The sequence below is a fragment of the Embleya sp. NPDC020886 genome (assembly GCF_044333915.1).
Lineage (GTDB): Bacteria > Actinomycetota > Actinomycetes > Streptomycetales > Streptomycetaceae > Embleya.
Genome location: NZ_JBIRRX010000008.1, coordinates 1 through 56,196, shown reverse-complemented (window position 1 = coordinate 56,196; position 56,196 = coordinate 1). Strand labels below are relative to the sequence as shown.

At 69.5% G+C, this 56,196-nt stretch carries 57 protein-coding genes and 1 tRNA gene (1 of these 58 only partly in view); 34 read left to right on the top strand and 24 right to left on the bottom strand.

Features of this window, described 5'->3' with window-relative positions; translation table 11 throughout:
- From ACH4U8_RS26395 to ACH4U8_RS26375, 5 genes are all read left to right on the top strand, one after another.
- Positions 1–1,394 carry the 3' portion of an N-6 DNA methylase gene (locus ACH4U8_RS26395; RefSeq protein ID WP_395780649.1) on the top strand. It extends 1,255 nt beyond the left edge of the window, so the window shows 1,394 of its 2,649 coding nt (coding positions 1,256–2,649); its start codon lies beyond the left edge, outside the window; it ends in the stop codon at positions 1,392–1,394.
- Complete coding sequence (locus ACH4U8_RS26390) at positions 1,387–2,592, top strand: restriction endonuclease subunit S (RefSeq protein WP_395780647.1); 1,206 nt, start codon at positions 1,387–1,389, stop codon at positions 2,590–2,592. The genes ACH4U8_RS26395 and ACH4U8_RS26390 overlap by 8 nt, the downstream gene beginning before the upstream one ends.
- 243 nt (positions 2,593–2,835) lie before the next feature.
- Positions 2,836–6,423 (top strand): type I restriction endonuclease subunit R, encoded by a 3,588-nt coding sequence (locus tag ACH4U8_RS26385; protein ID WP_395781011.1) that lies wholly within the window; start codon positions 2,836–2,838, stop codon positions 6,421–6,423.
- A gap of 4 nt (positions 6,424–6,427) precedes the next feature.
- Positions 6,428–7,234: a M48 family metallopeptidase gene (locus tag ACH4U8_RS26380; protein WP_395780645.1), complete on the top strand. Its 807-nt coding sequence runs from the start codon at positions 6,428–6,430 to the stop codon at positions 7,232–7,234.
- A gap of 398 nt (positions 7,235–7,632) precedes the next feature.
- The gene (locus ACH4U8_RS26375; protein ID WP_143657983.1) at positions 7,633–7,836 is read left to right on the top strand and encodes an N-(5'-phosphoribosyl)anthranilate isomerase; all 204 of its coding nucleotides are present in this window, start codon (positions 7,633–7,635) and stop codon (positions 7,834–7,836) included.
- A 159-nt stretch (positions 7,837–7,995) separates the two neighbouring features.
- Here the strand turns inward: ACH4U8_RS26375 and ACH4U8_RS26370 are convergent, their stop codons facing one another.
- From ACH4U8_RS26370 to ACH4U8_RS26355, 4 genes are read right to left on the bottom strand one after another with little or no spacing between them, the layout of a single operon-like run.
- Positions 7,996–8,478, bottom strand: coding sequence for a transposase (locus tag ACH4U8_RS26370; RefSeq protein ID WP_395780643.1), 483 nt, complete (start codon positions 8,476–8,478; stop codon positions 7,996–7,998).
- Complete coding sequence (locus tag ACH4U8_RS26365) at positions 8,475–8,621, bottom strand: hypothetical protein (protein ID WP_395780641.1); 147 nt, start codon at positions 8,619–8,621, stop codon at positions 8,475–8,477. The genes ACH4U8_RS26370 and ACH4U8_RS26365 overlap by 4 nt, the downstream gene beginning before the upstream one ends.
- Positions 8,618–8,926, bottom strand: a complete 309-nt coding sequence (locus tag ACH4U8_RS26360; RefSeq protein WP_395780639.1) for a transposase — start codon at positions 8,924–8,926, stop codon at positions 8,618–8,620. Before ACH4U8_RS26360 ends, ACH4U8_RS26365 begins: the two co-directional genes overlap by 4 nt.
- A 56-nt stretch (positions 8,927–8,982) precedes the next feature.
- Positions 8,983–9,159, bottom strand: a complete 177-nt coding sequence (locus ACH4U8_RS26355; protein WP_395780637.1) for a hypothetical protein — start codon at positions 9,157–9,159, stop codon at positions 8,983–8,985.
- Between the two features lie 903 nt (positions 9,160–10,062).
- Here ACH4U8_RS26355 and ACH4U8_RS26350 point away from each other — a divergent pair.
- The 3 genes from ACH4U8_RS26350 to ACH4U8_RS26340 are packed head-to-tail and all read left to right on the top strand — an operon-like array spanning position 10,063 to position 10,870.
- Positions 10,063–10,218 carry a hypothetical protein gene (locus tag ACH4U8_RS26350; RefSeq protein WP_395780635.1) on the top strand — a complete coding sequence of 52 codons (156 nt, stop codon included), beginning with the start codon at positions 10,063–10,065 and terminating at the stop codon, positions 10,216–10,218.
- On the top strand, positions 10,215–10,505 hold the full coding sequence (locus ACH4U8_RS26345; protein WP_395780633.1) for a DUF4365 domain-containing protein: 291 nt from the start codon (positions 10,215–10,217) through the stop codon (positions 10,503–10,505). Before ACH4U8_RS26350 ends, ACH4U8_RS26345 begins: the two co-directional genes overlap by 4 nt.
- Before the next feature lie 8 nt (positions 10,506–10,513).
- On the top strand, positions 10,514–10,870 hold the full coding sequence (locus ACH4U8_RS26340) for a PIN domain-containing protein (RefSeq protein ID WP_395781009.1): 357 nt from the start codon (positions 10,514–10,516) through the stop codon (positions 10,868–10,870).
- Between the two features lie 530 nt (positions 10,871–11,400).
- Here the strand turns inward: ACH4U8_RS26340 and ACH4U8_RS26335 are convergent.
- Complete coding sequence (locus ACH4U8_RS26335; protein WP_395780631.1) at positions 11,401–13,716, bottom strand: NACHT domain-containing protein; 2,316 nt, start codon at positions 13,714–13,716, stop codon at positions 11,401–11,403.
- Positions 13,717–13,743: 27 nt separating this feature from the next.
- Positions 13,744–14,349, bottom strand: coding sequence for a hypothetical protein (locus ACH4U8_RS26330; RefSeq protein WP_395780629.1), 606 nt, complete (start codon positions 14,347–14,349; stop codon positions 13,744–13,746).
- Positions 14,350–14,630: 281 nt separating this feature from the next.
- Here ACH4U8_RS26330 and ACH4U8_RS26325 point away from each other — a divergent pair, with 281 nt between their 5' ends.
- Complete coding sequence (locus ACH4U8_RS26325; RefSeq protein WP_395780627.1) at positions 14,631–15,743, top strand: acyl-CoA dehydrogenase family protein; 1,113 nt, start codon at positions 14,631–14,633, stop codon at positions 15,741–15,743.
- Here ACH4U8_RS26325 and mtnK read toward each other — a convergent pair.
- Both mtnK and ACH4U8_RS26315 read right to left on the bottom strand, forming a co-directional pair.
- Positions 15,730–16,992 carry an S-methyl-5-thioribose kinase gene (gene mtnK, locus ACH4U8_RS26320; protein WP_395780626.1) on the bottom strand — a complete coding sequence of 421 codons (1,263 nt, stop codon included), beginning with the start codon at positions 16,990–16,992 and terminating at the stop codon, positions 15,730–15,732. The genes ACH4U8_RS26325 and mtnK overlap by 14 nt on opposite strands.
- A gap of 79 nt (positions 16,993–17,071) precedes the next feature.
- Positions 17,072–18,697, bottom strand: a complete 1,626-nt coding sequence (locus ACH4U8_RS26315; RefSeq protein WP_395780624.1) for a flavin monoamine oxidase family protein — start codon at positions 18,695–18,697, stop codon at positions 17,072–17,074.
- Between the two features lie 220 nt (positions 18,698–18,917).
- On the opposite strand from ACH4U8_RS26315, the gene ACH4U8_RS26310 reads away from it, so the two are divergent.
- The gene (locus ACH4U8_RS26310; protein ID WP_360315918.1) at positions 18,918–19,664 is read left to right on the top strand and encodes a hypothetical protein; all 747 of its coding nucleotides are present in this window, start codon (positions 18,918–18,920) and stop codon (positions 19,662–19,664) included.
- Here the strand turns inward: ACH4U8_RS26310 and ACH4U8_RS26305 are convergent.
- From ACH4U8_RS26305 to ACH4U8_RS26295, 3 genes are all read right to left on the bottom strand, one after another.
- Positions 19,652–20,302, bottom strand: a complete 651-nt coding sequence (locus ACH4U8_RS26305; protein ID WP_395780622.1) for a serine/threonine-protein kinase — start codon at positions 20,300–20,302, stop codon at positions 19,652–19,654. The genes ACH4U8_RS26310 and ACH4U8_RS26305 overlap by 13 nt on opposite strands.
- A 195-nt stretch (positions 20,303–20,497) precedes the next feature.
- Positions 20,498–21,877, bottom strand: coding sequence for an FAD-binding oxidoreductase (locus ACH4U8_RS26300; RefSeq protein ID WP_379987768.1), 1,380 nt, complete (start codon positions 21,875–21,877; stop codon positions 20,498–20,500).
- 199 nt (positions 21,878–22,076) lie between these two features.
- Complete coding sequence (locus ACH4U8_RS26295) at positions 22,077–23,411, bottom strand: BTAD domain-containing putative transcriptional regulator (RefSeq protein WP_395780620.1); 1,335 nt, start codon at positions 23,409–23,411, stop codon at positions 22,077–22,079.
- 108 nt (positions 23,412–23,519) lie between these two features.
- On the opposite strand from ACH4U8_RS26295, the gene ACH4U8_RS26290 reads away from it, so the two are divergent.
- Both ACH4U8_RS26290 and ACH4U8_RS26285 read left to right on the top strand, forming a co-directional pair.
- Positions 23,520–24,068, top strand: coding sequence for a hypothetical protein (locus tag ACH4U8_RS26290; protein WP_395780618.1), 549 nt, complete (start codon positions 23,520–23,522; stop codon positions 24,066–24,068).
- Positions 24,069–24,216: 148 nt separating this feature from the next.
- Positions 24,217–25,047, top strand: a complete 831-nt coding sequence (locus ACH4U8_RS26285) for an isocitrate lyase/phosphoenolpyruvate mutase family protein (protein WP_395780616.1) — start codon at positions 24,217–24,219, stop codon at positions 25,045–25,047.
- Positions 25,048–25,102: 55 nt separating this feature from the next.
- Here the strand turns inward: ACH4U8_RS26285 and ACH4U8_RS26280 are convergent, their stop codons facing one another.
- Positions 25,103–25,963 (bottom strand): helix-turn-helix transcriptional regulator, encoded by an 861-nt coding sequence (locus ACH4U8_RS26280; protein WP_360315908.1) that lies wholly within the window; start codon positions 25,961–25,963, stop codon positions 25,103–25,105.
- Positions 25,964–26,152: 189 nt separating this feature from the next.
- Here ACH4U8_RS26280 and ACH4U8_RS26275 point away from each other — a divergent pair, with 189 nt between their 5' ends.
- From ACH4U8_RS26275 to ACH4U8_RS26265, 3 genes are all read left to right on the top strand, one after another.
- Complete coding sequence (locus ACH4U8_RS26275; RefSeq protein WP_360315906.1) at positions 26,153–26,947, top strand: alpha/beta hydrolase; 795 nt, start codon at positions 26,153–26,155, stop codon at positions 26,945–26,947.
- A gap of 216 nt (positions 26,948–27,163) precedes the next feature.
- A complete protein-coding gene (locus ACH4U8_RS26270) occupies positions 27,164–28,612 on the top strand; it encodes a hypothetical protein (RefSeq protein WP_379987794.1) in 1,449 nt (482 codons plus the stop codon).
- A 75-nt stretch (positions 28,613–28,687) separates the two neighbouring features.
- Positions 28,688–30,559, top strand: coding sequence for an AAA family ATPase (locus ACH4U8_RS26265; RefSeq protein ID WP_395780614.1), 1,872 nt, complete (start codon positions 28,688–28,690; stop codon positions 30,557–30,559).
- A gap of 76 nt (positions 30,560–30,635) precedes the next feature.
- On the opposite strand, the gene ACH4U8_RS26260 is transcribed toward ACH4U8_RS26265, so the two are convergent.
- Positions 30,636–32,180 (bottom strand): helicase HerA-like domain-containing protein, encoded by a 1,545-nt coding sequence (locus tag ACH4U8_RS26260; protein ID WP_395780612.1) that lies wholly within the window; start codon positions 32,178–32,180, stop codon positions 30,636–30,638.
- Positions 32,181–32,348: 168 nt separating this feature from the next.
- On the opposite strand from ACH4U8_RS26260, the gene ACH4U8_RS26255 reads away from it, so the two are divergent.
- Complete coding sequence (locus tag ACH4U8_RS26255) at positions 32,349–32,645, top strand: type II toxin-antitoxin system VapB family antitoxin (protein ID WP_020556786.1); 297 nt, start codon at positions 32,349–32,351, stop codon at positions 32,643–32,645.
- 145 nt (positions 32,646–32,790) lie between these two features.
- Positions 32,791–33,393, top strand: a complete 603-nt coding sequence (locus tag ACH4U8_RS26250) for a LytR C-terminal domain-containing protein (protein ID WP_395780610.1) — start codon at positions 32,791–32,793, stop codon at positions 33,391–33,393.
- Positions 33,394–33,488: 95 nt separating this feature from the next.
- On the opposite strand, the gene ACH4U8_RS26245 is transcribed toward ACH4U8_RS26250, so the two are convergent.
- Complete coding sequence (locus tag ACH4U8_RS26245) at positions 33,489–34,373, bottom strand: NAD(P)-dependent oxidoreductase (RefSeq protein WP_395780608.1); 885 nt, start codon at positions 34,371–34,373, stop codon at positions 33,489–33,491.
- Positions 34,374–34,422: 49 nt separating this feature from the next.
- Between ACH4U8_RS26245 and ACH4U8_RS26240 the strand changes: the two genes are divergently transcribed.
- Positions 34,423–34,830: a MerR family transcriptional regulator gene (locus ACH4U8_RS26240; protein ID WP_360315860.1), complete on the top strand. Its 408-nt coding sequence runs from the start codon at positions 34,423–34,425 to the stop codon at positions 34,828–34,830.
- 279 nt (positions 34,831–35,109) lie between these two features.
- Here ACH4U8_RS26240 and ACH4U8_RS26235 read toward each other — a convergent pair whose 3' ends face one another.
- The 4 genes from ACH4U8_RS26235 to ACH4U8_RS26220 form a co-directional block, all read right to left on the bottom strand.
- Positions 35,110–35,373, bottom strand: a complete 264-nt coding sequence (locus ACH4U8_RS26235) for a hypothetical protein (protein ID WP_395780606.1) — start codon at positions 35,371–35,373, stop codon at positions 35,110–35,112.
- A gap of 357 nt (positions 35,374–35,730) precedes the next feature.
- Positions 35,731–36,135, bottom strand: a complete 405-nt coding sequence (locus tag ACH4U8_RS26230; protein WP_395780604.1) for an NUDIX domain-containing protein — start codon at positions 36,133–36,135, stop codon at positions 35,731–35,733.
- 27 nt (positions 36,136–36,162) lie between these two features.
- A complete protein-coding gene (locus ACH4U8_RS26225; RefSeq protein ID WP_395780602.1) occupies positions 36,163–36,915 on the bottom strand; it encodes a protein phosphatase 2C domain-containing protein in 753 nt (250 codons plus the stop codon).
- A 12-nt stretch (positions 36,916–36,927) separates the two neighbouring features.
- Positions 36,928–37,695 (bottom strand): GntR family transcriptional regulator, encoded by a 768-nt coding sequence (locus ACH4U8_RS26220; RefSeq protein ID WP_395780600.1) that lies wholly within the window; start codon positions 37,693–37,695, stop codon positions 36,928–36,930.
- A gap of 377 nt (positions 37,696–38,072) precedes the next feature.
- Between ACH4U8_RS26220 and ACH4U8_RS26215 the strand changes: the two genes are divergently transcribed.
- The 11 genes from ACH4U8_RS26215 (at position 38,073) to ACH4U8_RS26165 (ending at position 47,577) form a co-directional block, all read left to right on the top strand.
- Complete coding sequence (locus ACH4U8_RS26215; protein WP_395780598.1) at positions 38,073–38,393, top strand: hypothetical protein; 321 nt, start codon at positions 38,073–38,075, stop codon at positions 38,391–38,393.
- Positions 38,390–38,671, top strand: coding sequence for a DUF6303 family protein (locus ACH4U8_RS26210; RefSeq protein WP_395780596.1), 282 nt, complete (start codon positions 38,390–38,392; stop codon positions 38,669–38,671). The genes ACH4U8_RS26215 and ACH4U8_RS26210 overlap by 4 nt, the downstream gene beginning before the upstream one ends.
- Positions 38,668–39,579 (top strand): DUF2637 domain-containing protein, encoded by a 912-nt coding sequence (locus ACH4U8_RS26205; RefSeq protein WP_395780594.1) that lies wholly within the window; start codon positions 38,668–38,670, stop codon positions 39,577–39,579. Before ACH4U8_RS26210 ends, ACH4U8_RS26205 begins: the two co-directional genes overlap by 4 nt.
- 415 nt (positions 39,580–39,994) lie before the next feature.
- On the top strand, positions 39,995–40,384 hold the full coding sequence (gene traA / locus ACH4U8_RS26200; protein WP_395780593.1) for a plasmid transfer protein TraA: 390 nt from the start codon (positions 39,995–39,997) through the stop codon (positions 40,382–40,384).
- 151 nt (positions 40,385–40,535) lie between these two features.
- Positions 40,536–42,488 (top strand): hypothetical protein, encoded by a 1,953-nt coding sequence (locus ACH4U8_RS26195; RefSeq protein ID WP_395780591.1) that lies wholly within the window; start codon positions 40,536–40,538, stop codon positions 42,486–42,488.
- Between the two features lie 244 nt (positions 42,489–42,732).
- The gene (locus ACH4U8_RS26190; protein ID WP_395780590.1) at positions 42,733–43,356 is read left to right on the top strand and encodes a DNA cytosine methyltransferase; all 624 of its coding nucleotides are present in this window, start codon (positions 42,733–42,735) and stop codon (positions 43,354–43,356) included.
- Positions 43,353–44,222: a bifunctional DNA primase/polymerase gene (locus ACH4U8_RS26185; RefSeq protein ID WP_395780588.1), complete on the top strand. Its 870-nt coding sequence runs from the start codon at positions 43,353–43,355 to the stop codon at positions 44,220–44,222. The genes ACH4U8_RS26190 and ACH4U8_RS26185 overlap by 4 nt, the downstream gene beginning before the upstream one ends.
- Before the next feature lie 41 nt (positions 44,223–44,263).
- Entirely contained in the window at positions 44,264–44,476 is a 213-nt protein-coding gene (locus ACH4U8_RS26180; protein ID WP_395780586.1) for a hypothetical protein, read from the top strand.
- A 151-nt stretch (positions 44,477–44,627) separates the two neighbouring features.
- Entirely contained in the window at positions 44,628–45,872 is a 1,245-nt protein-coding gene (locus tag ACH4U8_RS26175) for a DUF3631 domain-containing protein (protein WP_395780584.1), read from the top strand.
- A 215-nt stretch (positions 45,873–46,087) separates the two neighbouring features.
- The gene (locus ACH4U8_RS26170; RefSeq protein WP_395780582.1) at positions 46,088–46,303 is read left to right on the top strand and encodes a helix-turn-helix domain-containing protein; all 216 of its coding nucleotides are present in this window, start codon (positions 46,088–46,090) and stop codon (positions 46,301–46,303) included.
- A gap of 11 nt (positions 46,304–46,314) precedes the next feature.
- The gene (locus tag ACH4U8_RS26165; RefSeq protein WP_395780580.1) at positions 46,315–47,577 is read left to right on the top strand and encodes a tyrosine-type recombinase/integrase; all 1,263 of its coding nucleotides are present in this window, start codon (positions 46,315–46,317) and stop codon (positions 47,575–47,577) included.
- A gap of 76 nt (positions 47,578–47,653) precedes the next feature.
- Here the strand turns inward: ACH4U8_RS26165 and ACH4U8_RS26160 are convergent.
- The 4 genes from ACH4U8_RS26160 to ACH4U8_RS26145 all read right to left on the bottom strand — a co-directional run bounded on the left by ACH4U8_RS26160 (position 47,654) and on the right by ACH4U8_RS26145 (position 49,068).
- Positions 47,654–47,740, bottom strand: a tRNA-Ser gene (locus ACH4U8_RS26160).
- Between the two features lie 10 nt (positions 47,741–47,750).
- On the bottom strand, positions 47,751–48,281 hold the full coding sequence (tadA, locus tag ACH4U8_RS26155; RefSeq protein ID WP_395780578.1) for a tRNA adenosine(34) deaminase TadA: 531 nt from the start codon (positions 48,279–48,281) through the stop codon (positions 47,751–47,753).
- Between the two features lie 5 nt (positions 48,282–48,286).
- Positions 48,287–48,754: a tRNA adenosine deaminase-associated protein gene (locus tag ACH4U8_RS26150; protein ID WP_360315856.1), complete on the bottom strand. Its 468-nt coding sequence runs from the start codon at positions 48,752–48,754 to the stop codon at positions 48,287–48,289.
- A gap of 125 nt (positions 48,755–48,879) precedes the next feature.
- Entirely contained in the window at positions 48,880–49,068 is a 189-nt protein-coding gene (locus ACH4U8_RS26145) for a hypothetical protein (protein ID WP_026219506.1), read from the bottom strand.
- 254 nt (positions 49,069–49,322) lie between these two features.
- Here ACH4U8_RS26145 and upp point away from each other — a divergent pair, with 254 nt between their 5' ends.
- The 4 genes from upp (at position 49,323) to ACH4U8_RS26125 (ending at position 52,139) form a co-directional block, all read left to right on the top strand.
- Complete coding sequence (gene upp / locus ACH4U8_RS26140; protein WP_360315854.1) at positions 49,323–49,964, top strand: uracil phosphoribosyltransferase; 642 nt, start codon at positions 49,323–49,325, stop codon at positions 49,962–49,964.
- Positions 49,965–50,299: 335 nt separating this feature from the next.
- The gene (locus ACH4U8_RS26135; RefSeq protein ID WP_020556777.1) at positions 50,300–50,467 is read left to right on the top strand and encodes a hypothetical protein; all 168 of its coding nucleotides are present in this window, start codon (positions 50,300–50,302) and stop codon (positions 50,465–50,467) included.
- Between the two features lie 17 nt (positions 50,468–50,484).
- Complete coding sequence (locus ACH4U8_RS26130) at positions 50,485–51,009, top strand: PH domain-containing protein (protein WP_395780576.1); 525 nt, start codon at positions 50,485–50,487, stop codon at positions 51,007–51,009.
- A 248-nt stretch (positions 51,010–51,257) separates the two neighbouring features.
- Positions 51,258–52,139: a SigB/SigF/SigG family RNA polymerase sigma factor gene (locus tag ACH4U8_RS26125; protein WP_360315849.1), complete on the top strand. Its 882-nt coding sequence runs from the start codon at positions 51,258–51,260 to the stop codon at positions 52,137–52,139.
- 110 nt (positions 52,140–52,249) lie between these two features.
- On the opposite strand, the gene ACH4U8_RS26120 is transcribed toward ACH4U8_RS26125, so the two are convergent.
- Positions 52,250–53,410, bottom strand: coding sequence for a tyrosine-protein phosphatase (locus ACH4U8_RS26120; RefSeq protein WP_395780574.1), 1,161 nt, complete (start codon positions 53,408–53,410; stop codon positions 52,250–52,252).
- 560 nt (positions 53,411–53,970) lie between these two features.
- Between ACH4U8_RS26120 and ACH4U8_RS26115 the strand changes: the two genes are divergently transcribed.
- A complete protein-coding gene (locus ACH4U8_RS26115; protein ID WP_395780572.1) occupies positions 53,971–55,743 on the top strand; it encodes a protein phosphatase 2C domain-containing protein in 1,773 nt (590 codons plus the stop codon).
- Positions 55,744–55,884: 141 nt separating this feature from the next.
- On the opposite strand, the gene ACH4U8_RS26110 is transcribed toward ACH4U8_RS26115, so the two are convergent.
- Positions 55,885–56,067 (bottom strand): hypothetical protein, encoded by a 183-nt coding sequence (locus ACH4U8_RS26110; protein ID WP_360315841.1) that lies wholly within the window; start codon positions 56,065–56,067, stop codon positions 55,885–55,887.
- Between the last annotated feature and the right edge of the window lie 129 nt (positions 56,068–56,196).

Genomic DNA, 56,196 nt, shown 5'->3' with positions numbered 1-56,196 from the left:
GCGCGGGGAAGGTCATGTTCATCAACGCGGACCGCGAGTACCACGCCGAGCGGGCGCAAAACGTGCTGCTGCCCGAGCACGCCGAGAAGATCACGACCACGTTTCGGACGTTCGCCGAGGTGCCCGGCTTCTCGCGCGTCGTGACTCGCGAGGAGCTCGCCGAGAACGGCGACAACCTCAACATCCGCCGCTACGTGGACAACACGCCGCCACCCGAGCCGCAAGACGTCAGGGCGCACCTGGTCGGAGGGGTGCCGCGCGCGGAGATCGAGGCGAAGGGCGAGCTGCTCCGCGGGTACGGGATCGGGGTGAACGATCTGTTCGCGGAGCGGTCGCCCGCCGACGCCGACTACCTGGACTTCCGGCTGGCCGACGCCCGCCCCGACCTGGGCGCGCTCGCCCGGCCGCGCGAAGAGGAGCTGCGGGCCGCGTTTGCCGAGTGGTGGGCGGCCGAGGCGAAGCACCTGGAAGCGGTGGCCGCGACACCGGAGGTGCTCGCCGCATCCACGGCCTCCGAGCGCAAGGCCGCGCTGATGCGGGCGCGCGGTTCTCTGATGGACTCCTTCGTCGACCGGCTCACCCAGGTCGGCCTCCTCGACCGGTACGCGCTCGCGGGCGCGGTCGCCGGGTGGTGGCACGAGGCCAAGTACGACCTGCTCGCCCTGTCGGAGAACGGGTTCACGGGCGTGATCGACGGCTGGGTGGAGAACGTCGAGGCCCTGCTCGCCCCCGAACAGGACCCCCGCACGAAGAAGGAGCACAAACGGACCGCCGCGGAGCGGCGTCAGGCGTACGACCACAAGCTCGTCGCCGCGATCGCCCCTGACTTCCTGACGGAGCTGAAGGAAGCGGACGCGCGCAAGGCGGACCTCGACGCGAAGTGGAAGGAACTCAACGGGCGGTTGCCGAAGGAGCCGGCGGCAGGGGGTGGCTCGGCGGGTTCGGCCGACGGCGACGGCGACGGCGGCGAGGAGTCCGACACCGACGTCGAGGAAATCACCCTCTCGGTGGAGGAGTTGGCGGAGCTGTTGGCGGAGATCGCCGTCGTGAAGAAGGACCGCGCGAAGGCGGGCGCGGTGGTCAAGCGCCTGGAAGCGGACTTCTGGTTCCCCTACCCGAGCGACCCGCCCACCCTGGGTGAGGAGCCGCCCCACCTGTTCCGTGCGCGCGCGGCGCTGGAGGCGGCCGAGGAGCGCCGGGTCGTCCTCGCCCTCCTCCGCGACGACCTCGCGGCGAAACTGAACGGCCATGTGGTCCGCTGTCAGCGGGAGTTGACGACGTCCTACGAGACGTGGGAGAGCAAATACGCGGTCTCGCTGGCCGAGATCCGCGAGGGCCGCGAGCGGGCGACGTCGAAGCTGGACGGGTTCCTGGAGGAGTTGGGATATGAGTGAGCTTCCCCCTGGGTGGATGATTTCCAGAGTCGGTGATGCATTTGACATGCAGCTTGGCAAGATGTTGAGCAAGGAAGCGTCAGCGGGGGTCGAGCAGCGTTGCTACCTGACCAATAAAAACGTCCAGTGGAATCGGCTCGACTTCGATGCGATCAACTTCATGAGCTTCGACTCGGCAGAGCGTGAAAAATTTCGACTGGTCCGAGGGGATCTGCTGGTAACCGAGGGGGGCGAGGTCGGGCGGACTGCGATGTGGGAGGAGGAGCGTGGTGAATGCTACTTTCAGAAGTCGCTGCATCGACTCCGGTCCCGCGGAGAGATTGATCCTCGGTTCATGCTGCATTACATGCATTACGCTGCCCGTCGGCGGATGTTCACAGATTCCGTGGGACAAACAAGCATCGCTCATTTGCCGCAGGACAAGTTCGCAAAGCACCTAATTATGCACCCGGTTGATCTTGCGGTCCAGCGCCGGATTGTGGCTGCGATTGACAGCGTAGCGGAGGTAGCGCGTGGCATCGAGGCGTCGATCGCCAAGCTGCGCGTAACGCGGTCCGCCGTGATTGACAGCCTCTTGGGCAGCTTCGACTGGTCGAATCGCCTATCTGATGTTCTGGAGGGGCCTATCCGAAACGGATTCTCTCCGGTTGAGAGCGCTTCGTGGACCGGGGTGCAGATGCTCGGTCTTGGATGCCTCACGCCGGAGGGTTTTCGTGCCGACCAACTCAAATATGCTCCCCCATCCATCTCGCCGAGACATTCGGCTGTACTCGTGGACGGGGATCTCCTGATGAGTCGAGCCAACACGCGCGAATTGGTCGGACTGGTGGGCGTGTATCGAGGCGTGGGAACTCCGTGCATCTATCCTGACCTTATGATGAGGCTGCGCCCCTCCAGAAAGAGCTCCGCTCCCTTCCTGGCTGCCACGCTCATGGCGACCAGGGCCCGTCGGGAGATTCGGTCCATGGCTCAGGGGACATCCGAGAGCATGGTCAAGATTTCGGCTGGTGCGGTTAAGAGAATTCGGATCCCCTTGCCTGGACTCGAAGAGCAGGAAAGAATTCTTACGGCATCGCGTATTGCAACCGAACGCATTGAGTCAGAAATTACCGAGATGGCCAAGTTGCGGGCGTTGAAGCAAGGGTTGGTGGACGACTTGTTGTCCGGGAGGGTCGCCGTTGCAGCGGCCGGGGGCTGAGGCGCCACAGCAGGGGCGTCCGCCTTCCGGCTCTGGAGCGGGAAGAGAGGCAGGCCGGGGGACCCTCGCGAAGGCGCCGCCGAGCGCTGACCGGAGCAAGCCTCCTCGCGGACGTACCATCGCATTCCGGTACGTCCGCACCCCGGTTCACCGCTCTTTCTCCCGTACTCCTCGCGCGCCCCCATCCCGCCGCGCAGAATGGATCTCCAGTGGACGTACGGGGAGAGGCGCGGGTTCGTGGTGATGCAGGTCGAGCGGGACGAGGTGGAGCGGCCGCTGGTCGCACAGCTCAAGGCGATGGGGTGGACGCACCGGCCGGGCCGCGAGATCGGCACCCTCGACGTCGACAGGCCCCTGCTCGCCGACCTCCTCGACCCGGCCCTGCGCCGGATCAACACCCGGGCCCTGGACGGCGTGCCCTGGATGGTCGCGAGCGACGTCAACCGTGCCATCACGGCACTCGCCCGCGTGCCGCTCGGCGAGGGGGTCGTCAAGGCCAACCTGGCAGCCACCGGGCTGCTGCTCAGCGGACTCGTGCTGAGCAAGCCCTCCGCCGGGCACGGCGGGGCGTCGGCCACGGTGCAGTACATCGAGTGGCACCCCGACCGGGTCGGTCTCAACGACTTCACCGTGGTCGACCAGCTCCGGGTCAGGAACCGCGCGGGCAAGGACTCCGTCCTGGACGTCGTCCTCTTCGTGAACGGCATCCCGCTCGTCGCCGTCGAATGCAAGAGTCCCGACCTCGCCGAGCCCGTCCGCGAGGCTGTTCTCGACCTTCGGCACTACGCGGGCAACCCGGTCGTAGAGGAGGGAGCGCGGGCCCGTCCGGCGGAGGGGCCCACCCGGCCCGCCAGCGTACCTGAGCTCTTCCGCACCGTGCAGTTGCTCGTCGCGGCGACCGGTGAGACCGCCCACCTGGGGACTGTCACCTCCGGCCCCGAGCATTTCCACCCTTGGCGCAGCGTCGAGCCCGAGGACGGCAGCACCCTGCGGCGTGAACTCCTCACGGCGGGGCTCGTGCCGGCTGCCGACGGGTCCGCGCCGGCCGCACTCGGCGAGCAGCAGAAGCTGGTGGGCGTGGTGCTGCGCCCCGCGGCGCTGCTCAACATCGTGCGGCACTACGTGATCGAGCTGCCCGTCGAGACCGACTCCGGCGCCACGCTGACCATCAAGGCCGTTGCCCGCCACCAGCAATACCGGGCCGCCGAGAAGGCTGTACGGCGGCTGCTCGACGGGCGGCCCCGGAGCGGGCCGACGACCGAGGACGAGCGCGGCGGCGTCATCTGGCACACCCAGGGCTCCGGCAAGAGCCTGACCATGACCTTCCTCGTCCGGCGGGTCCACGCGCACCCAAAGCTGAGCGAGTTCACCGTCGTGGTCGTCACCGACCGCACCCAGTTGCAGACGCAGCTCACCGAGGCGCTGGACACGAGCGGGTCCGAGGTCGTGACGGCTGACACCCGCACCGAACTGGAGGGCCTGCTGCGGGCGGGCGGCCGACGGGTCGTCTTCGGGATGATCCAGAAGTACGGGGTCGGGCTCACCTTCTCCGGCGACGCCGAGCAGGACGAGGACGGCCGCGACCTGGCGGAGGAGTACGCGGAGGCCGAGCGGACCCGCGCCGGGAAGCGCGCCGAGGTGGCGCCGCCCGTGCCGAACTTTCCCGAGTGCAACACGTCTTCCGCCATCCTTGTCCTGGTCGACGAGGCACACCGCTCGCACACCAGCGTGCTGCACGCCGCTCTGCGCAAGGCCGTCCCGAACGCGGCGAAGATCGGGTTCACCGGAACGCCCATCACTACCGGGCGGGAGGAGGATACCCGCCGGATCTTCGGGCGCGGTGACTCCCCGCGCGGCTTCCTGGACGAGTACCGGATGGAGGACGCCGAGCACGACGAGGTCGTCGTCCGCATCCGCTACGAGGGGCGCACCGGGGAGGGCGAGGTCAAGGACGGGGCGGGCCTCGACCGCCGGTTCGACGACCTGGTCCTCGACCGCACGCCGGAGGAGAAGGCCGCGCTGCTGAAGCGGTGGCCCACCGGAAGCGACGTCGCCGAGTCCGAGCCGATGATCGCGGCCAAGGCTGAGGACATGCTGGAGCACTGGGTGACCACCGTGCTGCCCGGCGGCTTCAAGGCGCAGGTCGCGGCCGTCAGCCGGAAGGCCGCCGTGGAGTACCACCACGCTCTGCGGGCGGCCCGCGACCGACTGCTGGAGGAACTGGAGGGCTACGACCCCGAGTCGGTCGCCGGCACTCCGCCGGAGAGGCTGGAGGGCCGACTGCGCTATCTGCACCAGGCCCACCAGTTCCGAGCCCTGCTGCGCCGGATCGACTTCGTTCCCGTCATCTCTCCGAGCACCGGCAGCAAGCACGGCCAGTGGGCGGAGTGGACCGACTCCAGGCGGCAGGAGGCGTACATCGCGCGCTTCCAGAAGGCGTTCCCGCTGCTGCCCCCCGATTCGGTGTGGGCCCAGGCGACGGCGGTGACTGCGCCAGCTACGACTCCCGAAGCGGAGGCCGCCGACCGGAACGCGGATCATCCCTGGTCCCACGCCGTCACAGAGCCCCACGCGTCCCGGCGCGGGGCCGTGCCCGACCCGGTGCACCCCGACAGCCCCATCGCGATGCTGATCGTGAAGTCGATGCTGCTCACCGGCTTCGACGCCCCCCGCGAGCAGGTTCTCTACCTGGACCGCCCGATCCGCGGCGCCGAACTGCTCCAGGCCGTCGCCCGCGTCAACCGCCCGCACCCAGGTAAGGAGATCGGCTACGTCGTCGACTACTACGGCGTCTTCGGCCATCTGAACAAGGCGCTGGCCGGATACCGGGAGGCCGACCAGCACGACACGATGCGCAGCATGTCGGTGGAGATCGAAAGTCTCGAACCCGCTGCCGCCGCCGTGCGCGGCCTCCTCCGCGACCTCGGTGTCACGGACGCCGACCTGACCGACCCGGTGCGGCTGCGTGCCGCCCTGGACCGGTTCGAGGACGAGGACACCCGGCTCGCGTTCGACACGGCACTGCACAATTTCCTGGACACGATGGAACGCGTACTGCCGCATGAGGCTGCCCTCGAGTACGTGAACGACGCCCGGCACTGGGGGCTGCTCCAGAAGCGCGTGCGCCGCCTGTTCCGGGACGCCGAGGGCGGCACGTTCACCCTCCGCAGGTACGGACGGAAGGTCCGGGCCATGATCGCCGACCATCTGGAGGGGCCGGAGATCGAGGAGGCGATCCCGCCGGTCTGGATCACCGCAGACGGCTTCGACGACGCAGTGCGCGGCCTGCCGCCCCGCGAGGCTGCGGCCGAGATGGGGCACGCCTTGCGGTTCCACCTGGAGGAGCGGGTCCGGCGGGAGGACCCGGAGAAGTACCAGCGCCTGTCGGAACGCCTTGAGGAGATCCTCCGGACGACTCCCGACCGGTTCGAAGAGCAGGCCGAGAAGTTCGCACGCCTGATCGAGGAGGCCAGGCAGGAGCACGAGGAGGACCCGGAGGTCGCCGGCCTCAGCCCGCTGGAGCAGAGGACCTACCGCCTGCTGGTCCAGCTCATGGCGGACAGCACCGAGGTCAGGAAAACCAGGGACGACCTCCGCCCGCTCGTCGGTCAGCTGTGCGACGTGGCGGCCGAGACCATGGTGAAGGTGTCCTACCAGGGGCAGAGCCAGGACTTGGCTACCTTGGCCGGGGTCATCCAGGGAAGGCTACTGGCTGGCGGGCTCCGGCCCGCGGACAAGGACTGGGCTCCGCTGAAGGCGATGGCCGAGCGACTCGCCTCCTTCGCGAACGACAACCGCCGCCAGTTCCTGGGCAGGGCGAGAGGAGAATAGGAGGGTGACCGCACCCGCCGAGAAGCATGCCGACAGCAGCCAGGACACCCTGGCAGGCGTCTGCCTCCCGGGGGGTGTGTCGATCGACATCGACGGGTTCTCACTGCGGGTCCGCGCCCACCCCCGGCGCAAGCGGTTCGCGCTGACCGTGGAGCCCGACGCCACCCTGACCCTGCACACCCCGCCGGACCGCACGGCGGTGGAGGCCGAGGACTTCGTCCGGGCCCACCGCCATTGGCTGGTCACCAAGCTTGGCGAGCGGGAGCGGACCAGGTCCCTGCACCCGGCCAAGCACCTGGCCGACGGCGAGGTGTTCCGCTACCTGGGCAGGACCTACCGACTGGCGATCTCCGACGGCTCCTCTGAGGACGGCCGGGTGCGGCTGATGGCCGGGCGGCTCGTGATGGCCGAGCATCTCGCCGAGCATCCGCCGGCAGGGCGGGCGGCCCTCGTCGACTGGTACGCCCGGGTCGGCCGCGCCTGGGCCGTCAACCGGTTCCAGCCATGGGCGGCTCGCATGGCGGTTGCCGAACCGGAGCTGGAGGTGCGCGACCTCCAAGACCGCTGGGGGTTGTACCGGCCGGATGCGCGCGGGGGCGGGCCGGGGCTGATGGCCTTGGGCTGGCCGCTCTTCCAGCTGCCCATGCACCTGGTCGACTACGTCATCGCGCATGAACTCGCACACGTCCGGGTTCCGGACCACGGGGACGCCTTCTGGCGGCTCCTGGGCCTCGCCCTGCCCGAGTACGCGGCCCGGCGGGCCGAGCTCGACGAGGTGGGGCGGCGGATGTGGATGGGAGACCTGCACTGAAGCAGGCTTTCGTCCTTGGCGTCACAGCTGGTCGGCGTGGAGGATGAAGCCCGTCGAACCGGCGGGGGCGCTCAGGCTCCGAAATGGAGGGGGCACCGCCGGCGTCTGCACGTTCTTGGGGGTGCGGGAGGTGGCTCCCATCCCACCTGCCATCGACCCGGGCAAGCCGAGCAGCCGCGGCCCAGGGCGTCAAGGTCGTACGTCCAGCAGGGCGCTCCACCTTGACGCCCTGAACCACGCCTGCTCCACAGAAGTGCGGGCCGACGGCAGACGGGATGGAAGCAAGGGCGGAGGCGGCTGAGGTTCAGATGGAAGGGTGATGTCGCGTTCCCCCCGATAGCTCCGCAGACTTCCATGACCGCCAGCGAGGTCCTTTGCGCAAACTCTAGCTTGCCACCATGAGTACATGGGTTGATCAGATATTCAGGGCAGCAGCGGCAGATCGGGGAGGAGTCGTGCGTCGGTCGATCTACGACGTAGAGCGTATGGCGTCGTTGGAAGAGATCATCGGCATCGCACGCGAGCGCCACTTCCACGTCCTTGAGACGGGTGATCAGGTTGTCATCCTCTGCAACGAGGGCGAACTGAGGATTCATTGCTGACACAACGCTGAGTGCCCGCCTGACCGGTGCTGTACAGCAGCTGAGTACAGCAACCGCCCTGACCACGAGCACCCGAGATCAACCGCTAGCTGTATTGACCCGCAGGGTTGTTGACGCGGGTGTGAGCTTGCTCCGCTATGACGGACACAGTCGTTGTGGTCAAGCCGCGAGTGCGGCTTCGTATTCGACGGGACTGCGGTAGCCGAGGCTGCTGTGCAACCTACGCAGGTTGTACCAACTCTCGACGTATTCGAACACGGCGGCACGGGCGGCGGTACGGCTGGGCCAGCGGCGGTCGGCCCCGAGGTCGTTCTTGAGGGTGGCGAAGAACGACTCGGCGAGCGCGTTGTCCCAGCACTGGCCCGTGCGCCCGACCGACAGCCGGATGCCGAACTCGCTTGCCGGCAGGGAGAATTCGCGACTGGTGTACTGACATCCGCGATCCGGCGGCCGCGTGCGGATCGGGCACCGTTGTGCGCCGGCCGCGTCTGCGGTGACGGCCCTCGAGCCCGGCTCGCGCATCAGCCGGGCGACGCGGCGGCGCCCGACACGGTGGCCACCGCGGGTCAGGACGGCGTGGACGCGCGGGGCGCCGTAGTTGCCGCGCGAGGCGCGGTGGGCCTCGGCGATCCGCGCGGTCAACTCTTCGTCGCGCGTCCTGCGCGGACCGGGGCCGCGCTGCCGCGGTGGTAGAAGGCGGAACGGGAGACCTGCAGCAGCTCACACGCGCGTTTGACGCTGTTGCCGCCCTGCTGCTCCGCCTCGATGAACGGGTGCACCGTCACCGGGTCTCCTTCGCGAAGAAAGCCGTGGCCCGCTTGAGGACTTCCACGTCCTGGCGCAACCGCCGGTTCTCGCGCCGCAACGCGGCCAGTTCCTCACGTTCACCGCTGGTCGGGCCGTCGCGCTCCCCGGCGTCGACCTCGGCCCGCACGACCCAGTCGCGCACCGCGGTCCCGGTCAGATCGAAGTCCTTCGCGACCTGACCGACCGAACGGTCACAGCGCCGACACAGTTCGACGATCTCGGCCTTGAACTCCGACGTGAACGAGCGGCGAGGGCGTGGCTTCTTCTTCCCCATGCTCTCCATGATGGACATCCTCTCGAGGACGCGTAGCCCTCATCCAAGGTGTCCGTCAAAGCGGATCAAGCCCAGACCTTCGTCCAGCCAGAGAGAAGGATCAGCACGTGTGCCGACGGCTCGTGTTGGCGCAGGAGCACCTGACGCACAGGAAAGATCAGGCGAGTTCCGCACGCGAAGAGCACCTGCCGATCCTCGGTGTCCAGTCGGACCACGAACGGAACCCGATCCTCGAACTCCATCGACTGCCTCTCGTCCCCGCGTTCGCCTCGACGCACCCCGCGTCCCCCGCAGCGGCGCCGCATCCAGTCGGCAGGCATCCTGCCAGGAACCGAACAACCCCGTCGTATGGAATTAGTCGAAGAACCCGTCAAGAAAAGACGTACAGGCCGGACGCGCCATTGCAATCAAGGTCGAGCAGTCGGAGAAGCGGGTCAAGGACCTGGAGCCCAACTCGACCAGGTGAAGCGCCACTACGAGAATGTGGGAAATCAGGTCGTCGAGGTCGACAGGTACGTGTACCGCTGGCAGCGGGACCGAAGCACTCGGCGACCGCATACTGGTTTCCGAGAACTACGTGAGTCGCCTCCGAAAGGGGCCGGGAGTCACAGGCGGCATCGTGACAACCCTCGGTGCCACCTACCGCGGCATCTTCGAACGAGCGCCACACCGCATCCTGATTCCGGCACCGCGTCGCCCGAGCGCAGAGGGATCGAGGACACGTTGCTCGCGCTCGGACGGGATGGCGACCTCGCCAAATGCAACCAATCCCCCAGCGACTCTGGTTGCAGTTCTGGTTGCATTCATACGTGTGCGGCAGCGTTCGCCGCGCCCGTCGGCGGTCGCTTGCCGCAGGTCAGGACGTCGCTGGTGCTGGCTGAATGGGCAGACGACCCCTTGGAAAGCGTGTTGGGTTCACACCCTCACGAGTTCGAATCTCGTATCCTCCGCCTTCACGAAGGCCCGGACCGCTCAGCGGTCCGGGCCTTCGTCGTTTCCAGTCTCAGGTCATTCGGTCGCGCCGGCGTGGAGGACCGCTCCAGCCGTGCGCTGGAGCCAGGTGTCAGGAGCGCACGGCAGAATTACGAGGACAACGCCGCCTACGGAACTCACGCGGGCGGATGAGAACCTCCGGAGAGACGGGCATGCCGAAGATCCCGAAGGGCCGGCGTATAGGCCAAGCGGCCGTGAACGCGGTACGCGCCCTCCTCGAGGAGCACGACCACATCGTCCAGGAGATATCCGGACAGAACGACTTCGGCGAGGACCTCTACGTCAGTTCGTCGAGAACGAACACGTGACGAGCGACGTCATCAGGGTCCAAGTCAAGGGCGGGGACAAATGGCGCCGGGCCAACGGTTACGCCATACCCGTCAGCCACCACGGCGACACCTGGGCAAACGGGAACATCCCTGTCTACTGCGTGGTGTACGACCCGGACAGCAAGAAGCTCTTTTGGGCGAACGCAACGCAACAGCTCCGCCGATCCGGCCCGCTCGACCGCCCGAACCATCGTATCTACGTCGGCGCTCCCTCACTCCCCCTGGACGAGCAGGTCCAAATCATCTGGCGCATCCCCGAGCCCTGAGGCGAGACATCCGTCGAAGGCTGTTGAATCCGGCTTCACGAACGCCTCCTGGGGGATCGGTAAGCCTTTTGGAGTTCTTCCACGGCGCCCGTTCCGTCGAAGACCGGTCACAGGGCATCGAGGACATGCGGGCGATCTTCGGCTGGGTTCCGATCGACGATCGCGCCTACACGCGTGCCTGGCAGGTACAGGAAGCGCTGACCAAGTGGGGGCAGCATCGCAGCGCGGGAGCCGTTGACCTCGTCGTAGCCGCCACGGCCGAACTCCAGGGATTGACCCTGCTGCATCGCGACCGAGACTTCGACTGCATCGCTGCCGTCACCGGGCAGGCGCTCCAGTGGTACGGGCCCAACCCGGGCAAATAGGCGGCACGTGGTTGCGGTTTTGGTTGCATTCACCGCCGTAGAGCGCCGTTCGGAACCCCCACCCACTCCAGCAGAACCGCAGTTCCGGGCTCTCTCGGACCCTTCCCGACGGCCGGACGATCAACCGGAAAGCGTGTTGGGTTCACACCCCACGAGTTCGAATCTCGTCTGCTCCGCCGGCCGTATCAGGCAAAACGTCGGCCTCGACCGTGCACATGGTCGGGGCCGACGTGGTTCCGGTTGTGGTTGCCGGGCCGAAGTCGCAGGGCCCTCGATGCCCGTAGCCGGCGATCCCGCCTACGGCGCATCCCGGCTTTGGGTCCCGCTTTCTCCGGATGTCCGCAGACATTGGCTCGTGCGCTTGCGCGCCCGACCCTGCGGCTACCCGCCCCGACGATCGAGGCATGCCGGACACTGGCGGCGCCGTCCGAACGGGCAAGCCGGGAGGGCGACGCGGATACGCGCTGCGTCGATGAGCATGATCCGGCCCGCCCGGCGCTCGGTCCACGGGTCGCCCGGTAGCCGCGCCCCTACTCCTGTGCGGCCGGGAAGGAGTGCTCCAGGAAATCCCATAGATCGCGGACGGCTCGGACGACGGTTGCCTGGCGGTCCTGACCGGGCATGAGGTCCGTCGGGGGCACGTGGACCTTCAGGAAATCCTTGTTGCCGCTGGCCTGCTTCTTGTTCCAGGAGAGGATTCCCGCGTTGATCATGGCACTTCTGACGCTCCGCCAGTCGGGATGTTGGACCACTCGACGCACATCGGCGGTGCTGTCGTTTTCGGTGAAGAGGTTGGTCTTGGCGAACAGCCAGCTCAGGTCGTCCAACAGGCTCACGATCTCGGCCTTCACCGGACGCAACGGAATTGATGTCCGGGCTTCGGGGAGCCGACATTCGGACAGGATCTCGGAGACCTTCCGGGGGTCGTAGACCGTGCTTTCGCCGGATTCGGCGTAGAGCCGCAGTGCCCGGAAGTCGTTCACCGGGACACCCGAGACGTCGAGCACGGTGGTGACACTGTCCACACCGACGCGTTCGAAGCTCAGTCGCTCGCCGGCACATCCGAACAAGTGGAAGTCCCGCAGGTCGCTCCCCGTGAAGGAGCAGTCTCGAAGTCGGGAATCCCTGAGCGTGATACTGCTCATGTCGCAGTCCACGAACCCCAAAAAGCGCAGCTCCATGTTTTCGAAGGGGCTGCCATGGGCGCGCATGATCCCGGCCGCGACGGCGCCGGCATTCTGGCGCACCTGTTCCGTGCTCGCATCCTGGCGTTCGCCGGCGGTCATGAGCAGGGCCAGGTATTCCGTGGCCCGATTCTGCAGGCGGGCACCGGCCATGGTGGCGGCCTCCGCCGGAAGTTGGCTGCGGCGGAGGGCCTGACGCAGTGGAAGCGGATCTCCCTTTCGGGTCAAATCGACGATGGGTCCGGCGAGGAAGTACGAGTAGTAGACGTCGTGTTCAAACCTCACCGCCCCCTTGTCGGCGGCTTGGAGGAGCGCGGAGTACGGGCCTCGGTCGACCACGGCCAGTTGGGCTTCCGCGGGAAGTCCAGCCACGTCGAGCCAGACTTCGAGCACTTCCCGCAGGGATGTCCGGGACAGTTCGCGGGTGTCCTGGCGCCACATCTCCTCGGCGATCTCGGAGAAGACCTCGCGCAACTGATCTGCGGTCAGATAGTTGTGCCCGGGGCTGTCCCGGAGCTTCTCCTCCGCCTCTCGCTTCACATAGCTGTTGACCAACTGCTCCAGTAAATCGGTACCCGACGAGAGCGGGGATCCCATGAGCGAAAGGTCCGTCACCCGGGAGACGAAGAACGGCAGGCCCCGCAGATGACTCACCGATTCGCCGGCGAACGCGGTGGACACCTTCTCCTCGAGCTCGGCGATGCGCGCCGGTGAGAGCCCGCGCTCGGCCGCCCGCTTCTCGACATACGCGTTGAGTTGACCCGGCGTCCATGGCTGCAGACGCACCCGGTTCACGATCCAGCCATCGGAACGAAAACCGATGGCCGAGTTGACCCGACCGACGAACTCCTGCTCGTAGTACGCGCTCCGTGCGGCCGCAACGACGCAGCCGGAGGACTGCAGTTCGTCCAGGAAACTTGCCAGGGAACTGAAGGACTCGTCGTAGCTGCCCTGAATCCCCAGCAGTTCGTCGAATCCATCGACGACCAACACCAGGCACCCGACTCGTACCAGCGACGCCACCGCATCGAACGAGAACTGGGCGCGCAGTTTCCCCAGTTCACCCGAAATGGCGTCGTCGAGTTTGGCCAGGCGACGACCCTGGGCGTCGACGTAGAGCCACAACGCGTCAGCTTGGCCGCTTCGATAGTCGTTGGCCACGGCCTGGACGACATGCCGCAGCAGACTCGTCTTGCCGACCCCTGCCTGTGCGGTCAGAAAGATGACGTTGGTCCGGCCGTCCGCGTCCTTGGCGATCCGCCGCACGAGGTCACTGGCGAGAACTTCGCCCTGGGCCACCTCGAGGCTGTTGTCGAGCACGGCATGCGGCGCGACGTAGGTTTCGTCGACCTTGATGAGGTTGCACATGTTGGCTGCCAACCTGCGCAGGTTGGCCATGTCGGTGGCGGCCAGGAACGACCGATAGCTGATGTCCCCACCAAGCTCGGTGCGGACGATCACGTCACGCAGATCCGTGGCATCCGCCAGACGGAATCGCGCGCTTCGCTCCTCCCCTCTGATCACCCACTCGGCCTTGATCCAGCCGGTTTCGGCGGCCTTTATATTGACCGGCATACCCGGATCGGCAAACCCGGCGAGATCCATTCTGAGCTGATCTTCGAGCGCCTTGCTTGTTTCGTTGCCGCGGGCAGGTGCGGTCATGGTGACTCCGCGATGGTCATGGGTGAGTCAGCTCCAGGAGGGGGCTGTCAGGAGATCGACATTCAATGCTGCGAAGTGTGCATCATGAGGGGTGGATGATCTCTTCCGCAGCCAGACGATCGGCTTCCCCCAGCGGGTTGCCGCCGCTATCATCGCCGGCACGTAGTCATCATCGTTCGCAATGACCAGAATGCGATCGTAGTCTTCTTGCTCGGAATAGTAGTGCGCATCCTGTGCAAGCATTTGATCGACCATCTTCTGCCCTTTGTTTTTATATGTCCCGGTCAGCATGGAACCGGGACTGCAGGCAAGGCTGGTGGCAAGCCGCGGCAGGATCCGGACCCCCTTCTCCAACGAAAGCACGGTGTCGAGCAGGGAGCTTGTGATTCGATACTTCTCCATATACCCCCCGGCCCGATCCAGCCATCCGTCATAGATCCTGCATTCCACCTCGACCGCATTGCGTGGGAGCGTTCCCATTCCCGGCGAGAAGGTTTCCCTGACCAATTCGGCAGCCAGTTCGAGACCGTCCTGAATAGTCGGTCGCGTGGTCGCCCGCGGATCGAGGTTGTGGAAGTCGATAAGGGCCACGTTCAAGCCGGTTCCCCGTTGACCCACGCCAGCCGTCTGCATGGCCGCATGATAGGGCAGCCCGGTCGTGCGCGGCAGGCATGAAATCCATTTCGGGGAAAATGCCCGACCGATCCGCAGCCGACTGCGGTGATGCGGCATACCGACATCCGATCGCAGCGGCCCAAGCCGGCGGGCCGTGCGGACGTTCGTCGCTCGTTGTCTTCTCGCCCGCCGGATTGGGGCCGGAGGGCGGGTGGTGGGGGCGTACTCGGTCGGGCGGTGGGGAGGTTGTTGGGCATGGGTGCAGGTCGTTGACCGTGGGGTGGGAGGGGCGTACTCGGATGCGAAGGATTCCTGGCTCGCGGACGGCTCTGGCGACCGCGGCGGGGGTGGCGGGCGAGCCGCTGGTGGCCGCCGTCGTTGCGGCTGCGGTGGATGTCATCGGGCCCGCGGCGGAGCACACGGCCGCGGTGGGTGTGCCGCGGTCGCATCTGGAGGAGTTGGCGCGGGCCGGGGCCTGGGGGATGCTCGACTACGAGCCGATCGGCGCCGGCGGTGTGACCGGGGCGCAGGTGGTTCGCGAGGTGCACGAGGTGTTGTCCGCCGTCGATCCTGCCACGTGGTTCGTCTTCGCCCAGCACTTCGCGCTGGTGAAGGGGCTCGTCGCGAGTGGGAACGTCGAGTTGCGCGAGCAATGGCTGCCGGCTCTCGTCAAGGGTGAACGGTTCGCTACGGCGGGCTTCGCCTATCTTCGGCATCCCACGCCGCCGGTGGTCGCGGAGGGCGTCGGGGACGGCTGGCGACTTCGTGGGCGCATTCCGTGGATGACCGGGTGGGGGCTCGCCGACGTGGCCTTCGTCGGGGCCGTGACCTCGGACGATCGGGCGTTGTTCGTCGTGCTCGACTGCGCTGCGGCCGACGGCCTGGTCGCGGACGAAGGGCAGGCGCTCTGGGCCATGCAGGCCACCCATACCGCCGCCGTGGAGCTGCGGGACGTGTTCGTCCCGGCGAGCGACGTGATCGCGCTGGGGCCCAGGTCGCGGTGGATCCGCGAGTACGACGACGAGAACGCGAACGCGCATCCGGCGGTGTTCGGGCATCTGCGCGCCGCGTGCGACCTGTTGGTGCGATCCGGGCCGAGGGCGGGCACCGAATACGAGGATCTCGGCCTTCGGATCGCCGAGGAGGCCGCCCGCCTACGGGCCGAGGCATACTCCCTGCGCGATCGACTCCCCGACGGGGAGGGGCTCGCCGCCCGGATCGCGGTCCGGGCGGCGACTCTCGATCTGTGCGCGCGTGCCGGTACGGCCTGTGTGGTCGCGACGGGCGGCCGGGCCATGAGTCACGGCGACCCGGCGGGGCGCCTGGCTCGGGAGGCCCAGTTTCACCTGATCCAGGCACAGACTCCGCAACTGCGGGCCGAAATGGGTCGGTTGATGCTCAGGAGGTTGTGAGGCGGGCCGTGCGCGCCGCGTCGGTCAGGTCTCGGATGGTTCGGTGGGCGTGTGGGTGCTTCAGGAGGTGCGTGGCCAGGCGTAGGCAGCGCTGCTCGCAGCGGGCCCGGGCATCGTCGGATTCGATGGCCCGGAGTTCGGCGACGTGCGCCATCCCGATGATGCGGCGGATGATCTCCGCCCCGCAGAAGCCGACGGAGTCCGTGAAGATCCCCGCCAGGTGGCGCTCGCGCTCGCCCGCCAGGACGTCTGCGTCGTCGAACAACACACGCGGGTAGGCGTCTCCTTGCCGAGGTTGCTCCCACGCCGCCGCCCAACCCCGGGCGAAGCCCGTCCAGACGTCCTCGACGACCTGTAACAGCCGGGTCTGCCGGTCGGTGCGCTCGGGATCGGCGACCGTCGGGCCGTCCTGGGCGAAGTAGCCGATCAGCAGATGCGCCAGCAGCGTGCCCACGTCGAAGCCGATGGGTCCGTAGCAGGCGAACTCCTGGTCGAAGACCCGGGTGTCGTCCTCGGTGACCAGGATCGACCCGGTGTGCAGGTCGCCGTGCAGAAGCGCCTCGGTACAGGTGAGATAGCGCACCTTCAGCCGGGCGACGGCGACCTTGAGGTCCACGTCGTCGCGCAACCGTGCGACGGTGTCGTCGAGTTGGGGGCTGGTCCACCTGTTGCGGCCGTGTTCGTGGTAGATCTCGGTGAAGATCATGTCCTCCATGATCTGCGTCATCTCGTGGTTGCCGCTGAACAGGGCGACGAGGGGGCGTTTGTCGATCGCGGCGTGTGCCAGGTCGCTCGTGTGGAAGAGCGAACCCACCAGGTATTGCGCGAGGTGGTCGGCCAGGTGCGGATAGCGGTTGCCGTGTCGCAGTCCTTCGCGCAACACGACGTGTGGGGACAGGTGTTCGGTGACCAGCAGGTTCATTCGGGAGTCGTGGTGCAGCACTTCCGGCAGTCTGGCCGGGACGTGTCGGCCGTGTTCGACCAGTGCGCGGTACTCGTAATAGGCCCGGCGTGGAGTCAGTGGCCAGGACTCGCCGCTCACCCGGACGTAGGGCATCGCCTGCTTGACGCACACGCGGCCGGCGGGGCCGTGTACCGCGAAGACGTAGTTGACGTTGCCGTCGCCGATCTCTCGGACCCGCCAGCCGGACGAGTGGCCGCCCAGTCGCTCGGCCACGTTCGGGATGGCGCTCAGGTAGGGCGGCAACGTCTTTTCGTCGAGCAACTCGGACGGCACGAAGTCGTTCACGATCCTCCTCGGGAAGGCGGGCGGAGACCGGTCGGTCGTACGCGGGCACGGTCGTGCGCGGCGGCGGGTCGGGGCCGGGTCACCCGATGTCCCAGTCGACCGGGTCCGGACGCAGCCAGCCGGGTCGGGGCAGCCCGAAGTGCTCCCGAAGGATGCGCTCGGCGGATTCCAGGACGCCCTGGACCGAACCGGGCCGAGGCGTCCACGAGTCGTTGACCCAGAACACCGGCTCGCCGGGCAGCGGGCGGCGCATCGTGGGGATCACCCGATCGGGGTCGTAGCCCGCGCGCCACACGGGCCAGGCACCGCCGTAGGGGTCGACGGACCAGTCCCGCCACCGTGCCGCGTCCGGCGGCGGGGCGTCGGGAACGCCGTGGATCTCGCGCACCATCGCATGCGCACGCTCCACCAACAGGCGGCCGGGCACGTCCGGGTGGTCGGCGGCACCGGGACCGGACCGGACCCGGTCGCGGTAGCGCGGTCCGCCATCCGACTCGGTCCAGTAGCGGCAGGCCGAGCCGTCGGCGTAGACCGCGAGCAACGCCCCCGGCGCCCCCGGGTCGCCGTGATCGGGCGAATCCCAGTACCAGAGCTGGCGGTTCGGCAGATCCGTGGTGCTTCGCCCCTGGCTCAGCCCCAGCCGGCACCACCACGCGGTCGGATAGCGCAGAAACACCTTCACGGCCGGTACCTGGTACGTACTGTCGAGCCCGCGCCGAAACGCTTCGGTGTCGGGCGGAAACACCCCCGGCTCCAGCTTGCGCACGGCGGGCGTGGGGAGCGCGAGAACCACGCTCCGGGCGCGTACTTCGACCACGCGGGCGTTCGCCGCATCGGAGCGCAGGAAGGTCAGCCGATAGCCGCCCTCTCCCGACGCCCGTTCCATCCGTACCAATCGGTGTCCCAGGAACGTCCGGCCCCCCGCCGCCGCGAACCGTCGATGCAGCGTGGCGGGCAGGGCCTGAAAGCCGCCCCGCAGCCGCAGACACGGCCCCGTCCGCACGGCCTGGAACAGGCCGTCCAATTGTCCGGCCGCGCTGCCCCCGCACTCCCGCCGGTCGTAACCCCCGGTGTCATGGGCCAACGCCGCAGCCTCGGGGGTCAGCACCGCGTCCACCAGGGTCGCCCACGGGACCTCGTGCAGTCCCAGACCACGCCAGGTGGCGGCCCGCCGAGCCCGTCGATAGCGCGCGTCGATCACCGCGACCCGCTCCGAACTCCCGGCCCCCATCGCCTGATCGCGACTCTCGTGCCACGCCGTGAATCCCGGCACGGCCGCCTCGGCGACGATGCCCGCCAGGCCGTCGCCACCCAGACCGCGCTCCGACTGCGCCAACAGATAGGGCAGTTGCGTGCTGTCCGAGCAGACCTCCCGCCGGCGCAGTCGGGTACCGCGGACATAGTCGAGGTTCTCCGGCCGCCCGAACCAGAACGGTTCGACATCACCCTGCAGGTCCAACCCGGCGATCAGATCGACGACGTGGTGCTCACTCCGGTCGAACCGCATCGCGCCGAACTCGGCCACCGGTCCGGTCAGATCGGGCAACGGGGACGACCACAGACGACCACCGACCCGATGCGAGGCCTCGAACAGGGCCACTCGCCCGCCGGCCGGACCGGGTTGGCCCCGATCGCAGCCCTCCTGCAACCGCCGGGCCAGATGGCAACCACCCACGCCCGCGCCCACCACCACCACGTCCCACACCCGGCACTCCCGCCGTCGGACAGCGTTGTGACGAACTCTTGTACTACCCGAAACTATCGCCCAAACTGAAGTCGACTGATCACCGAGCGTAGACATCGGGACGGGTCGAACCAGGCACGTTCCTTGGACCACACAGCTCCGGCGACGCGCCGACCCCGCACCGCGGGCGAACGACGGTCGGCCGGAGCCGTTTCTTGTCCACGACGAAAGGTGTCCGACGATGGCATTCCGGCGGGACGTACCCACTGCGGCGGTCGAGGGTTACGGTCACATGGAGCAGTATTTCCGCGATGTACGCGCCTTCTTCGAGGTGCTCGGCGTGCGGTTCTCCATCCCCGAGTACGGCGTCAGCCTCCGGCCCATCGGCGGTCAGGCGCTGTTCTCCAACGCCAACTCGTACCTGCTCTCCGACGACAGCTCGTACCCGTTCTACCTGTGGCAGCCCACCTGGCTCGGACGCTTCTACGTGGACCCCTCCACCGTTCCGAACGGCGTCGACGCCACCGACTGCCCGATGGGCGAGGCCCGGCTCCTGGCCTTCGTCTGGCCCTGGTTGGGCTTCAACGACGCCTACCTCGGCGACGCGGCGGAGCCCGAGTGTTGGTTCGGCGTCTGTGATCCCTGTCCGGCCGATCCGCAGGAACGGGCCTACGACACCGCGGAGAAGATCTTCCAGTACTTCCGTCTCGAACGGACTCGCGAAAACGAGTTCGACGGTTGGACCACGGGCGGCTTCCGCGGTGCCGCGATGGGCTGTGATCTGACGGGCCATTGGTACCTGCGCCGGGTGCCGCTCTCACAACTCACCAGCTACCACGAGATCGAGACGAACATCGTCGCCCCGCTGGGCACCAAGTTCCACGAGTTGAGCAAGACGGCCCCCAGGACCCGGCCGGCCGAGGCGACGCCGGTCGATCCCCGGCGGGCGCGCAACGGCGATGCCCCGGTGGGGGCCTACTCGACCTGAGCCGTCGCCCCCTTCGGGTGAGCGGTGTGGCGGGCGGCACGCCGACGGGCCGGGCCTACGGGATGCGCCATTGCTGGTACTTGCTCCCGGGAGTGCACGAAACCACCGAAAGGGCCTTGCCCGAAGCGTTGTTGGTCAGGCAGTTCTTGCCCATGTAGTCCTTGATGTAGACCGCGCCCGAGGTGGGGGCCTCGACCAGCCTCCAGTTGGTGGAACGGCTTGACGTCCCGGTGCACGATGCCGCGCAGATGAGCCGCGTGCAGCGCGTCCAACGCCTGCGCGGCGATGCCGAGCACCCGGTCGACGGGCATGGCCCCGCCCCTGCCCTCGCCCCCGCCCTCGGCCAGGACCACGTCCGGCGGGCGGCCTTCGACGAGTTCCATCACGATGTACGCGACCCGCGGCTCCGACCCGCTCTCGCCGTAGTCGTGCACATCGACGATGCCGGGATGATCGAGCGCGGCCGGCACCTTGGCCTCACGTCGGAAGCGCTCGGCGAACTTCGCGTCGGCCGGCAGCGCCGGCAGCGGGATCTTGACCGCGACCTGCCGTTCGAGTACGCCGTCCTCGGTGCGCCACACCTCGCCCATGGCGCCGCCGCCCAGCCGCTCGACCAGCGTGTAGCGGCCGCCCGGCACCGTGCCCGAACCCCACGTGCCTCGTTCCCCCGTAGGCTCCAGCGTTCCCACCCGTCGGCGACGCGCGGTCCGGCATCCGCCGGAGGCGCCCACCGGCCGCAAGGGTCGCGAAACACCCCGGCAGGCGATCATTTCATCGCACCGCACCGACCGCGCATCGCCCGGGAGTCGAATCACCCGGCGGCGGGCGGCGATTCAACCGCTCGGCTTGATGTTCTGGTTGGCGTGGAAGAGGTTTTCCGGGTCGTACCGGTGCTTGATCCCACCGAGTCGGTCGTAGTGCTCGCGGTAGGTGGCCTTCACCCGGTCCTGACTCTCGTCGGCGCCGATGAAGTTGACGTAGGCGCCGCCCATGGAGTGCGGGTGCAGATCCTGCCAGTAGTCCACGCACCACCGTCGGATCGTCTCGGCGTTGGCCGGGTCCGGGTCGACGCCGCCGATCACCCCGGACCACGTGGCGTCCCGGTAGCCCCACGCGCTGTCCGCCGCGTCGACCCGATGTGCGGCCCCGTCGACCGGGTAGAGGTGCATCGTGGACAGCGCGGTGGGCAGGTTCTCCCCGTACTTGGCGTGTACGTCGATCGCCTCGTCCGGGATCGCGTCGAAGAAGTCGCCGCGCCAGTACCACTGCAGACCGGCGGGGATCAGTTCGTCGAACATGGCCTGGAATACGGGGTACGGCATCGGCGCGGTGAAGTGGAACGCCGGCGGGGCAGGTTCGCGCACCGCCGCGACGGCGCCCTCGGCAGCATCCGGATCCCCGGTCCAGCACCACACGACACCGCACATCTTGTGGCCGTGGATCTCCTCGGGGAAAGGCGGACCCGGCGGGACCGCCAGCAGCGCGAAGAACCCGCTCAGATCCTCGGGCGCCTGCGGCAGGAATTCGCGGTACCAGCGCAACACGTCGCGGGTCTGCTCGACCGGCCACAGGGTGACCCCGACGACCACGTCCGCCACCGGATGCAGGCGGAAGCGGAACGAGGTGACGACACCGAAGTTGCCGCCACCGCCGCGCAGGGCCCAGAACAGGTCCGGGTGCTCGGACTCGCTGGTGGTGACGAAGCTGCCGTCGGCCAACACCACGTCCGCCGCGATCAGGCTGTCCACCGTCAGGCCGTACTTGCGGGTGAGGTGGCCGTGCCCGCCACCGAGGGTGAGGCCCCCGACGCCGGTGGTGGACATGATTCCGGCGGGTACGCCCAGGCCGAACGCGTGAGTGGCGTGGTCGAGGTCGGCGAGCAGGCTGCCGCCGCCGACCCGGGCCGTCCGGGCGACGGGGTCCACCCGTACCCAGCGCATCGGCGCCAGATCCAGGGTGACCGCGTCGTCGACCAGGCACAGGCCCGCGCCGCTGTGTCCGCCGCCGCGGACCGCGAGTTCGAGGTCGTGTTCGCGGACGAAGTCGACCGCGTCCATCACGTCCCCCGCGTCCGCACACCGCACGATCGCGGCGGGGCGTCGGTCGATCATCGCGTTGTAGATCCGACGAGCCGAGTCGTACGCGGGATCCTGCGGCACCGTGATCGGGCCGCGCAACGCGCCGCGCATGTCTTCGAGGATATTGCCGTCCATGACCATCTCCCTGACGGGACGCGGACCGCAAACCCGCCCGGCCTTCCCACCGGCCGATCCTCGGTAAGCAATCGTGCGCCAACACCCCGCCGCCGTGGCCCGCAGGGTCACCGCACGCCGCGAGGCTCACCATCCAGCCTCTCGCCGAGTACATCGGGGCGCAATTTCGCGCGGGCCGCGGTCCCGGACCGCGGTCGCCCTACGTCCGACACCGGTTGCCGCACGTCGCCAGACTGCACCAGCGGCGGCGACCGCTCGGGTCGGCGAAGAGCCAGCCGCAGTGCTCGTCGGGGCAGCTCCGGATGGTGAAGCGGCGTGGGTCCGCGAGGAGTTCGGCGGCGCTGCGGGCGGTGGCGTACAGCGGTGCGCGCAGGCCGGCCTCATCGGACAGCCGCCACCGGCCCAGGCCGTCCTCGCCCCGGGCGAACACCGCCGAGCCGGCCGCCTCGCGGGCGACGGCGGCCACCGCGTCGAAGGCGCGCGCGTCGTGCGGGTCGGTCAGGCAGGCGTACAGGTCGCGGCGGAACACCCGCGCCCGCGCGAGCGCCTCGGCGGCCCGGTCGGGATGCTCGCGGGCCCGTCGGCGCAGTCCGCGCACCAGCCGGTCGTCCAGCAGGTCCAGGTGGCCCGCCCAGACCGCGAGGGTTTCGTACCGGCGCAGCCAGTCCGCGCCCGCCTGCCCGACGCGGCCCCAGCCGGCGTACGTGTTGCAGAACTCCAGCGCCGGGTGTCCACCGGTGTTCCACGGCAACCACTCCTCGCCGACCCGCACCGCGTAGACGGGCGCCGACGGTCGGTCCAGCCGGGGGTCGGCGCGCAGGACCCGATCGTGCAGCGTGGCCAGTTCCGGTCCCGGGTCGATGCCCAGCTCGGCCACCAACAGCTTGCGGGTGTGCCGGTACACCTCCAGCGCCTCGGCCCGACGCCCGGCGCGGTACAGCGCGGTCATCCGCGCCCCGACCAGCCGCTCCCGAGTCGCGAACTCGTCCACCACCGGCGCCAGATCGGCCAGCACCCGGTCGTGCAGGCCCATCGCCAACCGGGCCTCGGCCCGCTGTTCCAACGCGGCCAGTCGAAGCTCGGCGTACCGGCCGCCGAGCCGACCCCGCAGCGGATCGTCGATCACGTCGGCCAGCAGCGGACCGCGCCACAACGACAACGCACGGTCGAGCAGGCGCACCCGCTCGTCGGGATCCCCGGCCGCCGACGCCTGCTCGATCAGGTCGACGAACTCCCACGCGTCCACCGCGTGCCCGTCGGGGTCGATCGTGTAGCCGTCGTGCCGGGTGTGCACGAACAGCCCGTACGGTCCGAGCCGCGCGCGCAGCCGGGCGATGTAGGTGTGCACGGTGCCCCGCGCCCCGGCGGGCGGCGCGCCGTGCCACAGCAGGTCGATCAGCCGCGCGGTGCCCACCACCCGGCCCGCACCCAGCAGCAGGACGGCCAACAGGCACCGCTCCTGGCGCCGGCTGCCGACCGCGACCTCGGCTCCCTCGTGGCGCGCCTGGAAGGGCCCCAGCAACCGAAACTCCATGGCTGCCACCTTCCCGCACCGCGTGGTGAGAATGCGGTCAGCCGCCGGCGCGAAGCTGGACCCGGGCCTTCGCCGGCTGTCCGTCCGCCACCTCTCCCGGGAGCAACCATGCACCGAACTCTCCTCGCCGTACCGGTACTTGCCGCCACCCTCGTGGCCGCGGCACCCGCCTCCGCGGCGCCGGAGTCCTCCCCCGTCCCCGTGGCAGGCCGCTGGGAGCCCGCGCCGCCGACGCCACCGTTCGACTACCCGGCCGGTGCGCGCTGTGATTTCCCCGTGCACGCCGAACCCGTGCTGGACGAGGTGGTGCAACAGGTGCTCGAAAGCAATCCCGACGGCAGCCACAAGTGGGTCGCGTACAAGGGGCCGCTGATCGTGCGGGTCACCAACACCGCGACCGGTGCGAGCCTGGACGTGGACGCGGGCGGCAGCGCGGTGGTCCGGACCCGCCCCGACGGTTCCCAATCGTGGTTCGTGCTGGGCCCCGTCCTGACCACGTTCCGGGAGAACGGCGGCACGCTGCCACGCGGTCTGTACCGAATCGACGGGGCCTACACCCTCGACATCGACGCGAACCGCGACAAGCAGCTGACCATGCTGCACGGCACCGCCGAGAACCTGTGCCCACGCCTCGACCGCGCCGCCGGGGCGTCGTGACGAACCGAGGCGCTCCGGGCCTGCACCCGGGCCCGTCCCCGGCCTGAGGGCTCCCGGGCCGGGGGAGATCGGATCGGGGGCTCCCGGCCCGGGCGATGCCGGCGCAAAACCGCCGGCCCGATCGGCGGGCGGATGATGAAGTGGGGCCATGACCAGCCTCCACGACACCGCCCTGACCTTCCGGGCGCTGCACACCGGTGCCGCGCCCCTCGCCCTCGCCAACGTCTGGGACGCGGCGGGCGCCCGACTCGTCGCCGACGCCGGAGCGAGCGCGGTGGCCACCACCAGCGCCGGGGTCGCCTGGGGCCTGGGCGCGGCCGACGGCGATCGGCTGGGCCGCGAGCGGGCCCTCGAACTCGTCGCCCGGGTGGTGGCCGCGGTCGACGTCCCGGTCACCGCGGACATCGAGAGCGGCTTCGGCGAGAACCCGGAGGGGGTCGCCGAGACCATTCGCGGCGTGCTGGCCGCCGGCGCCGTGGGCGTCAACCTGGAGGACGCCCTGCACGCCGGTCCGGTGCCGTTGCGGGCGGTCGCCGACCAGGTCGAGCGGATCGCCGCGGCGCGGGCCGCCGCGGACAGCGCGGGCGTCGCGCTGTTCGTCAACGCCCGGGTGGACACCTACCTGCGCGGCGCCGGCGGCCCCGCCGACCGGCTGCGCGAAACCCTCGACCGGGCGATCGCCTACCTCGCGGCCGGCGCCGACGGCATCTTCGTCCCCGGCGTCACCGACCCGACCACCGTGGCCACCCTCGTCGAGGCCCTGCCCGCCCCGCTGAACGTACTGGTCGGCCCCGGCGCCCCCACCGTCGCCGAACTCGGCAAGCTCGGCGTGGCCCGGGTCAGCCTCGGCTCGGCCATCGCCGAGGCGGCCTACGCCGTGGTCCGCCGCTCGGCCCGGGAACTGTTCGAGACCGGCACATACACCGCGCTCACCGACTCGATCCCCTACGGCGACCTGAACGCCCTCCTGGCCCGCTGACCCACCCGCACACCGCCGGCGCCCCCACCCACCCGGGCCGGGCGCCGGCGGGGAGCTACCCGAAAGCCAACGTGTCCGTGCCCGCCGGGCGGCGCAGCACGGTCAGCCGATCGGCCAGGTCGCTGCCCGGCGGCGGGGTGTACAACACCACGCGCCGGTTGTCCTCGGGGGTGATCAACACCTGGCAGTCCACCTCCACCAGGCCCAGCACCGCGTGCCGGACCCGCATCCGGCTGTGCCGACGAACCGCGACCTCGTGCCGGTCCCACAGCTCGGCGAACTCCTCGCTGGCCTCGCGCAACCGGGTCACCAGGCGCCGCACCACCGGATCGTCCGGGCGATGCGCCGCGGCGGCGCGCAGGTCGGCGACGTGCAGCCGGCTGTGGTAGTCGTGCTCCTCGACCGGATACGCGGCACGCGGGCCGGTGTCGCCGAACCAGCGCCACACCACGTTGCGACCATGCTCGGAGACCGTGCACACCCCGCCCAGCAGCGCCTGCGCCATCGCGTTCTGCGCGAGCACGTCACCGAGGTCGTCGAGCACCTGGGCCGGCGTCGCCGCCAACTGGTCGAGCAGGTGCAGCAGCGCGGGCGCCACCTCGTCCCCGGCGATCCGCACCGCGGGCGGTCGGTGGCCGGCCAGCAGGTGAAGGTGATCGCGTTCGTCGTCGCTCAGCCGCAACGCCCGGGCCAGCGCGCCGAGCATCTGGGTCGAGGGCTGCGGACCGCGGGCCTGTTCCAGGCGGATGTAGTAGTCGGCGGACATGCCCGCGAGGCGGGCCACCTCCTCGCGGCGCAGGCCCGGCGTACGGCGCCGGGAACCGGCGGGCAGGCCCGCGTCCTGCGGAGACACCCGGGCCCGGGAGCGGCGCAGGAAGTCGGCGAGTTCACCGCGAGCGATCGTCATATCGGTCATCGTGCCGCATCGCCCCGGTTGCCAACCTGGGACCGCCGATCCCAGGGTCGGCGAGGCTCTCCCGGCCCGATCCGCGCGACGGCAGAGTTCCGGATGTCGGGTCGTTCGGCTCGACACCACCCCACTCGAAGCGCCGGACCTGCGGATTCGCGGTCCGGGCCGCCCGAGCCGGTCCACCGGGAGCACCCCATGCCCATCGTCGAGGTCGCCGACGCCCAGGTCCACTACACCCTCTCCGGCACCGGGTCCGGCCCCGCGCTGCTGCTCGTGCACGGCACCGGATCCGTGGGCGCGCCGGTGAACTGGGGGGCCACCGTCCCGCTGTTCGATCACGAGCGGGTGGTGATCACCCCCGATCTGTCCGGGACCGACGCCACCCCCGACGCCGGCGGCGCGCTCACCGTCGAGATCCTGGCGGGCCAGGTGATCGCGGTGATCGAGGACGCCGGCACGGGAGCGGTCGACCTGCTCGGCTTCTCGATGGGTTCGACCGTGGTCGCGGCCGTCGCCGCGCTGCGCCCGGACCTGGTCCGCCGGCTGATCCTGGTCGCCGGGTGGGCGCACGTGGACAGCGACGAATACCTGCGCAACCTGTTCACCGTGTGGCGGCGGCTGGGGCGCACCGACGCCGAGTCGTTCTCCCGGAACGTGACGATGACCGGCTTCAGCCGGGGCTTCCTGAACTCGATCGGTCGCGACGCGGTGGAGGCGATGCTGGCGAACATGCCGCCCACGCCGGGCACCCTGCGGCACGTGGACTACAACCTCACCGCCGACCTGCGCCCGCTGCTGCCCGCGATCGAGGCCCGCACGCTGGTCGTCGGGTGCACTCGGGACGCCACCATCCCGGTCGAGCACAGCCGCGCGCTGCACGAGGCGATCGCCGACAGCACGTACGCGGAGATCGACTCCGGACACGTAGTGATGTTCGAGAAGCAGGAGGAGTTCGTCGAGACGGTACGCGAGTTCCTCGTCGCCGGCTGAACCACGTGCCCCGGAAGCCCCCGATGCACTCCCCCCTCGTCCCGCCGCCGACCGATCGCGGGAAATCCCGCTGACCCGGCACCCCGCCCCGGCCCACAATGTGGATTCGGCGAGCGGGGTGGGGGCCGGCGCGGTGGCCGGCGGTGTCCCGGGCCGGCCGAACCGCTGTCGGTCGGCACTGGGATCATCGAACGACACCGAGGGGAGGTGACGGACGTGGCGTACGGCGAACGTGCCCCGCAGGCGCCGATCGTGAGTCTGACCGACCGTCGGGCGCTGGAGGCATGGCGGCCGGCCGACGACGAGGTGATCGCGCGGGCCCGCAAACTCAAGGAAGAGGCGCTGCTCGACTTCGGCATGGAACTGTCGGTCATCGCCTCGTGGTTGTACACCAAGTGCCACCACCACATCCCGACCACCGCGATCGACACCGCGGCCGTGATGGCCTCCGGCGACGGCACCTGTCTGCTCCTGTACAACCCGCAGTTCTTCTGCGATCTGGGCCTGGACGGCGTGAAGTTCGTGCTCTTCCACGAGGCCCGGCACCTGATCCAACGGCACCTGTTCGCCGAGTCCGAGCTGCGCGCCGACCCGGTGTTCACGCTCGCGGCCGAGGTGACCATCAACCACGTCGCGATGGCCCGGCTGGGCCGCAGCAAACTGCCGATCCTGCGCCGACTCGACCCGGACACCGGCGCCCTGATCGAGGACCCCACCGGCATCGACCCGAGGAGGGTCCACCGCGACTACGTCCAGGACCTCACCGACCAGGGCCTGGCCGCACTGTCCTACGACGACTTCGTGGACACCGACTCGACCGTCTACGCCGAGCTCAAGCGCATGAAGAACCCGCCGGTGCCGCCCCCGCTGTGCGTGCACGTGCTGCTGGGCGAGGGCACCGGCCACAACGACGGCATGGACGGCGAGACCGTCGGCCGGGTGGCCTCCGAGGTGCTGCGCAGCGTGCTGCTCGCCGCCCGCCGCGGCGAACGGCTGGCCCGACAGGAGTTGCTCGACCTGCTCGCGCGCACCGACGGCGCCACCGACCGCACCTCCAAGTTGTGGGGCGACCTGGGCGCCGGCTTCCTGCGCGGCGAGACCCAGCGCACCCGCCGGGTCGAGTGGTGGCAGCAGTGGCTGGTGGACGTGCTCGCGTCCAAGCTGCGCGAGGGCGAACGCCTGGTCTATCCGAAGAAACGCGGGGCGCTGCTGGCCGCGCTGGGCCACGACCCGATGCTCGCCCGACGCGGACTCGAACGCACCAAGGTCGTGGTGATCGCCTACGACACCTCCGGCTCGATGCCCGACCAGGTGGTGAGCTGGCTGACCGAGTTGGTCGGCAAGGCCGACGGCGTCGAGACGCACTGGCTCAGCTTCGACGGCACCGTGATGCCGTTCAAGCCGGGCGAACGGGTGCTGGGCGGCGGCGGCACCAACTTCCAGAACGTGGCCGACTACGTCGAGGGCCGGCTGGAGATCGAGGGGTCGGGCCGCTTCGACGAATCGGTCGACGCGGTGGTGATGCTCACCGACGGCTACGCGCCGCCGATCACTCCGGCCGACCCGGACAAATGGATCTGGCTGATCACCGAGGGCGGAGACGACTGGCCGGAGCGGCACCACCCGTCGATGGACTGTCACCGCGTCCTCACCGGCGACCACTGATCGGGGCCGGTCATGCCGACGCGCCTCGCCGAAGAGCCCTCCGCAGCACGCCGTGCGCAGCACCCGGAAGGAACCATGACGATCACCGCTGACCCCACGCGCGCCGGCCGCCCCGCGTCCGAGCCCAAGTGGAAGGCCACCGCCACCTACCCCGAACGTCCCAAGGGCTGGAAGGGCGTGTCCAAGCTGGAGGAGTTCATCGACGCGATGATCGACCTCGGCCAGACCGGCCAGATCTTCGGCGAGCACGGCATCGGCAAGACGGCGACCTTCTTCAGCCACATCCCCGACCGGCACGACGACACGGTCCTGGTCTTCGTACCCGCCGCCAACCTCACTCCCGACGACCTGCTGATCAACGCACCCGTCCGGGACGAACGCACCGGCGAACTCGTGCTGCGCCAGCTCATCATGCGTCAACTGCGGCCCGGCAAACGGTTCGTGCTGCTGATCGACGACGCGCTGCAGGCGGGCGAGACGATCCAGTCGCAGCTCATGCAGGTCGCCTGCAACTGGACGCTGGGCGAACACGACCTGCGCGAACTGGGCTGTGTGGGCGTCTTCCTCACCGACAACGAGTCGCTGTCCGAGACCGCGACCCGGCGCACCGACCTGGCCATCCTGGACCGGATGGTCACCGTCAAGATCACCGCGACCGACACCGCGTGGCGGTACAAGCTCGCCGAGCGCTTCGCCGGCACCGACCTGACCCCGATCTTCCAGATCTGGACGAGCCTGTCCCCGGCGCTGCGCCAACTGGTGTCCCCGCGCACCCTGGAGCACGTGATCGACTGCGCGCTGGCCGGCTTCCCGCTGGTGTGGGGGCTGCCGTTGGTCAACGGCGAGCGGCTGGCGCTGACCGAGACCAAGAAGGACGGCTCCCCCGGCCCGGACCGCACCGACGAGGTGCTCGACCGGATCGCCGCGGGCCTGAACGTGCGCAACCCCGACCAGACGCCGGACTCGGTGCGCCGGATCGTCCGCGAGGCGATCCGGCGCCGCTGGTCGGTGCTGATCCAGGGCCCGCCCGGCTGCGGCAAGACCGAGGTGGTGCGGGACGTGGTGCGCGGCGAACTCGGTCGTGAGCCGCTCTACTTCTCGCTGCCGGTGACCAACGTCGAGGACCTGTGCGCACCGGTGCCCACGCCGGACGGTTCGCTGGAGAACCTGCTCGCCGCCAAGTTCACCGATCCCGGCGCCAAGGTGATCGTGTGGGACGAGTACAACCGGCCCAAGGACAAGTCGACCTTCGCCAAACTGATGGAGGTCACCCAGGAGTGGTCCATCGCGGGCCGCCCGATTCCCGGCCTGCGCGCGCAGATCGCCCTGCAGAACCCGCTGTACCACCTCGGCCGCAAGATGCTCGTCTCGCGCAACAACATCGCACAGGCGACCCGCTTCACCGCGTCGCTGACCATCCGCCCCGAGGACATCCCCGCCAACGAGTGGTTGATCAGCACCTACGGCCCGGTCGCCGAGACGGTGCTGGAGTGGTGGAAGAACGACATCGACGACGAGGGCCGGGACTGGATCACCAAGCGCACCCTGGAGCGGCTGATCAAGCTGCACAAGCGCGAACTGCCGCTGGAGATGGCCAAGGTCTACCTCGGCGACGGCGAGTACGCACCGGTGCCGCTGAACGCGCTCGAGGCCCGATTCGCGGAGAACCCGGCCACCGGACTGGGCGACATCTCGGCCAATCTGGCCGAGTGGGTGCGCCGACTGGAGGCCGCCAACGAGGAGTCCGGCGAGGGCACCGACGACACCGACATCGTGCACCAGGTGCTGGCCAACGCCGAGTTGTCGCAGTTGCGCGAACATCTGGACACCGTGGCGCAGTTGCTGGCCGGCCTGCCGCCGAAGCTGCGTTCGAGCTACCTGGTCGGCCAGTCCGTGGACAAACAGCGCTTCTGGATCGAGGCGTTCGCGAAGATGCCGAGGAAGTAGGCCGAGGATCCGGGTTGTCCGGCCGGCGCCGAGGAACCGGTCCCGGCCGGGTGGCCGAAGGCGTCGGCCCCGCCCGTCAGCGTTTGCGGCGGGCGGTGCCGAACAGACTGCGGGTGATCTCCCGGCCGATCTGGGTGCCCATCGAGCGCAGCACGGATTTGACCGCCGAGTTGCCCATCACCTGGCCGACCACGTCCGACTTCGGCTTGTCCGCGCGCCCGCGCCCGGCCGCCGGTTCGGGCGCGGGCGCCGCGTCCGGCTCGGCGGGCGGCGCCTGCGCGGCCGTCAGCTTCTCGAACGCCGACTCGCGATCGACGGCCGTGCCGTACTTGGCGAACAGCGGCGACCCGGCCACCGCCGCCGACATCGTCTCCGCCGGGATCGGTGCCATCAGCGACACCGGTGCCCGCAGCCGGGTCCAGGCCACCGGCGTCGGGGCGCCGCTCTCGCCGAGCACGGTGACCACCGCCTCGCCGGTGCCCGCCTGGGTGAGCACCTGGTCCAGGTCGTAGGCCGAACGCGGGAACGTGGACACGGTGGCCTTGAGCGCCTTGGCGTCCTCGGGGGTGAACGCACGCAGCGCGTGCTGCACCCGATTGCCCAACTGGGACAACACGTCGCCCGGCACGTCCCGCGGCGTTTGGGTGACGAAAAAGATTCCGACCCCCTTGGACCGGATCAACCGCACCGTCTGGGTGATCGCGGTCAGGAACGCCTTGGAGGCACCGGTGAACAGCAGGTGCGCCTCGTCGAAGAAGAACACCAGACGCGGCCGATCCGGATCGCCCACCTCCGGCAGGTCGTGGAAGAGATCGGCGAGCAGCCACATCAGGAAGGTGGAGAACAACTGCGGCTTGTCCTGCACCGCGGCGAGTTCGAGCACCGAGACCACACCGCGCCCGTCGGAGGTGGTGCGCAGCAGATCGGCGGTGTCGAAGTCCGGTTCGCCGAAGAACGCCCCGCCGCCGTTGTTCTCCAGCGTGATCAGCGCGCGCAGGATCACCCCGACGGTGGCCGTGGACAGGCCGCCGATGCGCTTGAGTTCGGCCTTGCCCTGATCGTCGGTCAGGAACTGGATCACCGCGCGCAGGTCCTTGAGGTCGACCAGTTCCAGCCCGCGCTCGTCGGCGAAGTGGAAGATCAGGCCGAGCGAGGACTCCTGCGTCTCGTTCAGATCCAGCACCTTGGCCAGCAGGGTCGGCCCGAAGTCGGTGATCGTGGCCCGGATCGGCACGCCCGGGCCGATCCCGCCGAGCGCGTGGAACTCGACCGGGCAGCCGACCGGTTGCCAGTCCTGGCCGACCTCGGCCGCCCGCCCGGTCACCCGGTCGCCGGGCGTCCCCGGGGCAAAGATGCCGGACAGGTCGCCCTTGACGTCGGCGAGGAAGACCGGCACACCCTGCGCGGACAACTGCTCCGCGATCAGTTGCAGCGTCTTGGTCTTGCCGGTGCCGGTCGCGCCCGCGACCAGGCCGTGCCGATTGAGTACCGCGAGCGGGACACGCACCCGCGCCTGGGGATGCGCGGTGCCCTCGACCACGGCCGCGCCCAGTTCCAGCGCGGGTCCGGTGAAGGCGTATCCGGCCGTGATGGCCGCGATCGTGTCGTCCTGCTCGCTCATGCGCTCCTCCGCTCGCCGAGATGCGGAAGACGAATACACCGATAGGAAGAGAAATATCCCGATTGCCCCGGCGGATCGGCCATCCGAGCCGGCCTGATCCGCACCCTCGCTCCCTCGCATCGGCGCCGGGTGGGGGTTAGGCGACCGTGATCCCGGTAGGCTGAGCCTGTGATCTTCAAGCGGATCGGTGACGGCAAACCGTACCCGGACCACGGGAGGTCGGGTGCCCGGCAATGGGCCGACATCGCCCCGCGGCCCGTGCGTCTGGACCAACTCATCACGACGAAGCGGCAACTCGACCTCGACACGCTGCTCGCCGAGGACTCGACCTTCTATGGCGACCTCTTCGCGCACGTCGTGAAATGGCAGGGTGACCTCTATTTGGAGGACGGCCTGCATCGCGCGGTCCGGGCCGCGCTGCAACAGCGCCAGGTGTTGCACGCGCGCGTGCTCGAACTCGGCTGAGCACGCAACCCCGGCGGCCCGATCAGGTGGTCGTCTCGCGTACGGCCGTGCCCGGATACGCAAGGTGCCACGTCGGCGCTAACCTCGACTTCATGGCGACCGGGATCACGGCCATGCCGTGCAGGAGGAGGACGGGGGCGCACCGATGAGCATGCTCACTCCCCGCGGCATGGGAGGCCAGTACAAGATCACTGGCAAGCTGTATCCGCGGATGACGCGGCGCAGGCGACGCATGCCCGTGGTCATCGCGATCGTGGTCGGCCTGGTGGTGCTGGCCACCGCCGGTTGGGGCGTGTACCACTTCACGTCCGACGACAGCGGCGACAAGGCCGCCGCGTGCGCCTCGCCGACGGCCTCGACCCCGCCGGACGCCCCGCCCGCGGCGTTGCCCGAGCCCAAGACGATCACGGTGAACGTCTACAACGCGACCAAGCGCGCCGGCCTGGCCAAGACCGTCTCCGAGGCGCTCAAGGCGCGCGGCTTCGTGATCGGCAAGGTGACCAACGATCCGCTGAACCAGCCGGTCGCGGCCACCGCCGAGATCCGGCACGGCTTCCCCGGCACCACTCCGGCGAAGGTGGTCGCGGCCCAGGTGGCGGCGAGCACCGTCAAGGAGGACCAGCGCACGGACGGCTCGGTCGACCTGGTGATCGGCGACGGCTGGACCGACCTGGCCGCGCCGGAGCAGGTCGCCGCGATCCTGTCCCCGCCGCCTCCGCCGGCCCCGAGCCGCCCGCCGGGCTGCTGACCCGCCGAACGCGACCCATCCGCTGCCGCCTCCGCATCCCGCGGAGGCGGCAGCGGCACGTCGGGCGGGCCACACCCCGTCCCACCCCCCGCCGGTCAGCCGTTGCCGGGTTTGCCGAACTCCTCGATCAGCACGGGGTACTGCTCCGCGCCGTGTCCGGCGGCGATCGAGCGGTCGGCCATCGCCTTGATCAACCTGGGCAGTTCGGCGTTGACCCCGAGCGCCTCGCTCTCCTCGATCAGGTGGGCCATCGCCCGCGCGTCGGTCTCCAGGGCCGACACCTCGGCCGGGAACGACCCGCGGTCGATCTGCTCGGCGTACCCGGGCAACCATTCGGCCACCCCGGCGGCGATCTGCCGGGCGAACGAGGCATAGGTCGCGGCGTCCACCCCGGCCGTGCGAACCATGGCCGTGCCCTGGAGCCAGGCGTTCAGCACACTCCACATCATGGCCAGGCCGGCCACGTCGTACAGGGCCGCCAGCCCGTGGTCCGCCCCGAGGTGACTGACCGTGCCCAGCGCCTCCAGCGTCGAGCGATACGCCGCGAAGTCCGCCTCCGGCCCGCTGTGCAAAATCACCGCGTCGGCGGTCCCGATCCCCGACGGGATGGCCATGATCGCGCCGTCCAGGTAACGCGCGCCACGCTGCTCGGCCCATCGGGCGGCCTCCCGGGCCTGGGCCGAGTCGCCCGACGTGAGGTTGATCAACATCTTGCCGTCCAGCTCGGCGGCGCTCCCGTCGAGCAGCTCGTACACGGCCCGGTAATCGGTGAGGCAGACGATCACCAGCGGCCCCGCCGCGAGTGCGGCGCCCACCGTCGGCGCCGACCGGGCGCCCTCGGCCACCAGGGTGTCGGCCTTGGCGGCCGTGCGATTCCACACGGTGGTGGGATGCCCGGCCCTCAGGAACGCCCCGGCCAGGGCCCGGCCCATCAGTCCGAGTCCGATGACGGTCACAGGGGTGCTGCTTTCGTTGTTCATGGCAGCATCGTCAACGTTGATACCGGTATGAAGGTCAAGTGAGGTTTCGATGCGGATCGGGGAACTGAGCCACCGAACGGGCGTCCACGCCCACCAGTTGCGCTACTACGAGGCCCAGGGCCTGCTGGAGGCGGACCGCCGCGCGAACGGCTACCGCGAGTACCACGAGACCGCGGTGCTGCGGGTGAAACAGATCCGCCACCTGCTCGGCGCCGGCCTGTCCTCCGAGGACATCGCGTACCTGCTGCCCTGCGCGGTCGGCGAGGCCCCCGAACTACCCGGGTGCCTCGAACTGCTGACCGCGATGCGCTCCCGGCTGCGGCGCCTGGACGACCAGATGCAGCGCCTCGCCCAATCCCGCGACGCCCTCACCGCCTACATCGCCGCCGCCGAACAATCCGGCGCCGACCACTACCCACCCTTCGACGAGGCCACCCCCCAGCCCATCCCCGCCTGACCCCGCACCCCACCCCGAAAACGACGAAGGACCCGACCACGTGTGGTCGGGTCCTTCGTATGTCCTGCTCAAGAGCGGTAGCGGTGGGATTTGAACCCACGGATAGCTTGCACCATCACACGCTTTCGAGGTCTGTGCCTCAGCGTCCCTTGCAGTTCGGTACCTTGCGGAACCAGCCAGGAGACTCGGTCAGAGGACGGCCTGAACACCGGCGAACGACGGCGAATGAGACCACAACTGAGACCGGCAAGGCCGCTGAGAGCACACCCTCCGCTCGCCTTAGCGCCCCTGAACGCGCATCGAGATGCGTGTCCCTTCACTGATCGCCTGCGCGTACTTCGTGAGCTCGGGGTCCGTGATGTCGCCTCCGAGCGCGCGCCACTCGCGCTGAAGAATCGGCTTGATCTCCGAAACGGGCCGACCGGCATAGCCCTGAGTCAGACGCTGGAGCATCTGCTCGTAGCGATTCCCTTGCCGCTGCGCAGCATCGTTGACGACCTTGCGCACGGCGGCTTCGTTGAACGTGAACTTCGCCCTAGTCATGGGCGGGCCTCCTGTCCTACTGAGCTGCCCGCCCGCGCAGGGGCACTTGCCGCCCCTGCGCACCTCCCATGTAGAGTCCACGTTCTGCGTTCCTAGGCGCTGTGGAGCCCCGGGTTGGCAGGCTTCAGCCTTCGGCTGGACCCTCCAGACCGGGGCTTCTTGCTGCTCGGCAATGAGACTACAGCCCAGGGCCGACACCTTGCGCACTACCGAGATACCCACAGGTAGTAGGCGCGCCATCCACAGACCACTAGATGTTGTGCACAGCGCCACCCGGTTATCCCACGGTTCTCCACAGGTGCTGTGGATCCAACCGCCGGAAGCCGCCCCTGGAGCATGCGCTACGGCGGGCGTGAGTCAGATCAAGCGCTCACCGTCATGAGCCCGGATTTCCGGCGCCGACCGATCAGCGAGGGCATCTGTCACTCGAACGGCGAATGCTTCGACTACGAGGTCAGGGAGCTCAGCAGGCACTGCCCATCGGAACTCGGAGACCTCGTCGTTCAAGCGGAGCGCGCCACCCACAGAGCGACAGCGAAAAACCAGGGCAACCACACCCAAGTTCATGTTCTTGTAAATGCCAGTCAGAGCGACTGGTTCGACCTTGAGACCTGTCTCTTCGTGCATCTCGCGAACCAGACCTTCGGGGATGGTCTCGTGCAGTTCGAGCACGCCGCCTGGGGCTTGCCACTGGCCATTGTCCCGGCGTTTGGTGAGCAGAAACCGACCAGCATCGTCAACGACGACGCCGGAAACGCTCACGGAGTGCAGTGCGGAACGTGGCATAACCTACGCCTCGAAATGAGTGCAGTACGCGATGGTGGCGTCGTCATGCGGCTTGCCCCGGAACTTGCCTGCGGGGGTTCGGCGCTCGGCCTCCCGGACGGCGGCGACCAGAGCAGCGGGCCCCGTGGACTCCAGTTCGTCAAGGACTCGTCCCCATCGCCATTCGTAGCGCTCAACAAGGCGAGACATCCCATCCGTCATGACCGCAACGCGATTGACATGCGCTGTTGGGATGGAGCCGATGACCGCGTGCTTTGCCGCTTCCGGCTTAGTGCTCGCGACCCAGAACCCGCCTGGCTGGTTGCGAACCTCTTGCAGAATCTCGCGGGTGTATCCGGGGAGGTGAGCAGTCGCGTCGTCGTTGATCAACTGGATGTCGCCGAACGTCGTCTCGATGACGATCGGCGAGTCGCAGAGCACCAGGTACTCGACCAGGCCGCCCCGGTTGCGTAGCAACGCAACGGTGGTCGACGGGCTGTTCGGGTTGGTCAGGTCGCACGTACCGGCGTGAAGCTCGCAGACGGCGGCGATGCCGTCGACCAAGATCTCGCTGAGCGGTGCTCCGTCGTCCGTGATGAGCCGGGCCGAGAGTTGGGCGGCTAGCCGGCTCACCACCCATGGGACGTCGTGGATGCAACCGGTATCCAGGCCATTCGCGGTCGCGCCGTCGAGCACGATGACGAATCGTTCGCTGGCCACGACGTAGTCATCGTTGATGCCGCCGGGGGACGGCTCACTGATGTGGCTGACCTGCAAGGTTCTTCCCGTCTACTCGGGTGCGGCGAATTCGTAGCAGAACACGTGGCTGTCTCCGGACACCACGGACTCAAGCACTTCGAGGGGTCCGCTCGCCCCGAAGGCGATGCGCCGCAGCTCGGCGACGGGCGTTCCGGGAGTGAGCCGCAGCCCCTGCACCTCGGCCGGGGTTGGCATCCGGATCCGGATCTCTTCCCTGAAGCGCTCAAGCGTGAGCCCCTTCTCTTCCAGCCGGGCGTAACTGCCGCCGGGGCCGGTGTCCGGGGTCCGAATCGCCGTGTCCTCAACGGTGTCGAGACGGTAGTAGCTGTCGGCAAGCTGGGTCGGTGTGTCGCCCACCCAGTTGCGACGTCGGCGCACGAAGACCGTGGCCCCCGCGTCCACGCCAAGCCACTCGGCAACCCACTCGGGCGCAGCGACGTCGGCAAGCTCAAGAACCTCCTGCCCCCACTTCAGGCCCTGCCGCTCTATCTCGGCTTCGAAGGCCGACTTGCCCTCGGCGCGGGTCTGGCGCGAGAACCGGTGGGACCCAAGCCGGATGGTGGGCGGCTGCCGCTTCACGTAGACGCCCTTCCCCCTCTCGGCGACTACAAGGCCCTCTTCCTTCAGGAGCCGCACGGCCTGACGAGCCGTGGCGGGCGCCGTCCCGAAGCGTCCTACCAGCATCTTTTCCGAAGGAAGCGCGTCACCGGGCGCCAAGCGCCCGCTCGTGATCTCTTCCCTGAGTTCGTCAGCGATCTGCCGCGACGGAGAGCGCGGGTCAGTCGGATCAATGGCCATGCACGCCATCCTAGGCGACTTCACTAGTGAGGTATTGCGGTCTCGCACTCCGTGGCGCTACTGTCACACCACTGCCTCACTAGTGAGGCAGTGAGCCACAGAACTATGCACGTCAGATCATGCGACCTGCCAGGGAAGACGGCTTCGGCCGTACGCCCGTAAGCGCCGGGACAGCTCGGTCCTTGAGAACTCAACAGAGTGACGAACGAGATCGAAACGAGTGCTTTTGGTCCTCGGCGCGCAGCATCACGCGTGCGTCGGGGGCCACGGCCACTCGTCTCTGAAGACGAGGCACACCGATGTGTGCCGGGGCACCCGACGACTTGGCGGAAGGCGGGCGCCCCGTGGGTCGCAACTCCGATGCAGGGAGTACGACCGTGAGAAGCATTGTTGCTGGTCGCTTTGCGGCCACTGTCGCCGAGTTCGCCGAGTTGGCGCTCGGCATCGACTGGGCTCTGTTCGACGGGGAGCCCGGGGAGAGCGAGCAGGAGCGCGCGGCGCGGTTGGACGCGGCGCGGGACATCCTCTCCGACCTGTGGGCGACGGATCGCGAACTCGCCCGGCACGTCGAGGACATGTTCGTCTCGTTGTGGGCGGTGGATTCGGGCACTGCGGTGTGTGCCGCGCTGTTGCTCGACTCGGCCGCCGGGCGGGCCCGGGAGACGTTCGACGGGTTCGAGGAGGTGCGGGCGGCATGACGTGCAAGGCGTTGATGTCGTTTCACGAGGGGCGTTGGCGTGTGTTCGTGGCGGTGCCGGGGCTGGTGTCGCTGTGGCCGGAGCACCGCTTTCCCCCGGGCGTGGTGGTGCCGACCGTCGCGGAGCGTTCACGGGTGGTGAACGCGCTCGGGTTCGTGTTCACGAACGGGGCCGAGTGGGAGTGGACCGAGGACGCCGAGACGCCCGGTGACGACACGTCCCGGGTGCTGCTGCTCGCCGCGACCCTGGTCCGTCCGGCGGACGGGGGCGACCGATGAACGCCGCTCAAGTGCGTTCGGCGGAGCAGGCGTTGAGCGTGGGGACATGGCTGATCGTGGCCGGGTCGATGCTGTACTCGGTGCTGACGGTCACCCCGTTGGCCGCCGCACACACCCCGCCCGAGTGGGCGTGGACCGCGCCGATCCTGCCGTTGGTGGTGGACGCGGCGGTGGTGATCGTGGTGCGTCTGGACGCCACCTTGGCCCGATTGGGCGAGGGTGGCGGCGCGTGGCCGATCGTGCTGCGGTGGATGACAGGGACGATGACCCTCGCCCTGAACGTGGGCGACTCCCTGTTGCGGGGTGACCTGGTGGGGGCGGCCGTGCACTCGGTCGCGCCGACTCTGCTGATCGTCACAGCCGAGACGGGACTCGCCTACCGGCGTGCGATCACGGCGGCGCAGGTCGCGCTGAGCGAGCGTGAACGGGTCGAACGCACGGCGCGGGAGCGGGCCGAGGTCGAGCGTCGTGAGGCGGCCGAGCGGATCCGCCGTGAGGAGCGTGAGTACGAGGCTCGGGTGGCTCGTGAACAGCGTGAGCACGAGGCGGCGGTGGAGCGTGAACGGGCCAAGATCGCCGAGCGCGCGCGTCGTGAGGAGCGCGACGCGGAGCGGGCCCGGGAGCGGGCCGAGACGGCCGAGCGTGAGCGGCGTGAACACCGTGAGCGGCAGGCCGTCGAGCGTGAACGGCGTGAGCGGTTGGAGCTGTTGTCGGCCGATCCGGCCGTGGGCAAGTTGCCCGAGGACCGCGCCCGGCTGATCGTGCGGGCCGGGTTCGAGGAGGGGCATCCGGTGCGGGCCGCTGCCGAGTTGTGCGGTTGGTCGGTCGGTTGGGTCTCCGCCCGCTATCAGGAGTTTCGTGAGGAGCCCCCCGCCGGGCGGTTGAGTCTGGTGGAGGGTGCGCGGTGACCCGGCCGCCGATCGTCGGCGGGCCGGTGTGGTCGGCGGTGACAGCCCGGGAGGGCGGCACCTGCGGGTGTGGCGGCGAGTGCGGACGGCGCCACAAGGATTCCGGCGGCCGATGCACTCGACATGACGGCTTGGTCGTTGGGCCGCGTGATCTGTCGGTGTCACTGGCGGTCGCGGTCGGACTGGACCCGGCCGGGTTGACGACCTGGTGCGAGCGCTGCCACGGCCCGGCTCGAAGCGCGGCGAAGGCAGCCGCGGGAAGTGCCCGCGCGGCCGAGTCCGCGACGGAAGCCCTGTTCTGAAACCTGACCGGTTCCCCTCGCGCCCGGCCCGCACGCTGCGGCCGGACGTGGGGGAAGCGGGGTCAGCCCTGCTCGAACCATCCACATCGCTCGCATTCACGAGGGAGGGCCCGATGGCCCAGCAGCAGCAGCGTCGGCGCAAGGCGACGGCGCAAGAGGTCCTGGGTGACCCGGAGTTCGTGACGAACAAGAGCATCCGCGACTACTGCAACGCGGGTCGCCTGTTCTGCCGGGACGGTTCGCTGGAGATCGCCATGGCGGCCGAGGAGTTGCAGGCGGTCCTGTCCCAGATCCACCCGGCCGACACCCGTATGGCCGGGTGGGCCGGAAGCAGGCGCGCGAAGGACGTGTCGCGGCACCTGATGATCGCCGCCGGGGCGTTGCGCTACGCGGCGGGGTCGATGGCCAAGGCGTACGCCTCGTTCCAGAAGAACTACGCGCCCGAGCTGGAAGCGGCGGGCGCCAAGCCCAAGGCCAAGCCCACGTTCAAGTTCGAAGCCTGATCCAGGACACGAGAGGGGAACGACCGTGGCAAGGAAGTCCAGGCCGAGCAAAGCGGCCCGTTCGACGGCGACGCCACCGGTTGACCAGGCCGTCAAGCACCTCACGTCCCGCGCGGCGCCGCTGCTGCCGCCGTGGGCGATAGCGGCGGGCGTGACCATCCCCGCCGCGCTGGCCCACGACACGATCGGCACCAACCCCGCCGCGACCGCCCTGCTCGGCGCGGCCGGAGTCGGGATCACAGTCGCGGCCTGGTCGGAGGCGTCCAAGCGCTCCCCGCGTCTGCGGACGATGGCCACGGTGTCCGCCGGGGCCGCGTCCACCTACCTGACGGCCGCGACCGTGGCCGGGCCGACGTCGCCGAACGTGGCCCTGTTGCAGGCCCTCGGGGGCGGCACCCTCGCCCTGTGGTGGAACCTGCGGCACGCCTTGCGCAACAGCGCGTCCGAGGGCGCCGGGGACGGCCTGCTCGACATGGTCGGACTCGCCCGTACGCAGGTCGTGAACGGGCAGGTGGTAGCCGGGGAGGTCAGTGCGGAACTCCAGCTTCCCCGGGGTGAGATGGTTCCGGACGACGTCCAGCAGCGGATCCCGCACATGGCGTCCGCACTGGGCACCACGCCCGGAGCGATCCGCGTCACGCCGAACCGGGACAACCATTCGCGCGTCACGCTGTCGGTGACTCCGGTGGATCACCTGCGCAAGTCGGTGTTGTACCCGGGTCCGTCGCTGCCGGGGCAGTCGATCGGGCGCCCGGTACGGCTCGGCGTCTACCAGGATGGTCGGCCGCTGGAGTTCTGGCTTCCGGGCACCGAGGACCGCGACCACCCGCGCCCGCTCTCCCACCTGTTGACCACGGGCATGAGCGGCTCGGGCAAGTCCGGCAGCCTCAAGGTGGTGCTGATCGAGGCGATGACGCGGTCCGACGTCGTGGTGTGGCTCGGGGACCCGTCCAAGGGCAGCCAGAGCGTGGGCGCCATCCGTGACGGCCTGGACTGGTGCGAGACCACACCACAGGGCGTGGAAGCGCTACTGGACGTCCTGCCGATCGTGGTCAAGGCCCGTGCGGACCTGCTCGGGCGCCTGGGCTACGCGCAGTGGGAGCCGGAGTGCTGGACCAAGCACCAAATCCCGCTGCTGTTGATCCACTTCGAGGAGTCCGCCGACGATGCCGTGGCGGACCACCCGAACGTGGTCAAGGTCGCGCAGCAGGCCCGATCCACCGGGACGGTCCTGTCGTTCTCCCTCCAACGCGCGTCGTACGCGGGGATCTCCACCGAGGTACGCGCACAGTTCGGGACGTCGCTGATCTTCGGCGTCAAGGACGACACCGACGCGTTCACCCTCGACGGCGCGGCCAAGGCCGCCGGGGCGTCGCCGGAGCAGTGGGCGGCCGACCGCGCGGGCATGCTCTACCTCCAAGCGCCCGGTGTGGATCGCGAGCGTTGGCCGATCCCCGCACGGGCCTACCGGCTGCCCGACGACGAGCAGGTACGGCGCCTGATCGCCGCGTACGACGCGGTACGCCCCCAGGGCGTGGACGCGGCCACGGCCAAGGCCGCCGGACCGCGCTACGCGGCCTGCAAGGCCCGCTCGGCCCGCCACTCCGGGCGCGAGGAGCGGCCCGAGCCCGGCCCGCTGCGGACCGCTCTCGCCGAACGTCCGCGCGTGCCCGCCCACTTGGACGAAGCCGAAATCATGGAAGGCGAAACCATGGACGACGCGGCGGAGTTCGAGGCGACCGAGCAGCCGTACGCGGTCGCGCACGAAAGCGACCTGGACGCGGACGCCGACCCGGACACCGAGCTTGAGGAGCCCGCCGGGGTGGTGCAGGTGTCCGAGCCCGAGTTCACGATCAAGCGCCCGGCCGAGGACGCCCGCGCCGAAATGCTCGCCATCCTCGAAGAGCTGCGCGCCGAAGGGCGAGCGGTGTGCGCGCCGAAGGACTTCCCGGAATCCCGGGTCGGGCGCTCCCGGACCTGGGTCTCGCGCCGCCTCGCCGAGTTCGCCGACAGTCGCCGAGAGGTCGCCGAGAACCCCGGCGGACAGCTCGGATCCTGGCTCATCGTCCCACGCGACGACGCCTTCGAGGACTACGCCGCGTAACACCGGGACGAGTGTGCGCACGCGTGCGAACCCCGTGCGCACACCTGTGGCTCTCGCGCGCCCGCGCGCGCGTTGACCTGCACTTTCACCCGTGCGCACACCTCGGGCGTGCGCACACCGACGCCCGCACGCCACTACACACCGTAATCGCCACCGAGCCCTTCCCGGGGCGACCGTCCTCCGCCAAGACGACCGGTCGCCCCGGGCCCAAACCATCCACCAGGACCCGGAAGGGACCACCAGCATGACCCATCGACCGACCTTGCTCGACCTGTGCTCCGGCGCGGGAGGCGCCGCCCGGGGCTATCAGCTCGCCGGATTCCGCGTCACCGGAGTCGACCACGTGCCCCAGCCGAACTACTGCGGCGATGACTTCGTCCAGGCCGACGCGCTGTCCTACCTGGCCGAGCACGGCCACCGATACACCGCGATCCACGCCTCGTGGCCGTGCGAGACGTTTGCCAACGTCACCGGCGCGACCGGGAGCCGGGCCACGCACGCCGACCTGGTCACGCCCGGGCGTCCGCTGCTGATCGCGTCGGGCCGACCGTGGGTGATGGAGAACGTGCCCGAAGCACCGGTCCGTGCCGACTATCTGCTGTGCGGGTCCATGGTCGGGCTCCGCGTCCGCAGGCACCGCGCGTTCGAGACGTCCTGGTCGGGCCTGCGACTCACTCCGCCGTGCCACGGACACCGCAACCTGGCGGCCTTCGACCACTCCCAGGAACGTGCCTACGCCGACGCCATGGGCTGCACCTGGATGACCACCAAGGAAGCCCGCAAGGCCATCCCGCCCGCCTACACCCACCTGGTCGGCACCGACCTCATCGAGATCCTCGCACCCACCCGATCGGCGATGGCGGCATGAGCGGCGCGCACCAGGTGACCGCGCTCGAACTCGCCCGAGCCGGGGTGCCGGTGCTTCCGTTGCGGGCCGGGAAGGTCCCGTTCGGGAACTGCCCCGACTGCGCGGGCTCGGCGTGCGGCGGCCGACCGAACATGCTCGCGGCTGGGCCCTGTCGGTGCGAGCGGGTGTGCCACGCCTGGGCCGCCGCGACCACCGACACGGCCGTCATCGGCTCCTCGCCGTGGGCGTGGGCATGGCGACAGGCCGTCGCCGTCGCCTACCACCCGGGCGGGGCCGGGTTCACCGTGGTGGACCTGGACGACAGGGCAGCGATCGCCTGGGCCCGTGCGACCCTGCCCGCCACCAGGGTGGTGGAGACCACGCGCGGGGAGCACTGGATCTACCGGGGCGCCACGCGGTCCGCGAATCACGTCCGGCCCGGCGTGGACATCAAGTCCCGCATGTCCTACGCCCGTTGGCTCGGACCCGGTATCGGCCACGTGGCCTCTCTGCCCTCGGTCGTCGGTGCGCTGCTGGACAGGGAAGGGCAAGAGACCACCCGGCCCGGGGGCGGGGTGGACTCTTCTGTCTTACCGGCGCAGAGCGGATGGGTGCGCGCGGTGGCCACCGGATGCCGCCACACCGAGAGCTACGTCCGCACGGGCCTCGAACGCGGACTGTCCATCGTCCGCAGTCACGCCGAATCCGGCGCCGGGTCCAGCGCGTACGGAGTGGCCCGGTTCCTCGCCAAGCAGCACGCCCGCTGCCCCGGCCCGTGCGGACTCGCAGCACTGGCCGAGGACATCGTCACGGCCGCCGTCGCGGTCGGCGTTCCCGAGCCCTACGCGCGCCGCGCCGTCCGCAACGGACTGGCAACCGCCCCGTGATCCACCCCACCGCCACACCACCCGAGGAGGGTCGCTCCGCCATGGCCGAGTTCCACATCGAGTTCAAGGACGCCGCAGGCAACAAGCGCGGCAGCAAGAACTACAGCGAGCCGACCGACACGGACGCGCTGACCAGGGGACGAACCCTGCTGACGTCCGCACACCGCACTGACAAGCGCATCGTCATCGCCACCATCTCCCGCCGCATCCTCTTCCCCAGCCGCGCCAAGGAGATCGCCGACCTGAAGGTCTGACACCACCTGGGGCGGCCGACGAGTCACCGAACCCGCCGACCGCCCCGGCCCCCTCCGACCCGGCAGCCGCCCCGGGAGGACCGATCCCCCCGCGTTGCCACGCGGGCCCGGTCGCGTGGCAACGCCCCACGAGCGACAGGAGAACCACCGCATGACAGACACCCCGCCCACGATCGACGGGGCGGAACTGCTCGATGAGGTCGAGCGGTTCCACCGCAGGTTCAACGTCTTCCCCACCGAGGCCGCCTACGTCGCGGTGACCCTGTGGGATGGGCACGCCCACCTGATCGACGCGCTCGACGGCACCGCCCGACTGGCGTTCCTGTCGCCGGAACCGGGCTCGGGCAAGTCCCGCGCGCTGGAGATCGTGGAGACGCTGACCCCGAACGCGGCTATGACCGTCAACGCGTCCGCCAACGCGCTCTTTCGCCTCGTGGAGGCCACCGAAGGAGCACCGACCCTGCTCTTCGACGAGATCGACACCGTCTTCGGCCCTGCGGCCGGGGACAACGAACCCATCAGGGGATTCCTCAATTCCGGCTACCGGCGCGGCGCCAAGTCCCTGCGCTGCGTCGGGGACGGATCGAACCAGAACGCCGGATGGTTCTCATCCTTCTGCGCCGTCGCCATGGCGGGCCTGGGCTCGTTGCCCGACACGATCCTGACCCGCTCGGTCATCATCCGCATGCGCAAGCGCGCGCCGAACGAGAAGGTCTCGCCCTACCGGCGCCGCCTCCACGAGAAGGAGGGACACGCCCTGCGGGACCGACTCGCCGAGTGGGCCGACACCGTGCGCGACGCGGTGGCCGACGCGTGGCCGGAGATGCCCGAGGGCGTCACCGACCGCCCCGCCGACGTGTGGGAGCCCCTGCTGGCTGTGGCCGACGCGGCCGGTGGCCACTGGCCCGAGCGGGCACGCGCGGCCTGCGCCGAACTGGTCAACGCCGCACGCGAGGACGACCAAGCGTCCTTGGGGGTCCGGCTGCTGACCGATCTGCGCGACCGGGTCTTCTGCGGCGCCGACCGTATGCCCAGCACCGTCGTCATCGAAAGGCTGCTCGCCCTGGACGACGCCCAATGGAGCGACGTGGACGACAAGCCCCTCACCCCGCGCATGCTCGCCCGCCTGCTCGGCCAGTACGTCACCCCGGGCAACAAGCCCATCAAGCCGCGCGGGATCCGCACCGCATCCGGCAGCACCCCGAAGGGCTACTACGCGGAAGACCTCACCGACGCCTGGATGCGGTACTGCCCTCCGCACCTCCAGGAATCCGCAACATCCGCCACATCCGCCACACCGCAGGTCACAGGGGGTGAATCTGTGGCGGATACCCCCTCGGCCATCCGCCACAGCCCCGAACGATCCGCCACGGCCCCGACCCACGCAACGGGCTGACCGACGCGTCGATCGGTGCCGACACCCCCTCGATGTGTCGGCACCGATCCGCCACACAACCGCTATCCGCCACAAACACAAGCCGCTGACCTGCGATGTGGCGGCGTGGCGGATGTTGCGGATCTGGGAGAGAGGGGGACGGCGGCTACCGCCCAGCCGATCCCCCGCTCCGGTCAGCACTAATCGCTCCCCGCCCGCCCGCTCTTGGAGTCGCCATGTCCACCCACGCTGCCCCGCCTCAAAACTTCGTTTTCACGGTCGAAGAAGCCGCTCTCTTCCTGAAGCTCGGCCGGACGACGGTGTACCGACTCATCGGAACCGGAGAGCTGAAGTCCGTCACCATCGGCCGCTCGCGCCGCGTACCGCTCGAAGCGTTGACGGCCTACGTCCGTGACCTCATGACCCAGGCCGACCACGCGGCCGCATCCTGATCGGGGAACGCATGCCTGCCAAGAAGCGGCGCCCGAACGGCGCTTCGACCATCTACCAGGACAAGGAAGGTACGTGGCACGGCCGTGTGACCGTCGGCACTAAGGACGACGGGTCGCCCGACCGCAGGCACGTGCGTGGGCAGACGCAGGCTGTCGTCATCGACAAGGTGCGGAAGCTGGAGAACCTGCGGGATGCGGGCAACGTGCCCAAGCCGGGGAAGCCCTGGACCGTGAAGCTCTGGCTGACGCACTGGGTCGAGCACATCTCGGCTCCGTCAGTTGGGGTGAACACGATCGCCGGGTACCGGGTGGCGGTCTACCACCACCTGATTCCGGGGCTCGGCGCTCACCGGCTCGACAAGCTCACCCCAGAACACCTTGAGCGCTTCTACGCCAAGATGGAAAAGAACGGCAGCGCGCCCGCGACCGCGCACCAGGCACACCGGACCATCCGGACCGCGCTCAACGTCGCCGTGCGGCGCGGGCATCTCGCGCGCAACCCTGCCTCCCTGGCCAATGCGCCACGGCTCAACGACGACGAAGACACCGAGGTCGAGCCGTACTCCGTCGAAGAGATCGGCCGCATCCTCCACATCGCTAAGCAGCAGCGCAACGGCGCGCGGTGGGCCATCGCGCTCGCTCTGGGCCTGCGCCAAGGGGAAGCGCTCGGCCTGCAATGGGCACACGTCGACCTCGATAACGGCCTGATGCGGGTGCGCCGGAACAGGCTCCGCCCGAAGTACCGGCACGGCTGCGGAGACGGGGAGCCCTGCGGGCGGAAGCATGCCGGCTACTGCCCGAACCGGGTACCGATCCGACCCGAGACGAAGGGCACGAAGTCGCGGGCGGGTAGGCGCGTGATCGCGATCCCGGATGCCCTGCTCGCCATCCTCAAGCAGCACAAGGAGGAGCAGGACCGGGAGCGGGACAAGGCCACCCAGCTCTGGCACGACGGCGGTTGGGTGTTCGCGACCGAGGTCGGGCAACCCACCAACCCGCGCACCGACTACTCCCACTGGAAGCGGCTGCTGACGACAGCCGGTGTGAGGGACGGTCGCCTGCACGACGCTCGACACACAGCGGCAACTGTTCTGTTGCTGCTGCGGGTGCCCGGTCGCGTGGTGATGGCCATCATGGGTTGGTCGAGTGAGGCAATGCTCCGCAGGTATCAGCACGCGATTGAGCCGATCCTCAAGGACGCGGCCCGGCAGGTGGACGGCCTGCTCTGGGCACCGCCGAACGGCAACGTGGACGGCGCCGAAAAGGCCAACTGAGACCGAAACTGAGACCAAAAACTGTCAGCCACCTACTCGATCGAGTAGGTGGCTGACAGTTTTCGCTGCTCAAGAGCGGTAGCGGTGGGATTTGAACCCACGGATAGCTTGCACCATCACACGCTTTCGAGGCGTGCTCCTTAGGCCACTCGGACACGCTACCGAGAGAGAGCTTACCGGATGCCGGGGTGTGCTTCGTAACCGGATTCCGGGGAGCGGGTGTGGGTGAAGAAGTCGTGCAGGACGGCGGTGCACTCCGTTGCCGCGACGCCGCCGACCACCTCGGGGCGGTGGTTGAGGCCGCGGTCGCGCAGGATGTCCCACAGCGAGCCGGCGGCGCCGGCCTTGGGGTCCCAGGCGCCGAAGACCACCCGGTCGACCCGGGCCAGCACGATGGCGCCCGCGCACATCGTGCAGGGCTCCAGGGTGACCACCAGGGTGCAGCCGGACAGGCGCCACTCCCCGACGGCCTTGGCGGCCTCGCGCAGGGCGAGGATCTCCGCGTGGGCCGTCGGGTCGCCGTGCGCCTCGCGTTCGTTGCGGCCGCGGCCGAGCACCGCGCCGTCCGGGCCGAGCACCACGCACCCCACCGGCACATCCCCGGTGTCGACCGCCAGGGCCGCCTCGGCCAAGGCCAGCCGCATGGCCGGCTCGTACCGGCGCAACGCCGGGTCGAACCGGGGCTCGGGCACCGGCGGGGGCATCGGGCTCAGCGGACCGTCTCCAACTCGTCCGCGCAGCCCAGGCGTTCGGCTATCACCGCGATGGCGTCCGCCGGCAGACCCGCCTCGCCCGCGAGGTCGGCCAGCAATTGGGCCGACACCCCCAGGTCCACCAGCACCGTCTCGTCGCCGGCCGGGCCGGTCGGCAGCACGGCCTCGTCGTCCTCCTCCAGGCCGTCCAGCACGTCGGCCGTCAGCAACGCGTCCGCGTAGGCGCTGCGGGAGACCGCGGCCACGTCGGAGACGTAGATGCGCGGGTCCTCCTCACCGTCCACCCGGACGACCGCGAACCAGGTGTCCTCCTGTTCGACGAACAAGAGCACCGGCTCGTCGTCCACCGCCGCCGACCGTGCCAGCGCGGTCATCCCCGCCGAGTCCTCGACATCGTCGAGGTCGGCTTCACGGGCCTCCCACTGCTCGTCTGTACGTACGAGCACTGCGGCGAAGTACGCCACGGGACTCTCCAAGATCGTTCGCTTCGGCGTTGTCCCTCGCATCGTGGCAGATACCGGACCACGACGACGGGAATTGGCGCACGTTGACGAACAAGGTCACCGAGACGATCAAGGATCGGTCGAATTCAGTAACGGAACGTACGCATCCGCATCATCTGCCGTAGCCGCTCATTGCGTACGCGGCGGGGTTGGATGCGGGCCCGCAACTCGCGGGCCTCGGCCAGTTCGCGCAGGAAAAGGGTGCGCCGGCGTCGGCGCGCCGCCTCCTCCTCGCGGCGCTCGGCCGCCGTCGTCCGAGGTTCCCGACTCTCCATCACCATGCCCCTGGGCTCGAAAGGCCGCCGAAACCGACGTGGCAGTAGTTCCCGGGACACGCCGGCTCAGTCATCACACCGGTCGGATGACACCGGATGTGTGTTCGCAAATCGGTGTAACAATCTCAATTCGCCCGACATTCCCGCAAACGCGCGAGTCGCGCCGGTCGAACGACCGGCGAATGCCGCCGAACACGCCTCGAACCCGACAACCCGGCAGGGTCGCCGCCAGGTCAAACGGCTAATGTCGCAACATGCGGATTCATGTCGTCGACCATCCTCTGGTGGCCCACAAGCTCTCCACCCTGCGCGACCGGCGCACCGACTCGCCGACCTTCCGGAGGCTCGCCGACGAACTGGTCACGCTGCTCGCCTACGAGGCGACCCGAGGCGTACGCGTCGACCCGGTGGCGATCAGCACCCCGGTCAGCGAGACCACCGGCGTCAAGCTCTCCTACCCGCGTCCCCTCGTGGTGCCGATCCTGCGGGCCGGGCTGGGCATGCTCGACGGCATGGTGCGGCTGCTGCCCACGGCCGAGGTCGGCTTCCTGGGCATGATCCGCAACGAGGACACCCTGGAACCGTCGACCTACGCGACCCGGATGCCGGACGACCTCAGCGGCCGGCAGGCGTACGTCCTGGACCCGATGCTCGCCACCGGCGGCACCCTGATCGCGGCCACCAAGCTGCTGCTGGACCGCGGCGCGCACGACGTGACCGCGATCTGCCTGCTCGCCGCCCCCGAGGGGGTCAAGGTGATGCAGGAGGCGTTCCAGGACACCGAGGCCACCGTCACCGTGGTGACCGCCTCGATCGACGAGCGGCTCAACGAGCACGGCTACATCGTCCCGGGCCTGGGCGACGCCGGCGACCGGCTGTACGGCACCGCCGGCTAGGCGCGGCCCGGGCGGTCCACCCGACGCGGCGCCCACCTGCGGATACGCCGTCCGGAGGCGGATCGCGGCCGCGGGTCCCGGACGGGACCAAGGCCCTGCCACGTCAGGCCGAACGCCGGATGCGCGGCGACACACCTCGGCGCATGCTGGAAGTGTGCCGGGGGCTGGGCAGGAGCCCCGCAGGCACCCCGGGACTGTTTGCCGATGCTGCGAAGGTACGACCCACCTTTGCTCCGGCGGGGGTCCCACAGGGGAGAGTGAGTGGCCGGTCCCCCCGCGGCCGCTCCCTCTCCCCTATTGTTTCTCCCCGATACCTCATTCGGGGAGGCGGGGAGATGCAGGCGCAGACCAAAAGGATCCTGACGCTGCTCCTGATCGTTTTCGTCATCTACACGATCATCGCCACGCCGGAAAAGGCCTCCGACCTGGTCGCGCAGTGGTTCCAGGCGATGTCGTCCGCCGCCAAGTGGTGCGGCGATCAGATCAGCGGCTGGACGAGCTGAGGCGGGCACGTCGAGAGGTGGGGGCGGGACCGGTCACCGGCTCCACCGTCGACCCACACGCGATACGCAAGTACCTGCTGCCCACCGAGACCTGCGCGATAGCGGTGCGCCGGCACTGGGCCATCATCATGCGCCCGTTGGCCACCACCGCACTCGGACTGGCCTTCCTGCTCGTGCTGTTGTGGTACTTCCCGGCCGAGAACCTGGCGGTGCGCTACGGCGTGTGGCCGATCGGGGCGGGGCTCCTGCTGTGGTGCACGGGACACGTACTCACCTGGCGCAACGACTACTTCATCGTGACGGACAAGCGGATCATCCTGGCCACCGGGCTGATCGCCAAGCGGGTCAACATGATGCCGCTGACCCAGGTGACCGACATGAGCTATCGGCGCACCCCGGGCGGCCGAATACTCGGGCACGGGACGTTCGTGATGGAGTCCGCGGGGCAGGATCAACCGCTCAAGGAGGTCGGCTTCGTCCCCCGACCCGACGCCGTCTACCTCAAAGTGTGCGATCAGCTGTTCGGTCCCGACATCGACTAATCGGCACGACTGGCGAGTAACACGAAACGGATGGCAAAACCTCAAATTTTCTTTGCGGTGATTTACGGCTTTCGTACTGTCGACATGCCGCTAGATACACCCGCATCACCTGACAAATCGGGGATGTCGCAAGGGGTTTGGGGCGGTGACCCGCGCCGGTAAGGGGGTACCGAACGACGGCTGCCGTTCCACCATGGCCGGCAGCGGCCAGGTTCCGCTCCAGGACCGACGAGGAGGTGGGCTCTCCAGTGCTGCTGCGAGATGCTTCCCACGAGGGCACGGCCGGCTCGATCGCCGACCGGGCCGCGCCCGCGCGCCTTCCCCGTACCGGCATCCCCCGCGTCCGCGCGGTCAGGGGTTCCGGCACCGACACCCCCCAGGACACGCGCACGCTGTCCCGAACCCTCCTGCTCCGCCTCACCGATGTCGTCGAGGGATCGCCCGAGCACGCCTACGTGCGCAGCACCCTGGTCGAGCTGAACCTGCCCCTGGTGCGCTTCGCGGCCAACCGCTTCCGCAGTCGCACGGACCAGTACGAGGACGTGCTCCAGGTGGGCACGATCGGACTGATCAAGGCGATAGACCGCTTCGACCCGCATCGCGGCGTCGAGTTCCCCACCTACGCGGTGCCGACCATCATCGGCGAGATCAAGCGCTTCTTCCGGGACACCTCGTGGAGCGTGCGGGTGCCCCGCCGACTCCAGGAACTGCGCCTGGCGCTGGCCGAGGCCACCGAGCAGTTCAACCACAAGTACGACCGCGCCCCGACGGTGGTCGAACTCGCCAAGCACCTGAACCTCACGGTCGAGGAGATCCTCGAGGGTATGGAGGCGGCCAACGCCTACTCGCCCGCGTCGCTGGACGCACACGACCTCGACGACGATCGCGACAACGCGCTGATCGCCCGGCTGGGACAGGAGGACGAGGCACTCGACGGCGTCGAGTACCGCGAGGCGCTGCGTCCGCTGCTGGCCCGGATGAGTCCGCGCGACCGGCAGATCATCATGCTGCGCTTCTTCGGCAACATGACGCAGTCGCAGATCGGCGAGCGGCTGGGGATCTCGCAGATGCACGTGTCCCGCCTGCTCGCCCGCGCGCTGGCACGCCTGCGCGCCGATCTGTCCGCCTGAGCGGCCGGACCTCGACCGCGGCCCGGCAAGGCCCCTGACTGATCGTCAGAGCCCTTGCCGGGGCGGCCGGTCGAACCCGTCCCGGCGGACGACCACCGGCGACTGCCGGCTCAGAACGTGAGTAGCTGTGCCCGGACCTTGAGTTCGGTGATCGGGTCGATGTTCAAACCCGTGCGCAGGTACGCGTCGAACGAGCCGTACTTCTTCTGCACCTGCGCGAACGCCGTGTCCAGGTACGACTTCTGCACGTACAGGAGCGGGTCCATCAGGGTCGGGTCCTGCATCAACCCGGCGGCCTTGAGGCCGGCCTTCGTACCCTCGTTGCGGGCCCGGAGGTTGTCGTTGCTGGCGAGGAAGTCGCCGTAGACGGTGGCGTCGTCCACGCCGAGCGCCTTGAGGATGATCGCGGTCATCCACCCGGTACGGTCCTTGCCCGCCGTGCAGTTGTAGATCACCGACTTGCCGTCCGCGATGTCCCGCAGCACGGTGGCGAACTGCGCGCGCTGGGCCGGGTCGTCGACGAAGCCCCGGTAGACGTTCTCCAGCGCCGCCGCGGCCTTGCCGTCGCCCAGCAGTTCCTGCTGCTTGATCGGATCCCGGCTGCCCACCGCCGCGTTGGTGATGTTGGTCAGGTTGCCGTCGGCGATCGGCAGGTGCTCGACCGCGGTGCCGGCGGGAAGCTTGTTCGCGCCGTTGCCGGCGATCTCGGTGTCCGTGCGGAAGTCCGCCGACACGTCCAGGCCCAGGCTCGCGAGCCGGGCCACGTCCGCGTCGGTCGCCTTGCCGAGCGCGTCGGTGCGGAAGACCTGGCCGTACTTGACGCTCAGACCCCAGTCGGCGCGGTAGCCGCCGATGTCACGCGCGTTGGGCGCGCTCTGCAGGCCGAGCGAGCGCGGCGCGGTGACCACGCCGACGACCGGGCCGGCCGGGGTGACGTTGAAGTACCAGCGCTGCGCCGGGTCCAGGCCGGACACGGTCAGCGAGTTGCCGGTGACGGTGCCGACGATCCGGGTGAACCGGTCCACGTCGGTGGACGCGTACACGCGCATCGGGCCGGGCCAACGGTCCGTCCAGGTGATCGTGTGGGTACCGTCCGCGTTGGCCACGGCCGACGCGCCGGTGACGATGCCCAGACCGCCTCGGGCCGAGACGTTGGCGTCGCTGTTGCCCGCGTCGGCCGAGGCCGGGGACGAGGTCACCGCGACGGAGCCGCCGAGCGTGAGCGCCGCCGTGACGGCGATGGTCGCGAGGCGGGTGGTGCGTATGCGCATGCGGTTGTGCTCCCGAAGAGGAAGTGTTCGTGAGCGCGCGGGAACCACCTGGAAAACAACCGGTCGTTGCTACCGCGCGACGGGCACCACTGTAGTGATGAGCAGGTCGGGTACTCCAGACGGTGCCGTATGGAGAGACGAACGCATCACCGAGAAACCACACGCACCGCCGCCGCCGCGACACTCGCGCCCGCCGCCGGTCGACCCGACGGACCCCAACCATCGGTATCTTTGCGCCACTTCGTCGAGCGGGCGTTCGCCTCGCCCGATCCGGGACATCCGCGGCCGTCACGGGGAACGCCGGCACGGTGTCCGGGAGTTTCCCTGATACGCCGTCAAATAGGTACCGCGCGCCGGGATTCCGGGTAGGAGCCCGCCATCCGCACGGTGGTACGGGCGGCCCTGGGGCAAAGTGGGGACCAATGCGCGCGCGTGCGCACACGGGCACGGGCCGTGCACGCTATACCTGTTGATACCTGTCGCACGGGTGGGGGACGGTACGCCCACCGGCGACACGACGGGACCGGCTCGCCGGCCGGCCCGAGGCGAAGGAGGAAGCCGTGCCGGACGGTACCAGCAAGCGCCACACCCCCGGCGATGGTTCGCCGGCCGAGCCCATCCCGCGAGCACAGGGTCCACGACGTCCCGGCCCGACCGGTCGCGAACGTCCCGATCCCGACTACGATCGACGGCCGGATCCCGACTACGACCGTCGCCCCGACCCGGAGTTCGACCGCGACGGAATCGCGCCGGACGGATCGACGGGCTACCCGGAGAACGCCCCGGATCAGGCCGGCCGCCGCTCCGGGCGGGCGCGTCGGGTCGCGAACTGGTTCGGCTTCGGCGCACCCGCCGAGGAGGACGAGCCGGATCCCTACGACCGCCGACCCGGCTTCGGGCGACGTGATCCGTACGAAGCCGACGCCGGGGCCTACGACTACGGTCGCGACCAGGGCCCGGAGTACGACGACTACGACTCGGCCCCGGCGCCGACGTCGGGACGCACTCGGCGGCGGACCGGCTCCTCGCACTGGGAAGACGTCATGCTCGGCTCGTCGCCGTCCCCGGGCACGCCGATGTCGGACACCATTCCCGGCGACACGATGCCGCCCGACCGGCTGCACCGCGAGCCGCAGGGTGTGCTGCCGCCGTCACGTGGCACCGCGCGTCCGGCCCGCCGCGAGGATCCGACGCCGAAGTGGCAACCGGAGCCCGACGACGAGATCGAACCCGCGGATCCGATGGATCCGGTCGACCCGCTCGACCCGGGACCGCGCCCGTCCGCCGAACGCCGCCCGGCCTACCCGCCGATCCCCAAGCGCAGGCCCGCGCCGGCGGCCGAACCCGAGCGGGCCGGCACGGTCGACACGATGCCCGCCCTCGACGACGAGCCCGACGACGCACCGGATCAGGACGACGACGGCGATCCCGGCACCTCGTTCGTACCGGCGCCCGCCGCCCCCCGAGTGCCCTACCGCCCCGGACCGGCCGCGGAGGGCGCGGTCGACGAGGTACCCCGAAGGATGTTGCGCATGTTGCCCCCACCCGCGCTCGCCGACGGCGGCGGCATGGTCGTCGACGGCGGCCGACTGGGCCGGTTGAACGTCCGTGCCGCCGGCGTCCGCGGCGAACTGCACCAGCAGCAGGGCCTGCCGAGGCAGAACTGCTTTGCGGTCGGCCCGGATCCGAGCGCGCGATGGACCATCGCGATCGTCTGCGACGGCGTCGACAACGCGCACGCGTCCGAACTCGCCGCACAGATCGCGGTCCGCAGCGCCTATCGCACGGTCGCCAGGATGGTCGCGCGCGAGCGGCACGAGAACTGGGACTGGGCCGGGGTACAGACCGAGATCGAGGACGACCTGCGGACCAGGCTCGCCGGCACCGCGGACCGAGCACACGAGTTGGGCCGTTCGGAACCCGCCACGCGCCTGGCCATATTGGTCACCGCCGCAGATCCGTTGGAGGACGACCGGGTCGACATGGCCGTGCTGGGCGACAGCACCGTGCTCCGCCTGGCCCAGGGTGGCTGGCGCGCGCCCTTGGGCATTCGGGACACGGCGGAGGAGGCCGCCCCGGCGGCGATTCCCGACCAGGCCGGCGACGACCAGCTCCGGATCTGCCGCACCACGTGGCGACCGACCGACGTACTGGTCATGATGACCGGCGGCTTCGCCGAGGCACTCGGTCAGCCGACGGCCGGTCTCGCGCCGCGTCTTGCCGAGGATTGGCGTACGCCGCCATCGCTCTTCGACTACCTGCGCGACGTGGACGAGGGCCTTCGTCTGCGCGAGGACGACGGCTGCGTGGTCGCCCTGTGGCCGTCGACCTGAGCACTTCGGCCGAAACGACCGAACCCGTCGTCTCGACCGCTTGACGCACGGATCCGAGCGGTGACGACCGCCGCGGTGAATACGAATCGACCGCATACCTCGGGCGGGACCCCGAACGATTGGGGCCCGCCCGTCGGTATGTCAGCCGACGGCAATGAGCACGGCCACCGCGACCACGATGATCGCGACCACGACTCCGGCAATCAACATCACCGGCGGAGTGCCACGGCGGGCCGGCTCGCCGGGGGGCGCAGGGCGGTCCTCATTCACGAAAGCCCGGAACATCTGAGTACTGGCGGCAGGATCCATCTCGTTGTCAGGCATGCGCACGACCATACCGCCGCACTCGAAAAACGCAAAAGGCCCATCCCTGTTCGGGATGGGCCTTTCACACGTAGATTCCGGCGGCGTCCTACTCTCCCACACCCCTTCGAGTGCAGTACCATCGGCGCT

Bases quoted from the DNA above. Each gene is read 5' to 3' on its own strand.
- ACH4U8_RS26390 (WP_395780647.1), top strand. From the start codon at position 1,387: ATGAGTGAGCTTCCCCCTGGGTGGATGATTTCCAGAGTCGGTGATGCA.
- ACH4U8_RS26385 (WP_395781011.1), top strand. From the start codon at position 2,836: ATGCAGGTCGAGCGGGACGAGGTGGAGCGGCCGCTGGTCGCACAGCTC.
- ACH4U8_RS26375 (WP_143657983.1), top strand. From the start codon at position 7,633: ATGAGTACATGGGTTGATCAGATATTCAGGGCAGCAGCGGCAGATCGG.
- ACH4U8_RS26360 (WP_395780639.1), bottom strand. From the start codon at position 8,926: ATGGAGAGCATGGGGAAGAAGAAGCCACGCCCTCGCCGCTCGTTCACG.
- ACH4U8_RS26355 (WP_395780637.1), bottom strand. From the start codon at position 9,159: ATGGAGTTCGAGGATCGGGTTCCGTTCGTGGTCCGACTGGACACCGAG.
- ACH4U8_RS26350 (WP_395780635.1), top strand. From the start codon at position 10,063: ATGCCGAAGATCCCGAAGGGCCGGCGTATAGGCCAAGCGGCCGTGAAC.
- ACH4U8_RS26335 (WP_395780631.1), bottom strand. From the start codon at position 13,716: ATGACCGCACCTGCCCGCGGCAACGAAACAAGCAAGGCGCTCGAAGAT.
- ACH4U8_RS26330 (WP_395780629.1), bottom strand. From the start codon at position 14,349: ATGCAGACGGCTGGCGTGGGTCAACGGGGAACCGGCTTGAACGTGGCC.
- ACH4U8_RS26325 (WP_395780627.1), top strand. From the start codon at position 14,631: ATGCGAAGGATTCCTGGCTCGCGGACGGCTCTGGCGACCGCGGCGGGG.
- ACH4U8_RS26310 (WP_360315918.1), top strand. From the start codon at position 18,918: ATGGCATTCCGGCGGGACGTACCCACTGCGGCGGTCGAGGGTTACGGT.
- ACH4U8_RS26300 (WP_379987768.1), bottom strand. From the start codon at position 21,877: ATGGACGGCAATATCCTCGAAGACATGCGCGGCGCGTTGCGCGGCCCG.
- ACH4U8_RS26295 (WP_395780620.1), bottom strand. From the start codon at position 23,411: ATGGAGTTTCGGTTGCTGGGGCCCTTCCAGGCGCGCCACGAGGGAGCC.
- ACH4U8_RS26290 (WP_395780618.1), top strand. From the start codon at position 23,520: ATGCACCGAACTCTCCTCGCCGTACCGGTACTTGCCGCCACCCTCGTG.
- ACH4U8_RS26285 (WP_395780616.1), top strand. From the start codon at position 24,217: ATGACCAGCCTCCACGACACCGCCCTGACCTTCCGGGCGCTGCACACC.
- ACH4U8_RS26280 (WP_360315908.1), bottom strand. From the start codon at position 25,963: ATGACCGATATGACGATCGCTCGCGGTGAACTCGCCGACTTCCTGCGC.
- ACH4U8_RS26275 (WP_360315906.1), top strand. From the start codon at position 26,153: ATGCCCATCGTCGAGGTCGCCGACGCCCAGGTCCACTACACCCTCTCC.
- ACH4U8_RS26265 (WP_395780614.1), top strand. From the start codon at position 28,688: ATGACGATCACCGCTGACCCCACGCGCGCCGGCCGCCCCGCGTCCGAG.
- ACH4U8_RS26260 (WP_395780612.1), bottom strand. From the start codon at position 32,180: ATGAGCGAGCAGGACGACACGATCGCGGCCATCACGGCCGGATACGCC.
- ACH4U8_RS26250 (WP_395780610.1), top strand. From the start codon at position 32,791: ATGAGCATGCTCACTCCCCGCGGCATGGGAGGCCAGTACAAGATCACT.
- ACH4U8_RS26245 (WP_395780608.1), bottom strand. From the start codon at position 34,373: ATGAACAACGAAAGCAGCACCCCTGTGACCGTCATCGGACTCGGACTG.
- ACH4U8_RS26240 (WP_360315860.1), top strand. From the start codon at position 34,423: ATGCGGATCGGGGAACTGAGCCACCGAACGGGCGTCCACGCCCACCAG.
- ACH4U8_RS26235 (WP_395780606.1), bottom strand. From the start codon at position 35,373: ATGACTAGGGCGAAGTTCACGTTCAACGAAGCCGCCGTGCGCAAGGTC.
- ACH4U8_RS26220 (WP_395780600.1), bottom strand. From the start codon at position 37,695: ATGGCCATTGATCCGACTGACCCGCGCTCTCCGTCGCGGCAGATCGCT.
- ACH4U8_RS26210 (WP_395780596.1), top strand. From the start codon at position 38,390: ATGACGTGCAAGGCGTTGATGTCGTTTCACGAGGGGCGTTGGCGTGTG.
- ACH4U8_RS26205 (WP_395780594.1), top strand. From the start codon at position 38,668: ATGAACGCCGCTCAAGTGCGTTCGGCGGAGCAGGCGTTGAGCGTGGGG.
- traA (WP_395780593.1), top strand. From the start codon at position 39,995: ATGGCCCAGCAGCAGCAGCGTCGGCGCAAGGCGACGGCGCAAGAGGTC.
- ACH4U8_RS26190 (WP_395780590.1), top strand. From the start codon at position 42,733: ATGACCCATCGACCGACCTTGCTCGACCTGTGCTCCGGCGCGGGAGGC.
- ACH4U8_RS26185 (WP_395780588.1), top strand. From the start codon at position 43,353: ATGAGCGGCGCGCACCAGGTGACCGCGCTCGAACTCGCCCGAGCCGGG.
- ACH4U8_RS26180 (WP_395780586.1), top strand. From the start codon at position 44,264: ATGGCCGAGTTCCACATCGAGTTCAAGGACGCCGCAGGCAACAAGCGC.
- ACH4U8_RS26175 (WP_395780584.1), top strand. From the start codon at position 44,628: ATGACAGACACCCCGCCCACGATCGACGGGGCGGAACTGCTCGATGAG.
- ACH4U8_RS26170 (WP_395780582.1), top strand. From the start codon at position 46,088: ATGTCCACCCACGCTGCCCCGCCTCAAAACTTCGTTTTCACGGTCGAA.
- ACH4U8_RS26165 (WP_395780580.1), top strand. From the start codon at position 46,315: ATGCCTGCCAAGAAGCGGCGCCCGAACGGCGCTTCGACCATCTACCAG.
- tadA (WP_395780578.1), bottom strand. From the start codon at position 48,281: ATGCCCCCGCCGGTGCCCGAGCCCCGGTTCGACCCGGCGTTGCGCCGG.
- ACH4U8_RS26145 (WP_026219506.1), bottom strand. From the start codon at position 49,068: ATGGAGAGTCGGGAACCTCGGACGACGGCGGCCGAGCGCCGCGAGGAG.
- upp (WP_360315854.1), top strand. From the start codon at position 49,323: ATGCGGATTCATGTCGTCGACCATCCTCTGGTGGCCCACAAGCTCTCC.
- ACH4U8_RS26135 (WP_020556777.1), top strand. From the start codon at position 50,300: ATGCAGGCGCAGACCAAAAGGATCCTGACGCTGCTCCTGATCGTTTTC.
- ACH4U8_RS26120 (WP_395780574.1), bottom strand. From the start codon at position 53,410: ATGCGCATACGCACCACCCGCCTCGCGACCATCGCCGTCACGGCGGCG.
- ACH4U8_RS26110 (WP_360315841.1), bottom strand. From the start codon at position 56,067: ATGCCTGACAACGAGATGGATCCTGCCGCCAGTACTCAGATGTTCCGG.